We start from the raw sequence: 57,671 nt of genomic DNA on the forward strand, positions 1-57,671 counted from the left end.
CGTTTTTATTTTATTAGGAATTTTCTCACAAAAAATGTGTTATTCCACAGTAACCGACTTAGCTAAATTTCTTGGTTGATCTACGTTTTTACCTAACATTACAGCAATGTGATAAGACAATAACTGTAAAGGAATGGTAGTTAACAAAGGTGTTAGTGCTTCAAAAGTGTCGGGAATAGTAATGGTATGGTCTGCAATTTGGCTTACTTGCTCGTCTCCTTCGGTTACAATAGCAATAATTTTTCCTTTTCTAGACTTAATTTCTTGTACATTACTTACCACTTTTTCATAATGTCCTTTTTTAGTTGCAATAACTACAACTGGCATTTCTTCGTCGATTAAGGCGATGGGGCCGTGTTTCATTTCTGCCGCAGGGTAACCTTCTGCATGAATGTAAGAAATTTCTTTTAATTTTAGCGCGCCTTCTAAGGCAACAGGAAAGTTATAACCTCTTCCCAAATACAAACAATTGCGTGAGTTTTTATAATGGTTTGCCACTTCTAAAATATGCTCATTCGATTGAAGCGCTTTTTCTATTTTAGAAGGAATAAGATCCATTTCTCGCAAATACATATGGAAATCTGAATTATTTATACTTCCTTTTTCTTTGCCTAATTTAAGCGCAATAAGTGTAAGGATAGTAATTTGAGTTGTAAATGCTTTAGTAGATGCTACCCCAATTTCTGGGCCAGCGTGTGTATAAGCACCGGCATCGGTTACTCTAGAAATAGAAGAACCCACTACATTACAAACACCAAAAACAAAAGCTCCGTTTTCTTTGGCAAGTTTAATGGCTGCCATTGTATCGGCAGTTTCTCCACTCTGCGAAATAGCAATTAACACATCGCCCTTACCAATAACCGGATTTCGGTATCTAAATTCGGATGCATATTCAACTTCTACTGGAATTCTAGCCAAATCTTCAAATATATATTCGGCTACTAATCCTGCATGCCACGAAGTTCCGCAGGCAACAATTATAATTCGGTTGGCATTTAAAAAACGATTTAAATGATCGTCTATACCAGACATTTTAATAATTCCTTCGTTAACCAGCATTCTACCACGATAGGTATCTTCGATGGCTGAAGGTTGTTCATAAATTTCTTTCAACATAAAGTGCTCGTAACCACCTTTTTCAATTTGGTCAAGATTCATTTGTAGTTTTTGCACATATGCGTCTACCAAGTTATCGTTTTTAATTTCACGAACACGTACGTCTCTCCCTAATCGAACAACGGCCATTTCTCCATCTTCTAGATAAATAGCATTTTTAGTAAATTCGATAAATGGCGAAGCATCCGATGCAATAAAGTATTCGTCTTCTCCCACACCAATAGCTAATGGGCTTCCTAAACGCGCAACCACCAATTCGTTGGGTTTCTTTTTATCAAAAACCGTAATAGCATAGGCACCTATAGCTTGGTTTAATGCAACTTGCACAGCTTTTCCTAGCTTTACTCCTTCATTTTTTTGCACATCTTCTATTAAGTTAATTAAAACTTCGGTATCGGTGTCTGATGAAAAGCTGTAGCCTCGGTTGATCAATTCCTTTTTAAGCGATTCGTAGTTTTCAATAATTCCATTGTGAATAATTACTAAATCGCCCGAATTAGAAACATGTGGATGAGAGTTAATATCGTTGGGTTCGCCATGCGTTGCCCATCGAGTATGGCCGATGCCTATATGTGCTTCGGTATTAATTTCAGATTTGCATTTAAGGTCAAGTTCGGCAACTTTTCCTTTGGTTTTGCATAATTTGATTTCATCATTATTGAATAAAGCAATGCCAGCACTATCGTAACCACGATATTCTAGGCGCTGCAAACCATTTACAATAATAGGATAAGCGTCTCGCCTCCCTATATATCCAACAATTCCACACATAATATATTAGTTTTAGTTAATTTCGGTAAGCTGTATTTTTAGTTTGATTCGTTTTTCTTCGTCTTCTTCAGATGTGTTACTTCCGTGTAAAACAGTACCTTTTGTAAATTGGGCTGTTTGCCTAAAAATAGACTCTATTTGGTTATCGGTTGTTTGTGCTTCAACACTTCCTGTAGCATTTACATTATCCGTAACCATAAGGCCTAGTTTGGCATTGGTTGAATCTTGTGTAATAACTTGGTTTATGTAATCTGTAATTCGTAGTCGGTAGCGTAAGCCCAAACTATCTACATTCATCAATGGACCTAAATGGCTTACTCTAGATGAAGCAGGTAAAGTTCCTGCAGTTCGGTCTCGAATGTAATCGATTAAAACTTCGTTATTATCTATATTAAAAACTATAATTCGGTTAACTCGATTAATCGAATCGGTTGCTTCTTCGTTTAAGTATAAATCGATTTGGGCATCGTTTACCAATACATTTCGGTCTCTTAAGTCTTGTAACTCGTCTGAAACTCCATCGGCATCAGAATCAGGTCCTGTAAACAATTCCATTACACTATAATATCCGGCTCCTCCTTTTAAATAAAGATTTTCGTCGCCTTCTTCAAGGTTTGGATTACTAGCGTCTACTGTAAAGCTATCGTCAAAAAGGTTTACATTAATGCCTTCAAAATTTAAGTTAAAACGATTCCAATTGGTTTCAAATTCTGGCTCTTCTTCTTCATTAGTTACAAAACCTTGGCGTTGGGTTTGGTAATGTAGGGTAACACCTGCATCGTCATTATTTAAATCGAAATGCATGGACGCTCCATCTTGACCAATTCGTTCTACTTCTATATAAAGGCCTCTAAAAAAGTTAACAAAGTTGGCGTTACTAGCCAATTCTGGACTTCCAATTTTATCTAAAATTACTTCATTAAATAAATCTACTGGCAGGTTTAAGCGAATACGAGGCGATAAAGAAAGCGTGTCGACAGATTCTGTTCCACTGCGTTGCACTAAAGATAATGGCGTGGTATAATCGGCTAAATCGATGGGCTCACTTTCTGCAATGGGTGTAGATTCTATATTGGGTAAAAACTCAGGCAATTGATCTGAGTAATAGCTTTGCATTTCGGTAAAATCTCCATCTGGGCCGGGATTTAAGTTTCTTAAAAACTGGTTTGAGCGGTAAACTTTTAGCACAAATTCTCCACTCCCGTAAACTGAATCGAGTTCATAAACATTTTCTTCTACCAGTCTACTAAAAAAGGGTAAAGTTAAAGTTACGCTATCCAGCTGCGGATCGGTTCCAAAATCGTTATTGGTTTGGCTTAATTGTAATTGAGCAAGCACACTAGATTTAAAATCGCCATACACTGGGTCTGTAAAATCTGCCAAACTATGCATGGTAAAATTACTAGTTTCAACTTGGTTTATGCGTTTGGAATAAGCAATAATATTGTCGGTTTCATAAAGTGGCGGCAACTCAATGGTATTGATTAAATTATTGCCAGTTTCCATGAAATCTTCATCGCAGGACCATAAGCTTGCAGATATAACAATTAGGAGTACAAATTTAATAAAAGGATTTCGCTGCATAGGGTTAAGCTTCTTCTTCATTTAAAACTTTAGTTAGGTAAAAGTTTTGATAGGCGTTTGAAAATTCTTCTTTAGAAACGTAAGCTAATGTAGGTAAATTTAAATCTTCAGCACACTTTACAAGCTCTTCTGAAAGTTCTTCTTCGCCCAGTATAACCGCATCAGAATTTCGGATAGCAGTTTTCATTAAAGCTTCGAAAGTAGGATTTTTTAACTCATCTACTGCTTCATCTTCAATTCCATCAAACAGAACTTTTTTAATCATGTCTTGGTCTAACGTTCCATCGAATCTTTGATTGTATATTGAAGTAACTATTTTTGCTTCTTTAAATAAAGGTTCATTTCCGTAATAATTTTTCAAGTACAACGGCACTAAAGCAGATAACCAGCCATTTACGTGGATAATATCTGGGCTCCAGTTTAATTTTTTAACTGTTTCAATAACGCCTTTAGCAAAAAATATTGCACGCTCATCGTTATCTTCAAACAAAACTCCATCTTCGTCGCTGTAAGTCGCCTTTCGTTTAAAATAATCTTCATTATCAATAAAGTACACCTGCATACGTTCTTTAGGAATGGAAGCCACTTTTATAATTAGCGGCATATCTAAATCGTTAATAACCAAATTCATTCCCGATAAACGGATTACTTCATGTAATTGATGCCTTCTTTCGTTAATATTTCCAAATCTAGGCATAAAAATACGCGTTTGTCCGCCTAATGAGTTTACCATCTTTGGAGCTTCAAAAGACATGGTGGACATTTCATTTTCAGGCAAATAAGGAATTACCTCAGAAGATACGTAAAGTATGCGCTTATCATTCATAAGAAATATGATTAGATTAACATTAATAATAAAAACGTGCAAATTTACGAAATTTTATGCGGATTAAAGGTAAAATATTAGTTTTGCAACCAATTTCTAAAAAACATAGGTGTTAATCAATCAAAGCCATAGGCTACAAACTGAGCTTGAAAAAGCAAAACAAAAGCAGTACAAAATTGGCTTGGTACCCACTATGGGTGCATTGCACTCTGGGCATTTAGCATTAATAGGCGAAGCTTTGCAAGTATGCGACCTTGCTGTGGTAAGCATTTTTGTAAATCCGACTCAATTTAATAATTTTTCCGATTTAGAAAAATATCCAAGGCATTTAGAGCATGATGTTTTAAAAATACAAGCAGCATATCCAGATACACTTGTGTTTGCTCCAGATGTTAACGACATATACGGAGCGCATGTTGAAGCTGAAAATTTTGATTTTGGCAGCATTACAAAATTTATGGAAGGCGAATTTAGAACTGGGCATTTTAATGGTGTAGGCACCATTGTTAAACGTTTATTTAACATCGTAAAACCCGACTATGCTTTTTTTGGCGAAAAGGATTTTCAGCAACTACGCGTAATTCAGAAACTTGTTGAAATTACGCAACAACCTGTGCAAATTGTAGGCTGTAAAACTCAACGGGAAGCCAGTGGTTTAGCAAAAAGTTCGAGAAACGAACGCCTAAGCGCGACCCAAAAAGAAGAAGCAAAAATAATTTATGAAGCGCTACAAATGGTAAGCACTAATTTTAAAAAAAACAGCATTGCCGACCTAAAAAAACAAGTTGAGTTGCTTTTTAAAGCACAGCCTAATTTTGAATTAGAATATTTTGAAATTGCCGACGTTAAAGATTTAGTACCATGTATTAGCAAAAAGCCAAATACGAAATACCGAGCCTTTATCGCCGCTTTTGTAAACCAAGTTCGCTTAATTGATAACCTAGCACTTAATTATTAAATTATAATGTACGTACACGTAGTTAAATCGAAAATACATCGGGTAAAAGTTACCGGTGCCGACTTAAATTATATTGGAAGCATTACCATTGACGAAGATTTAATGGATGCAGCTAATATTATTGAAGGTGAAAAAGTTCAGGTGGTAAACAACACCAACGGAGAACGGCTAGAAACTTATGCCATACCTGGGCCAAGAAAAAGCGGAGAAATTACCTTAAACGGAGCAGCAGCACGAAAAGTTGCCGCTGGCGATGTGCTTATTTTAATGACTTATGCCATGTTAGAGCTAGAAGAAGCTAAGCAATTTAAGCCTGCTTTGGTATTTCCCAACGAAGAAAACAACCTACTTACATAAGATGCCTAAACTAAAGCTGAAAAAGATAGCCAAAATAAGTTTGCCCATTATTTTAGGCGCTTTTTTTGTTGGCTTTTCTATTTTTTCTTCTACCGAAGAAGAACGCTATCAAATCTGGCACACCATTACCAACGCCAACCCTTTTTGGGTTAGTGTTTCTGTAGTTTTAGGAATTTTATCGCATTGGGCTAGAGCTTTACGTTGGAAGTATGCTTTGCAACCCTTAGGCTGTAAACCCAAAACCCTAAATAGTTTTTTTGCCATTATGTTTGGTTATTTAAGCAATTTGGGCGTACCGCGCTCTGGCGAAATATTACGCGGAGCAAGCTTAGCTTCTTACGAAAACATTAACTTCGAAAAATCTTTTGGCACGATTGTAAGCGAACGTATTGTAGATTTAATCGTGCTTATCTTAATCATCGGAATTGCCCTTATTAATCAATCGCAAGAGTTATTGGCTTTGTTTGAAATCTTTCAAATTAATCCCTTATTAAGCCTATTCATTATGTTGAGTCTCGTGTTTTTATTTTTTATTTTTCTGAAAATCTTAAGCTCATCTCAACATGCTTTCATTTTAAAAATTAGAAGTTTTTTTGAAGGGCTTTGGCAAGGCATGCAAAGCATTATACATATGAAAAATAAATTCGCTTTTGGCTTATACACCTTAGCTATTTGGGGTTTATACATCGCTATCTTTTTTGTAATTAAGTATAGCGTTCCCGAAATGCAAGACTTGGGTTTTGGGCCACTTTTAGTTGCTTTTATAGTTGGTACGTTTTCTATGTCTTTAACCAGCGGTGGCGTAGGTATTTTTCCTATAGCTGTAGGAGCTGTTTTGTATATGTACGGTATTTCTAAAGTATCTGGCGAAGCATTTGGATGGATTTTATGGTCTAGCCAAACCGCACTAACACTTATCTTAGGAATCATTTCTGCAATCTTACTTCCAATTTACAACAAGAACCAAATTTTTAAGTAAATTAGTTGCCTAAATTACTCAAAACTATCATCAATGAAAAAAATATACTTCCTGCTTATTGGCTTTATCTTTATAAGCAATCCACTTAAAGCCCAACACATTTATCAAGATATTGAATCTGAATTTTTAGAGCAAAATAGGAAAATTAAACTACAACTTCCACGTTCTTACAAAACCAATCCAGATAAGGAATACCCTATTATTTTAGTATTAGATGCCGATTATTTATTCGAACCCATCGGTGGAATGGTAGATTACTTGAGCTATTGGGAAGAAGTTCCTGAAGCTATTGTAGTAGGAATAATACAAAATGAAAGTCGTAAAGATGATTTTTTAATCGACGACCAAGACTATTTACCTTCAGGTCCGGGTGAAGCTTTTTTCGATTTTATTGAATTAGAACTGATTACCTATATCGAAAACAACTACCGCACTACTCCGCTTCGCGTAATTGCTGGACATGGAGAAAGCGCTAATTTTAGCAATTTTTTTCTGTTTAGAAAAGATCCGCTTTTTCGTGCTTACATCAATTTTAGTCCGTTTTTTACAAAAAAAATGAAAAAAAGAGTGGTAAGCGGACTATCCAAAACTAATTCGAGAACATGGTACTATTATGCTTTTAGCGAGAACGAACCCCAAGAGCAATTAAGAGCCATGAAAGACCTAGCCATTGAAGCTGAATTAATTGAAAATTCTAATTTAAACTTCTATACCCATAAATATAAAGATGCCACACATTTTACATCAGTAAGTCAGGGTATTGGCAGCGCTTTAGAAGAAATTTTTGCTGTTTTTAAACCCATTACTCCCCAAGAATACGACCAAAACTTATACCATGCAGAATCGCCCGTTGTATATTTGGAAGACAAGTATTACGATATCGCCACTTTTTTTAATTTAAAAATAGCTATGCGGGTAAACGATCTTATGTTTGCATCGCGAGCAATCGAAGAAAAGAAAAATTGGGAGGAGTACAAAGAATTGTCCAAATTGGCAAAGAAGCATCAACCCAAAACGCTGCTCAGTAGTTATTTTTTAGCTCGGCATTATCAAGAAATTGGAGAACCTAAAAAAGCGCTTAAGTATTATCAAGAAGCTTATGGTTACCAAGCTGTTGGACAGCTAACACAAGATTTAATGCTAATTCGCGCAGAAGAAATTAAAGAAGTTTTTGGATACTAAATTATGGCTAAAAACAAAGTAGCTTTCTTTTGCCAAAGTTGTGGTGCGCAATACGCCAAATGGCAAGGGCAATGCAATGCATGTAAAGAATGGAATACCTTAGTAGAAGAAGTAATTACCAAAGAAGAAAAATCTTCTTGGAAAACAACTAGCGTACCCAAAAAAGTTACCCAACCCCAAAAAATAAACGATATTGAAGTTGCCCGCGAGCAACGTTTAGTTACCCAAGACCAAGAGCTTAATCGTGTTTTAGGTGGCGGAATTGTACCGGGCTCCTTAATTTTATTAGGTGGCGAACCTGGAATTGGCAAAAGCACTTTGTTGCTTCAGGTAAGTTTGCAATTGCCCTATAAAACCTTGTATGTATCTGGCGAAGAAAGCCAACAACAAATAAAAATGCGCGGCGAACGCATTACTAGTCAAAGCGAAAATTGCTACATCCTTTCCGAAACCAAAACTCAACATATTTTTAAGCAAGTTGAAGCCATTGAACCTGATATTTTAATTATCGATTCCATTCAAACTTTGCATACCGATTATGTAGAAAGTTCACCTGGAAGCGTATCACAAATTCGCGAATGCACATCTGAGCTCATTAAATTTGCTAAAGAAACCAACACGCCTGTTTTATTAATCGGCCACATCACCAAAGAAGGCAGCATAGCTGGACCCAAGGTGTTGGAACACATGGTAGATTGTGTGTTGCAGTTTGAAGGCGACCGTAACCATGTATATCGAATTTTACGTGCACACAAAAACCGTTTTGGCTCTACCCACGAATTAGGAATTTACGAAATGTATCACCAAGGTTTACGCCAAGTTAGCAATCCGTCCGAATTATTGGTTTCTCGTGGCAACGAAGACCTCAGCGGCACCGCTATTGCCGCTACTTTAGAAGGCATGCGCCCACTCATGGTCGAAATACAAGCTTTGGTTAGCTCTGCTGTATACGGCACACCACAACGCTCTACAACAGGCTACAATGCCAAACGACTCAATATGCTATTGGCGGTTTTAGAAAAACGAGCAGGCTTTCGCTTAGGCGCGAAAGATGTGTTTTTAAATATTACTGGCGGAATTAGCATAGACGACCCCGCTTTAGATTTAGCCGTAGTTGCTGCCATTTTATCTTCTAACGAAGATGTTTCTATTTCAAGGAAAAGTTGCTTTGCAGGCGAAATTGGCCTTGCCGGCGAAATTAGGCCTGTAAGTCGTGTGGAACAACGCATTTTAGAAGCTGAAAAACTCGGTTTTGAAAGCATTGTTATTGCAAAAGAAAGCAAATTACCAAAAAGCAACTACCAAATACAATTGGTGCGTGTTGCTAAAATTGAAGATGTAGTGGATTTTTTGTTTTAGATTATTATAAATACACACCCACCTTAATCCTCCCTCTAGGGAGGAAATTGTAGGATAGTTGGTCATAACTGATGAAAACTACCGCTATTTTCTGAAAAAATACGAATATTACATTAGCTCGTTTGTTGAGACATTTTGTTATTGCCTGATAACCAATTATTTTCATTTGTTAATTCGAATAAAAGATGAACAACAAATTGAAGAAGGGATGCAATTTAAAATGAAGAAACAAAAATCTAAAAGCCTTCAATAAAAAATACAACCGAAAAGGAAGCTTGTTCATGCGGGTAAATGTGTTTGCCGTGTACGAACTTTGTACTGCTTTTATTCCGAAAATGCTAGCCAACGGATTTGGACGCGTGGTGAATTTGGTTTCGGGTATACAAGACCAACCCGAACTTTCGCCTTATAGTACTTCTAAAGCGGCATTGGCTAAATTAACAGAAGATTTGGCTGTAAAATTCGATGATACGAATGTGCGCATTAACGCACTCGACCCAGGTTGGTTGCAAACTGATTTGGGTGGAGAATATGCTGAGCATCCCGTAGAAGGGGTAATGCCCGGCGCACTACAACCCGCACTCGTGGAAAACGATGGCCCTAACAGGAAAACTTTTTTTGCTTTGGATGAATAGTAAAATTTAGTTTTTTAATTAAAAAACGAGCATAAAAAAAGCCGTTTCAACATTGAAACGGCTTTTTTGGTGGAGAATATCGGATTCGAACCGATGACCCCTACGCTGCCAGCGTAGTGCTCTAGCCAACTGAGCTAATTCCCCATTACAATTGAAGTTAAGAACTTTTATATTCATTCCTGCTTTTGTGCTCTAGTTCCGTCAAGCTGCCCCTTGACGAGAATTCTCGGAAAAACAAAAAGAATTTGAAAAAAATTCTTTGGTTTTTACGAAACCAACTTAGCTAATTATCTCTTTTAATAAAAGTTAAGAACTTTCTAATTATTTCTTTAAGCAAAACAAATATAAGTGTATTTTAAAAATGAAGAAAGTAAAAGCTTCAAGAAATTTGATTAGGTTGAAACTATTCGATGAAAGATGAATCAAATTTAAATTACATTCCAATTTTACAGTCTACATAATGGTTGTATTTATAAATCCGCAATTTTCACATTTTCATATTGCTTCATCAACACATTAATCCATAAGGACATTTTTAAATTAGCAAATTATCAAATTTTCACAGTACATTTCTAAATTAACCAATTAATGGACAATCAATTTTTTAACCACAGAAGTTTCATCAGTAAGGAGTTTTATTAAATAAATTCCGCGAGAAAAATCTTCAACAAAAACTTGAGTTAAGTTTTCTTTTGGATGCAACTCTTTTTTTAAGCTTCCGTTGATGGTAAATATCTGGATTTTATTTATGGCTAGTTGGGTTTCAACAAAAAAACTACTGCCTTTACGAACTGGGTTTGGGTACATTTCAATAGGTATAGCTTCAAAAATCGAATTAGAAAGCGTGGTGGCTTGTAATAGAAATTCATCTACCGTCCAACGGGTTGCTTCTTCACCGAAAGTAGTATCGTATTTAAATGCAATGTAGGCAGTACCCGAAATAGCGCTGATATCTATTTCGTCAAAGAAAAATTCTACTTCATTATTACTTCCATCGGGATGCGTAGGAGCAGTAAAATTAGGAATGCTTGTCCAAGTAAAATTAGAAGGACTATTGCCTCCATCGTAATCGGTAGAATAAACCACGCGAAGCGGTGTGTTTCCAAAAGTAGCTTCGGCGTAAAAACTGAGTTGCAAACTAGCATAGGCATTAAAATCGATGGGATTGCTGGTAATTAACCAATCTAAACTCGGTACTTGACCACCGCTAAAAGCATTCATTTGGTAGGCACCTGTATTGTTAAAGCCATTGTTGTCTATGCAGTTCCAATCTAAATCGCTAACTTCACTAACTGTGAAAAACGAATCTACGTTATCGCAATCATCAAAGTTTTCGAAAAGCACAAGTTCAGGACCGGTTAGGGTTTCAACTTCTATACTATTGCTGGGCTGAGAAATATTACCCGTGGCATCGACAGCAATTATTTGAAAGCTGTAAATGGTTTCTGAAGTTAAACCAGTAACCGTATAGGTTAATGTCGATTCGCTTAAATTGGCTATGCTTTGGCCATCTTGCAAAACTTCATACCGATCTAAAACTTCATTATCGGTTGAAGCATCCCAAGAAAGTTGGACACTGTTGTTGGTAATGTTCGATGCGCTTAAGTTGGCGGGCGCAGTTGGTGCCGTGGTATCAGGTTGTGGATCCCAAATTTGCTGTACATACGCAGGATTATCAATTAAAGGGTTTCGGTTACCTTGAAATAAATATCCGTTGTTATTTCGGTCGATTTCACGTTGCGAAACGGGGTCTTGCAAGTGCCAGCTAATTAGTAAATCTATATACCATTGTACATAAAATTGCAGCTCGTCGTTAGCAGTTAAAACTTCGTTAGCATCCCAACTCGAATTAAATTCTTGTTCATACCGAATAGCGAAATATAAAACTGAACGGGCAATATCGCCTTTAAACTCGTCTATGGGTTCAAAAACAACTCCACTGTATCCCGGAAAGGTATTGTTACCGCGTTTAGACCCGTTGGTAGATGTATAATCGGGATTATTGCCTACTTCACCAAATGGAAAACTACCACGAGCGCCATTTACAGATCCATCGGATGGAACTACATGAAAATAATCGTTTTTCATTGGCGATGCACTGTTAAAAGTAGATTGTGGTACTAAATGTTCGCGGTTGTAACAAATGCCTTCGCCATTGTAATTGCCACATTGGTTTTGAAAGTGATTGTAATTATAAGCATCGGTGGTATTTGGTTTTTCTGAATACATATCTAAAACCGTACCATCGTTTTCGTAGTAATCGTCTGTATCTCCACTATTGGGATTGGCATAAGCATCGTATAAAGCGTCGTAACCTTGGTCTTGATGAAATGGAAATCCATTAGCATCGTCTATATCGTCTATAATTTGATTTAAGGCAGTTTTCAATTCAAATCCAGTAAGTCCATTAGCTGCATCATAATAAGCTTGCGGTGCTTGTGCATAAGCGGTAAGCAAAATGAAAAAACTTAGAAAAAAAGAGTAATAATATTTCATGAAAATAAAAATTTAATAGGTTTTAGCTGTGTTTGCGTTGGCTAAAGCCTTTGCAAAAGTAAGGATTATATTAAGTTTAAAAGCTGAAATATGAAGCTGAAATTGAAGAATGGAAATTTTGCAATCTAAAAATTTCAACTTAATTAAGTTTTTTGCACCTTTGAAAATCTTTTAAATCCCTTAACAAAAGAAAACTATGGAAGAATTTTGGCTGTATTTTAAATTGGGGCTTACCCATGTATTAGATTGGAATGCTTACGACCATGTTTTGTATTTAACCGCTTTGGTAGCATCTTACACCTTTTCTTCATGGAAGCGAGTTTTTTGGTTGGCAAGTATTTTTACCATTGGCCATATGCTTTCTTTAGCTTTAGCAGCTTATAATGTAGTAAGCGTAGATACGGGTATCGTTGAGTTTTTAATTCCCGTTTCTATATTTGTTGCTGCTTTATATAATATTTTTACAGCGGGTAAACCGAATGCTTCTAAGGTAAATTTACTGTATTTTATTACCTTGTTTTTTGGTTTAATACACGGCTTTGGGTTTTCGACCTATTTTAAAATGATTTCTGAAAGCGCAGACCATATAAGTTTATTATTGGTAGAATTTGCATTGGGTATTGAAGTAGCTCAATTACTTGTTGTTGCGGTTGTGTTAATACTGGCTTCTATTTTTCAAAACATCTTTAACTTCGCTAAACGCGACTGGATATTAGTAATTTCAGCTTTAATTATAGGTTTAACACTACCTATTTTAAAAGAAAACTGGCTTTGGTAACCTACAATGAAAACTAAAAATAAACAATTAAAATTCGATAAGGCTTATTTGCGCATGGCAAACGAGTGGGGAAAACTCTCGCATTGCGAGCGTAAACAAGTAGGCGCAATTATTGTAAAAGACCGCATGATTATCTCTGATGGTTACAATGGTACACCCAGCGGATTTGAAAACAATTGCGAAGATGAAGAAGGAATTACCAAATGGTATGTTCTTCATGCAGAAGCTAATGCCATTTTAAAAGTAGCGGCTTCTACACAATCTTGTAAAGGTGCTACTTTGTACATTACGCTTTCACCTTGCAAGGACTGCAGCAAACTAATACATCAGGCAGGAATTACAAGAGTTGTTTTTCAAAAAAAATACAAGGACGATAGCGGGTTGGTTTTTTTAGAAAAAGCAGGGGTAGACCTAAGTCATATTTCAGCAATACATCATGAGTAAAAAGCATTATCATAAAAAATATTTGCCGCTTATTGTAGGTACTTCTATTGCTATTGGTTTGGTAATTAATGTTATGGTTAATGGTAATCCTTCACGCTTTACAAGCAATAACACCAATCAATTAAAAATAAATCAACTGCTTAATTATATTGAAAACGATTATGTAGATGAAGTGAATACCGATAGTATTGTTTCTACTATGGTAGACCAAATGCTGGACAATTTAGACCCGCATTCTACCTACATTCCTAAGGAAGAATACCTACGCGTAAAAGAAAACTTGCAGGGCGAAATTGTAGGTATTGGTATAAGTTTTTTTAAAATTGAAGACAGTATTGCTGTTATTCAAAGTTTACCCGACGGACCAGCAAAAAAAGTAGGTGTTTTACCCGGAGACCGAATTTTATATGCTAATAACATTCAACTACACGACCAGAATCTTAGTAACGATTCCATTACCAAAATTTTAAAAGGAGAAATGAATTCGGTTGTACATATTGCAGTAAAACGAAAAGGCTACGATAGTTTAATCGAATTTTCAATAGCTCGTAACCGAATTCCCATAAAAAGTGTAAATGCGGGTATCGCTTTAAATGAAGAATTAGGCTACATTAAAATTAATCGCTTTGCTGAAACTACTTACCAAGAGTTTATTGAAAAACTGAATGCGCTAAAACAACAAGGTGTACGTAAACTTATCTTAGATTTGAGAGATAATGGCGGTGGATTTTTAAAGGAAGCCATAGCTATTGCAGATGAGTTTTTACCCAACGAAACTCCTATTTTATTCACCAAAAATCGTTCAGGTAAAACCAAAGAAAATTTTGCTAGCCGCAAATCGAGTTTTTTAAATGGCGATGTGTATGTGTTAATTAACGAAAATTCTGCTTCTGCAAGCGAGATTGTTGCAGGTGCACTTCAAGATAATGATCGAGGTTATATTGTAGGCCGTCGCTCCTACGGAAAAGGTTTAGTACAACGAGAAATGAAATTAGCCGATGGTAGCGCAGTACGCTTAACGGTTTCTAGGTATTATACGCCAACCGGCCGCAGTATACAACGCCCATATAAAAATGGAAATAAAGCTTATTTTAACGATTATCATAATCGTTTTGAAAATGGCGAATTAATTGAAAAAGATAGTATTAGCGTTAACGATAGCCTACAATATACCACCCCAGGAGGGAGAATTGTTTATGGTGGCGGTGGAATTGTACCCGATATTTTTGTGCCTAAAAACTTAGCTGATTTAGACGAAGATTTAGACTATATGCTAAAAGGTGGTGTAATTGATCGATTTGTTTTCGATGAATTGGATAAAAACAGAAGCTATTACAATCAATTATCGGAAGAAGATTTTAAAGATTTTGAAATTCCGAATGAAATGCTTCTTAATTATACGGAATACTTAAATGAATTAGCTTTTAACTATAATTTTGAAACCCACCAAACTAAGCTGAAGCGTTTTTTAAAAGCGAGTATTGCTAAACAGCTTTTTAGTGAAGAAGAAGCTTACAGAATCTTAACGCAATCGGATGCAATGATTGATGCCGTGCAAAAGCATATAGAAAAATAGTTTATTGGTGTTTTATGTTTTTTTACTAAAAAAAGCTAAGTTAACTCCCCGCAAAAGGATTTCCAAAAAGACCCACAGCCAGCTCTGCCCAAACAATAATTAACAAAAACAATACGAATCCAACAAAAAGAAATTTCGTTTTTTTAGTTTTTGCTTTATTGATAATTAACCATATAAGAGACCCTGAAATAAGGAGTAAAAAAGCGGCCACAATAAAGTCGAAAAGCGACCAGTTTACTTCGTTTGATAGTTGCATTCCAATTAATGGAATAAATAGAAGTAGGATTACACCTATTAGCAATTTTAAAAAAGATTTGATTTTCATAGCGTTTAGTTCAATACATAACACCATGAGTTTAACAAAAGATAAATTTGTTACACATTATATAATAAAATAAATCTTAAATGTACTTCAGGCCTTTACAACAGGCTTATAACAAGCAAGCTCAGCATAAACATCACTGCCTACCGAAGGAAAGTTGCCCTAAACAATTTTAATTTGAAAACTGTCAGTTCGAGTGATTCCCTGAACTTCCAAAAAGTTCAGGGAATCTTATCGAGAACAAAAAATCCGAACTCAAATTAAGAATTCGGACTTTGCAGTTTTGTTGGCCTACTAGGGCTTACTTCGGCAAGCTCAGCATAAACTTCTCGCCCTACAAATTCTTCAATAAAAAAATCCGAACTCAAATTAAGAATTCGGACTTTGCAGTTTTGTTGGCCTACTAGGGCTCGAACCTAGACTCTTCTGGACCAAAACCAGACGTGTTGCCAGTTACACCATAGGCCAATTTGCTATTGCGGGTGCAAATTTATAACATACTTTCTTCACTACAAAACAATACTCATTAATTTTTATCAAGTTTTTTGCTTTTACGCATATAAAGAAAAGTTTAAAAGCTTATTGACTAAATATGAGCTCCTTAAACTAACTTTAAAAGAAACTTTTGCTTTTTTATAGAATCAGATTTGCTTTTATCGCACAAAAAAAATCGGGCTTCAATTACAATATAATCCTTATTTTCGCTTTCTTAAATAAAAGAGAATGCCAAATTTGAATTTTAAGCAATTAAACCTTCTATTAGGTTGGTTAGTATTTTTTATAGCCTTAATCACCTATTGGTTAACTGTTGAGCCAACTGCTAGTTTTTGGGATGCTGGCGAATACATCGCAACATCGTCAAAATTACAAGTAGGACATCCGCCTGGAGCGCCCTTGTATCAATTATTTGGAGCATTCTTTTCTATTTTTGCTTCAGGCACAGACCAGATCGCTTTAATGGTAAATTTAATGTCGGTTTTTTCGAGCGCCTTTGCCATTATGTTTTTGTTTTGGTCAATTACCTTATTGCTTCGTAAAATTATTCCTAACTTTAATACTGCTTCAAAACCTACACAAATTGCTGTTTTATCTAGTAGTTTGGTGGGTGCCCTAGCCTTTACCTTTACCGATAGTTTTTGGTTTTCGGCAGTAGAAGCAGAAGTATATGCTATGGCAGCTTGTATTATGGCAGCTATGTTTTATTTAGGCTTGTTATGGGAACGCGATATGCATAAGCCGCGTGGTCATCGTTGGGTAATTTTAATTGCCTTTTTAGTAGGTTTATCTTTCGGTGTTCACTTTATGGGTTTGCTTACAATTCCAGCTATCGGATTTTTATATTACTTTAAAAACACACAGAAAATAACTGTTAAAAACTTCATTATCTCCAATTTAGTAGTGGTTGGCGTACTGATGTTTATCTTTAAATTATTGCTTCCTTACACCATGACCTTTTTTGCAGAAGCAGAAGTCTTTTTTGTAAATAGTCTCGGACTTCCTTTCAACTCAGGTACTATTTTTGCTGGAATTGTAATTTTAGCATTATTTGTTTTCTTATTGAAGTTTACCAGAACTAAAAAATACTACCAACTCAATACTCTTGTTCTGTGTATACTTTTTATTTTAATTGGCTTTTCTAGTTGGATTATGTTACCGATTCGTGCCAATGCAGGTACAGTTATTAATGAAAATAATCCGAATAACGCTAGAGAATTATTAGCCTATTATAACCGTGAGCAATATCCTGAAACTAAATTGTTTTACGGTCCACAATTTACTGCTCGCTTTGCAGCTTTAGATGAAGCTGAACCTTATATTGACGATAAGCCTAAATGGGAAAAAGATGAAGAAGCTGGAGCTTACAAAATAGTAAATAAATTTGAAGGAGTTAAACAAAATTTTAGTGGCAAGCACAAAACTTTCTTACCTAGAATGTGGTCGTGGGATCACACCGAGAATTACCTTTCGTATACGGGGCCTTTACAAGTAAACATAAAACCCGAGTACCGTGGAGAACAAGAATTAGTTGCCATGGTAAACGATTTAAAGCTGCGCTTTGAAAATGGCGAAGTAGAAACATCGGAGTATGTTCAATACTTATCCGAATTAGAACCCTATATTGATGTAGAAAAACCAGATTATATAGATAATATCACCTTTATGCTGGATTTTCAGATGGGTTACATGTATTGGCGATATTTTATGTGGAATTTTGTTGGAAAACAAGACGACATACAGGGTAAAAAAAATGATTTAAACGGAAATTGGATTAGTGGAATTCCATTTATAGATGAAATGCGACTTGGTAACCAAAGTCAACTTACTACAGATGCGCTAACCAATCCAGCAAGAAACACTTACTACTTCTTACCTTTAATTTTAGGATTAATTGGCATCTTTTTTCATTTGGCAAAAGACCAAAAAAGCTTTTGGGTATTAACCGTACTTTTTCTATTTACAAGCATAGCACTTAAAATTTACCTCAACGAACGCCCTTTCGAACCAAGAGAACGCGATTACGCAGTTGTAGGTTCATTTTATGTTTTCGCAATATGGATTGGAATTGGTGTTTATGGCTTATTCGATGCAATAAAAAAATACCTTTCTCCTAAGGTTGCTGCTCCGGTTGTGTTGGTTGCCTGTTTAATTGGTGTCCCCTTCTTAATGGCTAGTCAAAATTGGGACGATCATGATCGTTCTAACCGATACACTGCTTTGGCTATGGCCAAAAAATATTTAGATTCGGTAGATGAAAACGCCATCTTATTTACCATTGGCGATAACGACACCTTTGCCTTATGGTATGCCCAAGAAATTGAAGGTTACCGAACAGATGTGCGTACCATTAACACAAGCCTTTTTGCTACAGATTGGTACATTGACCAAATGCGAAGAAAATCCTACGAAAGTGAACCTATAAAAACTTTATTAAAGCACGAAGATTATCGCTACGGCACCAATGATGCTGTTTTGTACAACAAAGATGATCGCTTGGCAGATACTTTAGACATAATGCAGTTTATGAAGTATATAAAAAGTGACAACCGAACTACTCGAGCAGAATTGCAAAATGGAGAAGTAATTAACACCTTTCCTACACGGCATGTTCGTGTTCCAGTAAATAAAGAAAATGTACTTAAAAATGGCATTGTAAAACAAGAAGACGCAGACTTAATTGAAGACGAATTGTACCTAGAAATAAATACCAATCAATTATCTAAACATCGTTTATTAATGCTAGATTTATTAGCTAACAATAATTGGGAGAGACCTATCGCTTTTACAGGTGGAAGTTTTGGAGACGACGATTATTTATGGTTAAAAGATTACTTGCAAATGGATGGTGTAGTATACCAACTAGTACCCATTAAAACTCCTATAAACCCAAGAATACCTTTTGATATGGGTCGTGTAGACGTAGATAAAAACTACGAGATTATGACCAATTGGTACTGGGGAAATAGTGGCAGTGAAGGTATTTATCACGATCCAGAAACACGTAAAAATTCAATTACCTACAGAAGTAACATTGCTCGTGTAGTTGAGAAATTACTGCAACAAAAAGACGAAAAGAGAGCTAAAGTCTTAATGGATTTAGCGATGGAAAAAATGCCGATCGATAAGTTTGGCTTCTACACCTTAACCGAACCTTTTGTTTCTGGATATTTTAAAATTGGTGAAAACGAAAAAGCGCGCAAATACTGGAATCAGGTAACCACAAAACACAAGGAAAAACTAACTTATTTTTCAAGTTTAGAAATCCAGAGACAGTATTATTATATTGAAGATATTATTACTGAAATTGAGCGTTACCGAGCTTTTGTAGACCTTGTTATTTTGTTTGAAGACAAAGAAATTGCTGAAGAAAAGGCCTTAGAGTTTAATGAATATATCCAAATGTTTTCGCATTTTTATGAAGGCAAAGAACAAGATGTAAACCAAGATCTTTTAGATGAAATTGAAGCAGATGAACCCGATAAAAACGAAGTAGATTCTATTGAAAGCAATACGGATCTAGATGAATTATTGCAACCCTAAATTAATGCGATTGTAGAGAGTTACATAATTCTTGCTTAATAGAACTTTTAAAATTTAAAATACAATGGAAATTGTTCCACATCAAACCCCTTTATGGTTGAAACAGTTATATCCTAAGCGTATTTGGAGTTTTGAAACAACAAAGCAAAAAGAAAAAACAATTTATCTTACTTTTGATGATGGCCCCATCCCAAAAATAACGCCTTGGGTTTTAGCAACTTTACAAAAGTATAATGCGCAGGCAAGCTTTTTTTGTATTGGCGAAAATTTGCAAAAACATTCAAAAATTGCTCAACAAGTTATTGCAGCTGGGCACTCGCTTGGCAACCATACTCAACATCATGTAAGTGGATGGAAAATAGGATTTAATAAATACATTGAAGATTTTGAACTTGCTCAAAAAGAATTTGAAAAGCAAGATTTCGAAACTAAACTTTTTAGGCCTCCATATGGCAAAATAACAACTAAACAAGCTAGCTTCTTGCTTCAAAAAAAAATTAAAATTATTATGTGGGACGTGCTTACAAAAGATTATGCAAAACACCTAAACCCTAAAGAACTACTAGAAAAAAGCATATTAGCTACTTCTAGTGGAAGTATTGTTGTGTTTCATGATAGTGAAAAAGCCTATCGAAATTTACAGTATATCTTACCTAAATACTTAGCTCATTTTAGCAAGCTAGGATACCAATTTAAAGCTATTTAAACTAAGGATTGTATTTTTACAACCAAGGTGTTAGCATCGATTAAACCAGACTTTCGCCAAACCATTTCACCGTTTTTATAAACTACATGTGTAGGTAAAATTTTTACCCGTAGTGCTTCAGCTAACTCTTGGTTTTTATCGATATTTATTTTAATAACTTTTGCATGATCTCCTAATGCAGCAGCTACATCTTTTAAAACAGGCTGCATGCTTTTACATTGTTCATCCCATTCAGTATAAAAATTCAGTAATACAGGAATTTCTAAATCAATTAATTCTCCAAATTTTGACATAACCCTAGATTTAGTTTATTAAAAGTAAGCATTTTACCAGATAATTTAGCATTTTTTAAAAAATTTATTAATTCCTTAGAATAAAAACTATTTAAAAAATCAAGTCTTTTATACTTCTACCTTATTTAATCTGAATTTTAAACTTTTACTCAAATAAAACATAACTGGCACAACAATCAATGTTAAGAAAGTCGCAATGAAGAGACCATAGATTACGGTCCAAGCTAAAGGCCCCCAAAATATCACATTATCTCCACCAAAATAAATATTTGGATCAAGATCGCTTAGTAGCGTAAAGAAATTAATATTAAGCCCTATAGCTAATGGTATTAATCCTAAAATGGTTGTAATTGCTGTTAATAAAACCGGACGTAAACGCGCTTTACCTGCTTTTATCGTTTGTTCTAAAAGATCTGCTTTAGATAAGTTTTCATCTTCGCCTAAGCCTAATTCTTTCTTTTTACGATCTATAAGAAGTTGTGCATAATCTAAAAGAACAACGCCATTATTTACCACAATACCAGCTAGGGAAATAATACCCATCATGGTCATTAAAATAACAAACGAAGCTCCAGTAATTACTATTCCACCAAAAACCCCTATCAAACTCAAGAAAATAGCAATCATGATAATAGTAGGTTTAGATATGGAATTAAACTGGAATATTAAGATTAAGAAAATTAAAAATAAACCAGAGAAAAAGGCTTTCATCAAGAAAGCTTGTTCTTTATTTTGTTCTTCAATTTGTCCTGTGTAATCAATTTTAACATCAGATGGCATATTATCGAAATTTTTCATTTCGTTCTTGATTTGCTCAACCGCTGCACCCGCATCAACAAAGCCAGGAGCCAAGGCTGAATAAACAGTTACCACTCGTTTACCATCTTTATGTTTTATTGCACTAAAACTCGAATTATTTCTTTGCTTAGCCACAGTAGAAACAGGTATTTCTTTCACTAAACCAGAAGACATATCTCTAAAAATAATATTCTGATTAAATAAAGCACTTTTATCGTATCTTAAATCTTCATTGAATCGAACATAAATGTCATAATCATCTCCATCTTCTTTATAAACACCAGCTTTTACACCAAAAAGTGAATTTCTTAATTGTGAACCAACCTGACCGGTACTCACGCCTAATTCACCAGCTTTTTTTCGATCAACAATCACCTGCATGCCAGGCTTGCCTTTGTTAACATCAATTTTTAATTCATCTATGGCTGAAATATTCTTAGAATTTATAAATGCCCGCATGCGTTCGGCTAGATTGATGAGCTCGTTGTAGTCTTTTCCTTCAATTTCAATATTGATTGGTGGTCCAACGGGTGGACCGTTAGCATCTTTTTCAACAGAAACCAACACACCTGGATAAACACCGCTTAAACTCTCTTGCACTTCTTGTCTTAAAAGCTCACTGTCTTTACCGTTTCTAAATTTGTATTCTCGCATGGAAGCGGTAATCTTCCCTTTGTGTGGCATTTCTGCAGCTGAACCACCATCCGTTTGTGGATTTCCTGCACCTTCTCCAACTTGAGAAACTGCACTTTCTACCATAAAGTTTTTACCCTTTTCAATGTATTCGCTATCATAAAGAATTTCGAAAAATTTCTTTTCTATTTCTTTTGTTATCGCATTGGTTTTTTTAATAGCGGTACCTTCTGGATATTCAATATATACTATAATTTGATTGGGCTTGTTATCAGGAAAAAATTCAATTTTAGTTCGCTTCTGATCTACAGAATAACCAAAACCACCAATTGAAGCAATAAATAGCACAAAACTTCCAATAGAAATTAATGCTGGTTTCCAACCCTTGAGCGATTTAGTTAATGTTTTTTCGTAAAAATCTTCAAATCTGGTTAAGACCTTCGTTTGAAAATTTAAACTAGCAGATCTTAAAAATAATCGATAAACCCAAATAAGAATTGCGGTTATAATCATTAGGGTTCCTAAGCCATTATATTTGCCTCCAAAAAACGCAATTAGCAAACCTATGCTTACAAAAATAATAGTAATTCTGATGATTTTCTTAAATGGTAATTCTCGGTCTTCAACCGTCATGTATTGCGAGACCAAAACAGAGTTAAAGAAAATAGCAACTACCAATGAAGAACCTAAAACTACCGATAAAGTGATTGGAAAATAAATCATAAATTGACCCATAAGTCCTGGCCACAAACCAAGTGGAATAAATGCAGCAACCGTTGTAGCAGTTGAAATGATAATCGGGAATGCAATTTCGCCAATTCCTTTTTTAGCAGCTTCTACCCTACTCAAGCCTTCTTCCTCCATGAGTCTGTATACATTTTCAACCACAACAATACCATTATCTACCAACATTCCGAGACCCATAATGAGTCCAAAAAGAATCATCGTATTCATGGTATAACCCAAGGCACTCAAAATAGTAAGTGATAAAAACATAGACATCGGAATAGCAAAACCAACAAATAAAGCGTTTTTGAATCCTAAGAAGAACATTAAAACGGTAATGACTAAGATGATACCGAAGATGATGTTATTTACTAAATCTTCTACCTGACCGATAGTTTTTGAAGATTGGTCGTTGGTTGTTGTTACACTAAGGTTTGGCGGAAAAACATTAGCCTTTGCATTTTTTACAATCACTTCAATCTTTTCTGCAGCTTCCACCATATTCTTACCTGAACGTTTTTTAACATCAAGCATCACAACGGTTTCGCCCTTTCCTGTTTCTGAGTTGTATTCTCTAGCGTAAGTGGTTTTATCTTCCGGTTTAAAGTAAACTTCTGCTATGTCTTTTAAGTAAATCGGGCTGTCATTTTCAGACTTAACAACGAAATTTTCAAGTTCTTCAGGATTTTCTATTTCACCGATAATTCTAATGGTTCGGCGTTGACCACTGGTTTTGAGATTACCCGCAGACATAGTGGTATTTCCTCTTTGAATGGCATTTGAAACATCATCAAAATTGACTTTTGCAGCCATCATTTTGTAAATATCTACCGCTACTTCAACTTCTTTTTCTTGCGCTCCACGAATATCTACTTTTTTAATTTCAGCTAAGTCTTCAATCTCATCTTCAAGATATTCAGCAAATTCTTTAAGCTTTTCAACTGGGTAATCTCCAGATATGTTAATGTTTAATATTGGTATTTCTTCAGATATACTCAATTCGAAAACATTAGGCTCTACTTTTGCGCCATTAAATGTAGGCCAGTCTTCACTTGATGTTTCACTATCAATTTCATCTTTTACCTTTTGTTTTGCCGACTCTACAGATATATCATCTTCAAACTCAACGGTAACCATAGAGTAATCTTCTTGCGATGTAGAGACAATTTCTACTACACCACTTACATTTTTCAATTTATCTTCCAGCGGGTCTGTAATCAGTTTTTCTATATCTTCTGCAGTGTTTCCTGGAAATAAAGAACTTACATATATTTTTGTTTCTTTTATCTCTGGAAAACTCTCTCTTGGCATAGAAAAATAGGCTGATCCTCCCAAGAATAAAATTAAGATGATGGCTACATACATCGTTCTTTTATTGCTTATAGCCCAAGATGATAGTGCAAATTCTTTTTCTGTATTTTTATTCATCAGTGATAGTTGTAGTAGTTAACCTGTTGTAATGTATGTTCAATTTATATAAAAGATGACTTTTATTAATTGTTATCAACCTTTACGGTTTGCCCATCTTTTACACTTCTTGCTCCTTCTCTTACAAGTTTCATTTCAGGATTTAATCCTTCAATGATTTCTATATAATCGCCTTGTGTTTTACCAGTTTCTACAATGACTTGTTTAACCTTAGCCTTATTATTATCATTATTCTGAATTACATACACATATTGTTCTCCTTCTGCATTTTCAGAAATGATACTTTGCGGAATCAAAATGGCATTTTCGTTATTATAATCGTTTATTTTTACTCTTGCCGTTATATTAGGTTTGATGTCATTTTCTGGATTTGGAACTTCAACTTCTATTCTATATGTTCTATTGGCAGGATTGATATAATTCCCTGTTTGTCTAATACTAGAATTGGCTGTTTTTCCTAAAACGGGTAAATAAATTTCAGCTTTTTTGCCAGTCGAAATGTTCTGCAGGTATTTTTCAGGAATATCTACAGCAATGTACATATCATTTAAGTTGATTAGTCTCAAAATTGAAGTCATTCCTGCGCTAACCACGTTACCTTCTTCGGTAATGATATTATCAACAATACCTTCAAAAGGCGCTCTGATTGCTGTTTTATTTAATTGTTTTTCTATTTGAGAAACGTTTTGAACCAAGGATTCGTAGCTGGATTTTGCATTCAAATATTCCATTTCGCTACCAATATTTTGCTTCCACAAACGCTGCTGACGCTCAAAGGTTGTTTTGGCTAAGTCTCGTTGTATCTTTAATTGCATTAACTGTTGAGCTAAACCAGAGTCATCAATTTTTGCTAATAATTGGCCTTTAGTAACCTCATCTCCCTCCTTAACCAATACATTTTCTAAAAAACCAGATATCTCTGGGGTAATCATCAAATTTTGTTTGGTTTCTACACTACCCTGAAATTCAACAAAATGCACAAAATCTTCTGCTTTTGTCTCGAATTGAGTTACCAATGGGATGTTTCTATCTGGACTTAATTGCCTTAAGGTATCGTCTAATCTTTTAATTTTTTCGTTCAAGTTTTGTTGTTGACTTACCAATTCATCCTTTTTCTTTTGAATTGTTTCAACGTCTTTTGTAGCTAAAATATCATCGATAGATTTCTGTTTCTTTCCACAAGATGAAAAGAGCAATATCATTGTTATGAGTGTGATAATTTTTTTCATGGTTAAATTTATTTGATGACTGGTTTGTTAAGTACAGTTTCTAATTCGGCTTTTGCTGTAATAATGTTCAGCATAGCTTGTAAATATTCGTTTTGGGCAGTGTATAATTGTTGCTGTGCTTGTCGCAATTCGAAACTTGTAGCGATACCTTCTTTAAATTTCACATCGTTTTTATGTTCAATTCGTTCAGCTAAGTCTAAATTACGTTGAGAGGTAATATAAGTTTCAGTTGCGTACTTAAAATCAGATTTTGCGCGGTTGGTTTCTAATTTAATTTGTTGGGTAGATTGAGTTAATTCAGTTTCAGCTTGCTCTAGTGCAATTTCTGCTCGCTGACTTCTAGCACTGCGTCGCAGAGAACTAAAAATAGGCACATTTAAACTTACACCGACGGTTGAAAAATCAAACCAATCAGCTTGAGAGTTAAAAAAGTTAAACTCTTCGCCAAAAGCAATGTACCCATAATTTGCAAAAGCACTTAAAGTAGGAAGCGCTTTACTTTGCTCTAACTTCCATTCTAATTCGCGCTGTTGCACTAAATTTTCAGCAATCTTAAAATCAATATTGCTCTCTAATGCTAAATCTTCTTCTAGTAAATCTTCAGCCATTAAATCTAATTGAGCTAAGCTAGTTAAATCATCGGTTAGCTCAACTGTTATATCAATTGGAATTCCCAATACAAAATTGAGTGTTTCTTTGGTTATTTCGTGGTTGCGTTGAGCGTTTCGCAATTCATTTTCTAATTGAATTAGGGTAATCTCTAGTTGCTCAACATCTTCTTCTTCTGCTAAGCCATTTTCAAATACAGCTTTGGTTTCTTTAAAATTGCTTTCTGCATTGGCTAAATTGCGTTCTATTATAGCTATGGATTCTTCCATTAATAAAACATTACCATAAGCATCGACTACAGCTTTACGAACTTCCAATTGTGTTTTTTCTTCAAAATTAGCAGAGTATCTTAAAAATGTTTTTGCCGCTCGCAAAGCAACAATATAAGAACCATCAAAAATTAATTGATTTAAAGTTGCCGTGGCGTTCATGTTTTGCCGAGGCGAAAATTGAACAGGCACAAAAGTTCCAGGTTCGCCTCCAGTAAGCTCTGCTGGTAAAGGTGTTACTTGTACTACAGGATTGTATTGGTAATCTACATTGGCATTAATTTGGGGTAAGCCATCGGCTGTGGTTTCCCATTTTTGTTTCATAGCTGCTAAAACATCTTTTCTTGCATTTATAGCATTATAGCTACTATCTACTGCAAAAGCAATGGCTTCTTCTAATGAAAATTGATAAGACTTTTTATTTTCTGCTTGCGAAAAACCTAAAAATCCCGTCATTACTATTACAACGATTATGTATTTTTTGTACATCACTTGGTTATTTCTATTTGTTTTAAAGTTTCTAATCCTTTTGGTGTTACAATACTGCGTAAATGATACGATAAAAATTCTTCGTACAATTGTTTGGGAGTTAAATCGGTATTTTTAAATAATTCTTCGTTTTTTAAATTAAGCATCCCCGAAATATATAGTCGAGTTATAAAAATTTCGTTTAAATCTTTTCTATAAAACCCTTGCGTTATTCCGCGTTTTAAATTTATGCTACAACATTCGTCCATTTTACAAACTTGGGTTTCGCGTAAATTGTGATAAATTTCTGGGTAATATTTTAGCATTTGAAATTGTGGCGATGCTTTTTCGTCTTTAAGACGCTTCAACACACAACGTTTAATTTCAAATAATTCTTGAACTGGATTAAAATTAAACTTCATAACAGCATCGATTTCTTGTTGAATTTCGCCGCTGATAAACAAGGCTACTTCTTCAACTAAATGCGCTTTGTTTTTAAAATAATCGTATATGGTTTTTTTAGAAACCGCAAGCTCAGAAGCTATAAAATCCATAGTCACACTTTTGAAACCATATTCCAAAAATAGCTCTGCCGATTTATGTACAATTTTATCTTTCATTTGAAGCGACAAAAGTAAATGGAAACTTTTAATACTTTTTAAGTTTCCTTGGTTTTATTTTAAATTTAACAATTAAAAAGCGAGATGTGTTTTTAGAATGTAGACAACTTGTTACAAGTCTAACAAAAAACCAAATTCAACTTCAAAACACTTAGCAACAAAATAAAATAGCTTTCAATTTTCTATTTAATTTCAGAAAAAGCTAAAAAAAAAAGTGTTGTTTTGCTTTTAAAGTTGAATTTAATGAAAATATTAGCACCATATCAAGAAGCATTTTTAGCTTATTTAGCTTCGCAAGACTTCGCCAAAGAGCCACAAGGATTGTATGCACCTATTGAATATATAATTCATTTAGGGGGAAAACGACTGCGACCTATCTTGGTGCTTATGGCGGCTGAAGCTTTTGGAGCCCATGCTAAAAAAGCCTTACCTGCTGCAATGGCAATAGAAACTTTTCACAACTTTAGTTTAATCCATGATGATATTATGGATGATGCACCCTTGCGCCGAGGCAAAGAAACTGTACACGAAAAATGGGATGTAAATACAGGGATTTTATCAGGCGATGCTATGCTAATTCAAGCCTATCGATATTTTGAAAATTATGATGTACAACTATTTAAGCCCTTGCTTCAACTATTCTCAAAAACCGCACAAGAAGTTTGCGAAGGACAACAATACGATGTTGATTTTGAAGAGCGAGATAATGTTAGCATTGCTGAATATTTGCACATGATTGAAAACAAAACCGCTGTTTTAGTAGCGGCAGCTTTACAAATGGGAAGCATGATTGCTGATGCCGATAATAAAAACCAGCAACTCATTTACCAATTTGGATTGGATTTAGGCATTGCATTTCAATTGCAAGACGATTATTTAGATGCTTTCGGAAATCCTGAAACTTTTGGAAAAAAAGTGGGCGGCGATATAGCCGAAAACAAAAAAACATTTTTGTATTTAAAAGCCTTAGAATTAGCCAAACCAGATGAAGCTGGACAACTACGGCACTTATATAGCCTGCATCCTGACGATGACACAGCAAAAATCGAAAACACCAAACAAATTTTTGTAGAAAGTGGAGCTGCTAAAGCAAGCCTAGAAGCTATTGAGCAATACACAACATCTGCTTTTAAAAATTTAGAAAAAATTGAAATCTCAGCAGATTTCAAAAAAATATTTACCGAGTTTGGGAATTGGCTAATGAAGAGAAAGCTTTAATTGATGCTTTTTTAATGTTTAATCGATTTTATTTCACTTTTTTGTAAAAAAAGCCCAAAACCAAACAATTTTACTTAATATATCTAAATATGCAGGGTATTTAATGTAAATACAACTGGTATGTTTTTTTATTCGTACACTCACAGCAATTTAATTTAATCCTTACTTTAATAATTGTTAATGTTTATATACTAAGTTAAGCTAAAGTTGTAATTTTGTAATTCAATTTGAAATCGTAATTTCCGTATATGGACCCATTTTCGTTTCTCAATGCAGTACATCCTTCGTACTTAGCAGATTTATACCAAAAATACTTAGTTAATCCCGATGCCATCGAACCGAGCTGGAGAGCCTTTTTCCAAGGTTTCGATTTTGGTCAAATAGGAACTGAAGCACAAGAAGTTATGCTTCAAGATGCAGAAACTAAAGAAAAGCATCAAGTTGAAATTCCCGACGATGTAAAAAAAGAATTTCAGGTAATTAATCTGATCGATGCTTACCGTCACCGTGGGCATTTATTCACTAAAACCAATCCTGTTCGTGCTAGAAGAACCTACCGACCGGAAATTACCTTGGAGCTCTTTGGACTGAATCAATCTGATCTGGAACAAGAATTTAAAGCTGGTGAACTGATTGGTATTGGCAAGGCCAAATTAAAACGCATTGTTGAATTTTTAGAAAATGTGTTTTGCGATTCAATTGGGGTTGAATATGCTTATATTAGAAAGCCTGAAGAAATAGATTGGATTCAAAATAGGATTTACCAAAATGAAAATCAACCTAATTTTAATACAGACCAAAAGAAAAACATACTCCGAAAGCTCAATGAAGCCGTTACTTTTGAAAATTTCTTGCACAAAAGTTATGTAGGCCAAAAGCGTTTTTCATTAGAAGGAAACGAGAGTTTAATTCCTGCCTTAGATGCCTTAATTGAAGGTGCAGCCAACAAAGGTGTAAAAGAATTTGTAATGGGTATGGCGCACCGTGGTAGATTAAATACTTTGGCAAATATCTTCGGAAAAAACACCAAAGATATTTTTAACGAATTCGAAGGAAAAGATTACGAAGTAGAAGGGTTTGACGGTGATGTAAAATATCACTTAGGATGGACATCTGTAAGAAAAACTGATTCTGGTAAAGAAATTAATTTAAATATTGCACCAAACCCATCTCACTTAGAAACGGTAGGTGCTGTAGTGCAAGGTATTGTTCGCGCTAAACAAGACGATCATCATTTAGGCGAAGAACAAAATGTACTCCCTATTGTTGTACATGGAGACGCTGCCATTGCCGCTCAAGGTATTGCCTACGAAATTGTGCAAATGGCACAGTTAGATGGTTATAAAACACAAGGTACAATTCACATTGTGGTAAACAACCAAATTGGTTTTACAACCAATTACATCGATGGGCGTTCATCTACCTATTGTACAGACGTGGCTAAAGTAACTTTATCTCCAGTTTTACATGTAAATGCTGACGATGTTGAAGCCGTTGTGCACGCCATCAATTTTGCCTTAGACTATCGTATGGAATTTGGCAGAGACGTATTTATCGATTTATTAGGGTATAGAAAGTATGGACATAATGAAGGTGATGAACCGAGGTTTACTCAACCACAACTATATAAAGCTATTTCTAAGCATAATAACCCAAGAGATATTTATGCAGAAAAGCTGATTGACGAAGGTGTAATTAACCAAGACCACATTAAAGAAATTGAAGAACAATATAAAGCTCGTTTAGAAGAAAGTTTCAAAGATTCTAAAAAGGAAAGCACTACGATAGTTACTCCTATTTTACAAGAAGCTTGGGATGGTTTTGAGTACGGAAACAAAGAAGACATGTTAAAGGAAGTTGATACTACTTTCGACATTGACTTGTTAAGCGAGCTTGCTGAAGCCATTACTACCCTACCCGAGGATAAAAAGTTTTTAAAGAAAACCAATCGCTTATTCGATAATCGGAAAAAAATGTTTTTCGAAAAGAATGAATTAGATTGGGCTATGGGCGAGTTATTAGCGTATGCTACTTTACTTCATGAAGGACACGATGTGCGTATTACAGGACAAGATGTAGAACGCGGAACCTTTTCGCATCGACATGCTGTAGTAAAAGTAGAAGACAGCGAAGAAGAAGTAGTACCACACAATAATATTTCTAATATACAAGCGCATTTTTATATTTATAACTCACTTTTATCTGAATATGCCGTAGTTGGTTTCGATTATGGTTACGCCATGGCTAGCCCTAAAACCTTAACCATTTGGGAAGCACAATTTGGAGACTTTAGCAATGGAGCTCAAATTATGATCGACCAATATATTTCTTCAGCTGAAGATAAATGGAAAACTCAAAACGGCTTAGTTTTACTTTTACCACATGGTTACGAAGGCCAAGGTTCAGAACACTCTTCAGCAAGAATGGAGCGTTACCTTCAGCTTTGTGCCAAAGACAATATGTTTATTGCTAATTGTACAACACCAGCTAATTTTTACCATTTGTTACGTAGACAAATGAAGATTAATTATAGAAAGCCTTTAGTAGTATTTACTCCTAAAAGTTTATTACGACACCCAAAAGTGGTTTCCACCAAAGAAGAACTAGCTAATGGAAGTTTCCAAGAAGTAATCGACGATGCAGAAGCCAAAGTAAAAGATGTAAAAACCATAGTTTTTTGTTCAGGTAAATTTTATTACGACTTGTTAAAACGCAGAGAAGAAGAAGGAAGAAAAGACATGGCTTTAGTTCGTTTAGAGCAACTATTCCCGATTCCTGAAGAAGAAATTAATGCAGTAATAAAAAAATACAACAAAGCAACCGATTTAGTTTGGGCACAAGAAGAACCAATGAACATGGGTGCATACACGCACTTAATGCTTCATTTTGATAAGATTAAAGAATTTAGAGTTTGCAGTAGAAGATTTTACAGCTCACCTGCAGCAGGAAGTTCAGCACGTTTCCAAAAAAGACATGAAGGCGTGATAGATTATGTGTTTGATCCTTCAAAAGACAACCACATTAGAGATTATAAAAAAGAACAAAAATAAAGATTATACAATATGGCTTTAGAAATGAAAGTGCCTTCACCAGGCGAGTCAATTAGCGAAGTAGAAATCGCAGAATGGTTAGTACAAGATGGCGACTACGTTGAAAAAGATCAAGCAGTTGCCGAAGTAGATAGCGACAAAGCAACCTTAGAACTTCCTGCCGAAGCAGCTGGGATTATCACCCTTAAAGCAGAAGAAGGCGATGTAGTTGAAGTTGGCCAAGTGGTATGTTTAATCGATACAGAAGCCGAAAAGCCAAGTGAAGATGCTTCAGATAAAAAACAAGATAAAGCAAAAGATTCTGATAAAAAGGAAGAAGCTTCAAAAGAAGATGAAACTTCAAAAGACAATAAAGAATCTTCATCTTCTGAAAAGTCTTATGCATCAGGAAGTCCTTCACCTGCTGCTAAGAAAACTTTAGATGAAAAAGGCATCGATGCTAAAGATGTAAAAGGAACAGGTCGCGACGGACGAATTACAAAATACGATGCCGAACAAGCCGATGGCAAACCTTCTATGGGAACGCCAGGAAATGGAGCACGTGGCGAATCTAGAAGTAAAATGTCGATGCTTCGTAGAAAAGTTGCAGAACGTTTAGTTAGCGCTAAAAATGAAACGGCTATGCTAACTACCTTTAACGAAGTAAACATGCAGCCTATTTTTGATTTACGCAGCCAATACAAAGAAGAATTTAAAGAAAAGCACGGAGTTGGTCTTGGTTTTATGTCTTTCTTTACGCTAGCTGTAGTGAGAGCATTAGAAAAATTCCCAGCCGTAAACTCCATGATCGATGGTAAAGAGATGATTACCTACGATTATAAAGACATTAGCATTGCCGTTTCTGGACCTAAAGGTTTAATGGTACCTGTAATGCGAAATGCAGAAAACTTAAGTTTCCGTGGAGTTGAACAAGAAGTTAAACGCTTGGCTTTACGTGCAAGAGATGGAAAAATTACCGTAGATGAAATGACAGGCGGAACCTTTACCATTTCCAACGGTGGTGTATTTGGCTCGATGTTATCAACACCAATTATCAATCCGCCGCAAAGTGGAATTTTAGGCATGCACAATATTGTTGAACGCCCTGTAGCTATTGATGGAAAAGTTGAAATACGACCTATTATGTATGTTGCACTTTCTTATGACCACAGAATTATTGACGGACGCGAATCTGTTGGATTCTTAGTCGCTATTAAAGAAGCTTTAGAAAGTCCAGAAGAATTGTTGATGGATGGCAATGTGAAAAAAGCTTTGGAACTGTAACAATTTCATATAGATAATTACAGAAATCCGTTTTACTTTATTGTAAAGCGGATTTTTTAATAAAATAATTTTAAAAATTATTACATCTTTTAATTCAATAAAACAATAAATTACGTTTGTATTTTAAAAGAGAAAGCTATGGTAATGACAATCAAGCAAGGAGCATCAAAAAAAACATCAAAGACGTATTAGAAGATTTAAAGAAAGAACTAGGTTGATGTATATAAATATGTGGGTAAAATAAGCTTAGAAAAGGATGCGCTAAAAATTCAGAAAGAATTACTTGATGAGTGGAGATAAGTTATTCCTAGATACCAATATAATTCTCTATTTGCTAAATGGAGATGAAACACTCGCGGAACTATTAAATAAAAAGTAATTATATATCTCTGTTATTAAGGAGTTACCTGTAATGTGAACCAAAATTGATAAAGTTTCCATATAATTCAACTTTTTAATTATCTTTGTATCGTTAATCGAACAAAGAAACTGAATGAACAAAAGATTTGATGTCGTTTTTCTCGAACAAGCGATTGATTTTTTAGATAGTCTCGATTTGAAAACAAAAGAGAAAATCTATTACAACATTGACAAAGCCAAACTCGGACTTGACCCTAAGCTGTTCAAAAAACTAACTGATGATATTTGGGAATTCAGAACTAAATATAGCAGATTACAATACAGGCTATTCGCATTTTAGGACAGAACGGACAAATCCGAAACGCTTGTTATTTCAACACACGGAATTGTCAAGAAAGTAAGCAAAGTGCCAAAAGCTGATATTGATAAAGCCGAACGAATTAGAAAAGAATACTTTGAACTGTAGAACTATGGCATCGAAAAACAAAAAAATGAAAATGATGACTCTTGACCAATTAAAGGACAGAGACATCGGAAAAATTGGAACGTTAGAGCGTGACAAATACGAATTTGACTTGCGAATGGAATTGTTGGGCGAAATGATAAAGTCCGTCCGAAAAGAACGGAAATTGACCCAAGAGCAACTTGGCGAACTGATTGGCGTACAAAAATCACAGATTTCCAAACTGGAACGGAATACTAAAAACGTCACCATTGAAACAATTTTAAAAGTATTCCGAGCATTAAAAGCTAATGTCAAATTTAGTGTGGAGATGAATGAAGCGGAATTTAAAGTAGCGTAGAAAGCACTACAGGTAACACTGTATAAAAACAATAGGGCAATCAGGTGCTAAACCAATGTTTCGTAAAAATTTGCAAGCTCGCCATTTTTTGTTTTAGCTTTTAAAAATGTAAATTGTAAAACCTTAAAACAAAAAACGGCTTGAGCATAACCGAACAGAATGTGCATACTTACTGCGCTACTGTTCTTATACTTCACCGCTAGAATTATTAGGATATAAAGGAATTTCTAAAAGTGAAGAAAATATTATTCGTGAATTTGTTTCCCAATGCAAGATAATTAACATCAATAATGAAATAAAACAAGAAACGATTAGGGTTAGAAAAAATTACAAAACTAAACTTCCAGATAGCATAATTATAGCAACAGCTTTATAACTAAATTTAGCTTTAATCACTTCTGATACTGAATTAAAAAAGTAAATGAACTTGCTTTAATCTATTACGAATATTAGGATTGGATTTCAAAATTTCAATTTATCAAAACTCATAATAGTTGTAAAAGAAAAAAAAACGTTAGCACGGATTTGCAATCCGTACAAAGCAAAATCTAAGTATGCTAAAGTCACTTCAGAATTATCAAAAATACTTTCTAAAAATCTTTAAACTGAATTTTAGTAAGCAGCGCATTAATAATACGGAAGATATTTTTTACAACGGTAATCAAAGCTTAGCCAATAATTCCAAATTACTATTAAATGAGACTATTGAACACAATTTTATCTTCCTATTGCACAAGTACTTTAATATAAAAATCCAAACAACCAAAGTGGTATTTTATTCTGGTATCCATATTCAATATCATCTGCTGCAATAAAAGCTTGTTTCAAATCCAAAATTTGTTTCTTGGATTTATCTGCACCACCTACTTCAAAAGCATATTTACAATCTACATAAAAATCAGTTTTGGGATGATAATGCAACTGGTGTCTGTAATTTAATTGGTTGGCAAAAAAAGCTTCTCTAATATTTCCTTTGTTAATGGCATTTGGAGAAAGTGTGTACATTAAGTTCGTGTTTTCCAAGTAAATTTTATTTGGCTTTTGCAATTTTACGCTTCCTCGGGCTTCCTTTTGTAAGTTTATAGTCAAATTAATTTCTTCTAGATAATGCAAATAACTCATTAAGGTATTCCTGTGTATATTCATTTTCTTACTAAGATTAGTAATATTGGGCGTAAAAGGAACGGATGAAGATATAATGGTCAAGAGTTGTTTGATTTTTGTTATTAGTCCTATTTCAACACCTCTTAATAAAGGCAATTCAATTTCAAGCATCATGTTGATTACCTCTTCTATGCGTTGCTCATAAAGGTCAGTTTCTTCCTTATAAAAAGGATAATAACCACATTTCAAATAATTTTGAAAATACCGAAAAGGCTTAATTTTTTCATTGATCCCTTGTGAAATGGAAAGATGATTTTTTAATATATCTTCTAATTCTAGTTGCTCAAACTTTTCACCAGATTCTAATGTTAAGTATTCTCTAAATGATAGTCCTTGCATATGATAAATCACTGCTCTTCTACTTAAATCTGCACGTGAGTTTAATATTTCTAACAACGAAGACCCTGTAAATACAACTTGCAGTTCTGGATAATCATCGTAGATGTTTTTTAACTCTTGTGCCCAATTGTTGTATTTATGCACTTCATCGATAAATAGATGTTTCCCACCTATTTTTACAAACTCATCTGCCAAGGCCACCAAACTGAGTCCTTTAAAACTAAAGGAATCTAAACTTATATATAAAGTATCTTCTATGTTTTCATGAAAATGCAGTTTTAAATATTGCAGGAGGAGAGTTGTTTTACCTACTCCTCTCGCGCCTTTTATACCAATCAATCTTGCATTCCAGTTTATAGTTTGCATGATACTTCTCACAAAACCGGTATTTATGTGTTTTAATTTATTATAATATCGTGTTGTTAATTCTTCCATTTTTGTATACTTTATTGTACAAATATACTTTTTTTTGTATAGTATAATGTATTATTTTTGTTTTTTTAGACCATTCAGTCGCCAACAAGCCGAAAGCACGGATTTGCAATCCATGCAAAGCAAAATCTAAGTATGCTCAACTTACTTCAGAATTATCAAAAATACTTTCTGAAAATCTTGAATAATTTAAGATAAAATCAATCAAATACAAACTAATTGAATATTTCATAAAAATGAAGTTAATAAGTTCAATTTAAGTTTTGTTTTTGAGTCTATTTTATAAATGGATTTAATTTTACCCTTAAAATCCTTAAACAATGAAAGTAGGAATAAGCGCACTGCAAATCGACTTCCCTAAATTATATCTACCCATAGAAGTTTTGGCTGAAAACAGAAATATCGAACCTTTAAAATTAATAAAAGGCTTAGGATTACAGCGCATGAGTTTCCCTGATGTACATCAGGATACGGTTTGTTTTGCAGCAAATGCCTTGCTAAAATTACTAGCAGCAGAGCAAATTCACCCACAAGAAATCGATCGAATTTATGTAGGGACAGAAAGTGGAGTGGACAGCTCAAAACCAGTAGCTTCCTTTTTACTTCCCTTAGTTGAAGAAAAATATGGCGAGAATTCTACTCAACATTGCGATGTAGTCGACCTAACTTTTGCCTGTATTGGAGCTGTAGATGCTATGCAAACTTGTTTAGATTATGTGCGTTTACGCCCTGAAAAAAAGTGTATCGTTATTGCATCTGATGTAGCTAAATACGATTTAGCATCTGGCGGAGAATACACTCAAGGTTCTGGTGCAGTTGTTATGTTAATAGAAGCCAATCCGAAAATGTTGAGCTTCGATTTAACTACCGGGGTTTCTACTGAAGGTGTATTTGACTTCTTTAAACCTAGAAGAACTGTTTCTAAAAACGAAATACAAGAAATTTCAAATAATACAGAATGGCAAGGTGTTTTAGAGAACGAAATAAGCATTTATAAAGAACAGCCGGTGTTTGATGGACAATACTCCAACGAATGTTACATTAATCGCATTAAATCTGCTTATTTTCATTTTAAAAATCAGAAAACATCTGAAAAAGCCTGTTTTGACAACTGGGAGTTCATTGCTATGCACCTTCCCTACTGTTTCCAAGGTAGAAGAACTTTTCAACATATTGTAGCCGAAGAATATCCAAATGCGGTAGAAGAGCAATCTGGAGAAACTTTTGCCGAAAAATTAAAAGCTTTTACCAAATCTGAATTTTACCGAAAACTGGTTACTGAAAAATTATACCCTTCTGAAGTAGCTTCTGCAAAAGTGGGAAACATTTACACGGGGTCTATCTTTTTGGGGTTAGCTTCAGCTTTATACTATAAAAAAGAAAAGGAATTAACATCGAATAAAATTGGGTTTATTGCTTACGGAAGCGGCAGTAAGTCAAAGGTTTTCGAAGCTGAATTAGAAGGTTCTTGGAAATCGCAAATTGCTAAAACTAATTTGTTTGAAGAACTAGAAAAAACTACAGCTATCGATTTTAAAACTTATGAAGCATTACACAAGAAAGAACTAACTAATTCGGTAATTCAAGCTTCAAATGAAGTAGTCTTAATTGGTATTGAAAAAGAAAACCCTGTGTTAATAGGTAAACGAAATTATGTTTTTAAGGCCTAGAGCTTTTAAGCCTTTATTGCTAGACCATAAAAAACATGTTAATTCGAGTGATTTCTACATCTAATAAAGATGTTGAAAGTGAATCGTGTACAATTTTAAAATTAGGCATATATACAATTCTAACTTGATTTTTTTGGAAACAAATTAAAATCATTCAAGTTAAAATTTATTCAATTAGATGTTATGTTTAAAGTTAGAAAATGGATTTTTACTTAACTGTGAATTATAAAATCGTACATCGCCAGTAACTTCTTTTCCTAGCCAAGCTGGTTTAAGAAAAACTTGATTAGCGGAATGCAATTCGATTTCAGCAATTATTAAGCCCTGGTTTTCACCAAAAAACTCATCAATTTCAAAAGTAAAACCTTTCAATTGAACCAGGTAACGTTCTTTATAGATCTCACCAGGTTCACATAAGTCAAAAAGTTGTTTTGCTTCGTTAAGGGGAATTTCTTTTTCCCATTCCATTCGGGTTGTTCCATCAGCCGAAGATTTGCCTTTAATGGTTAAAAATCCTTTATCGCCATATTGCCGTACTCGAACAGTTCGTTCTGGATGCCGACTTATAAATGCTTGGCGTATAATGCTAGAAGATGTTGCTTCATTTTTAAAGTCATGGTTTTTTACTAAAAACTTGCGTTCAATTTCCTGCATAAATCTTGTTTTAAAACAAAATGCAAGTTAAGTAAACTTCTAATACCAAATTGAGAAGTTCATGTAGACTGTCTTTATTTTATGTAGAGTTTAAATACAAGTTCTTTAAATAGTAAATAGGGAAGATTAAAATTAAAATACTAAAAGTTTATCCTTTATGTAAAAGAGCAGGCTAAATAAGTATACGGTAAATAAAAAACGGCTTAACAAATATGCTAAGCCGTTTTAAATATAGTTTTAATTTGTAATTAGTTGGCTTGACCACTAATACGAAGGTTGTCTACGTGGTAACGTGTAGTTACACCATCGGGATCGCTTCCTTGGTAACGGAAAGCAAAACGTATGTTTTCTAGGCATGAAATGTTTTCTACACCAGCTGCAGACAATCCACCAAATCCAGACGATGGACCTTGTGGAACTTCAATTCCTTCTATGGTTATCCAGTCTGTAGTTTCAACATCACCTGTAAAGTTTTCGGTTACTAAAATAGATAAGCTAGATCCGTTGTCGAAGGCAGCTTCTAAGTCTAGACTTACTTCTTCTAAAGAACTATTACTTAAATTAATTTCTGGGGTAACCAACCAAGCATCGTAAGATTGACCACTGTTAAAACCAGAGACTTGTGCGTAAGTATTGTTTGAGAAGCTTCCAGTTCTCCAATTTAAAGAACCACCTTGTGTGTTTACATTTATCCATCCGCTAAGTTGAGCTATACTCGATATACCTTCGAAGTCTTCTTCAAAAATTATATCGTCTCCACCGCTTGGACCTTCACATAATGGTTCAGGATCGCATCGTTCTTGGTCAAAGTTAATATCTTCTACCGTATTCAATTTAAATAAATAATTTGCGTCTGCAAATGCTCTTAACAAAACACCTTTAATTTCTCCAGCTGCAGAAGGTAAGCTTGCAGCTTTAAAATCTGAAAATGTACTTGTTCCTAAAGGAACAGTTGAGTTAGATAAACAGCTTTGTAAAGTACGTTCCGCATCAAAAGAATCGTTAGGTTCTGATGCAAAAGTTAAGCCTTGTTCTATTGAAGAAGCAGGAAATTGTACATTAGGAAATTTAATGTATTGACCTAGCAAGCTTCTATTTAATTCATTCATAGCAACTTCTTTGGCTACAATTTCTTCAACTATGGCGTCTCTAACAATGGCTTGTTCAGCTTGCGCTTGAGGAATTCGATTAATTCGATCTCCGTTTATTATCCCTATACTTGGATTACCACTATCTCTACCAATGCTTAAGCCGTCAAGCTTTACATAGATTCTTCTACCTAAGTTGTAAGTACCAAACATACTTGAAATATCGATAGCTATTCGAATAGCCGCTGTTGGGTTTACGGGTTTGTCTTGTATCCATAGTTCTTTAAAAAAGTTCCCTCCTTCATCCGAACTTACTACGTAACCTTCAACATAGGTATCTTCAACAAAAGATAAAGTAGTTACTTCACCGTCATTTTGAGCTATTTCGCCTAAAACAGCACTGATGCTAATAATGTCTCCATCAATTTCGACAGGCTCTTGGGGTCCAGCTTGTGGAATTCCAAAGTCATCGTCTACACAAGATGTAATTGCTAAGCCAAATGTAATTAGTAAGCTAAAAGCAACAAATTTGAATTTTATATTTTTCATTTTTCTAAGTAATTTTTTGTTTAAAATCTAATATATGCGTTTAAGTAATAAGTTCTTCCAAAACCGTAAAAATAACGATTTCCGAATAAAGGTCCACCAGAGTTAACAATCATATCTTCTCTTCTAGATGTATAATTTGAAGTTCGGCTTTGTTCAAAACCACCAGTTACAAATTCTTGGTCCAATACATTTCCTATTACTGCAAAGAATCCTACATAGTAACGTTTATCGTTTGCTCCTGTAATTCTCCAAGATTTACCACCAGTTAAGTTGAATACAAAATATTCTGGGAATTTTTCTTGTTTTAATAATTGCTGTGCCACTTCTTCATCATAATCTACAATAGGTAGTTCATCTTCATCTATAGCAAAGTTGTCTGAACGGTTAAAGAAACTTGCTCCAATAAAGTTATCGGCAAAATAATTGGCAGTTAAACCTATGTTCCAAAAATCTGGATCTCTATATTCAAAACCTAATTGATAAGCTTGCTGTGGACCTCCAGAAACACGAACATTTTTCATTGCTGTTTTTCCGCTACCAAAGCTTATTTGTTCCCCTGGAAAATCTCTACCTGATAAGTACAAGTTTGGATTATTGGTGTAAAAATACTGCCCAAAATTACCTGCTGTTTTTAATAGAATAGTGGATGTAATTTGATACTCAAAACCAAATTCTAATCCCATGTGTCTTCTATCTATCCCAGTAGTTACTTCTTGAACAAATGATGCTCCATCGTTTACTAGTGTACTACCGATAGATTGAGAAAAGAAGAAGTTTACATTGGTTTCATCTTCAAAAGTAGTGTAAAAGGCAGTTGCTCTAGCTTTAATTTTAGGTGTTCTATAAATATAGCCTAAGTCAGCAGAATTTACTTTAATTTCAGTTAAACCATCTACTACTTCATTATTTTGCCTTGCGTTATTGTATGAATTTCGAATGGTTGGTGCATTTTGCATATGCGAAGCGTTAAACTGGATTAAGTGTCTACCAGATATTTTATACACACCTCCCAATTTAGCTCCATAAGTTGTAAAATCTAATTCTTCACCTTTACCAAAAGACAGGTTTCCTGGGAAAAATCCATTTTCGTACAAACCATTTCGTTGGTAAGTGGTTTTACCAAAGTTACCCCCTACGTAGAAATCAATTTTATTGTAGTTAAATTGAAACTGCCCAAACGCATTTGCTACATTGGCTTCAACTTCGTAATTGTATTGAAAACGCTCACCTTCGGTAACTGTTCTGTTTGGGTTTCTAATATCGGACTGCGCTAAATCTTGTAAAGTACCGGCAACAATTGCGCTTTCTTCAGCAAAAAAATCAACATCTAAAAAGCGTTCTCCTCCAAGTAAATCGTTTAATTCAGCAAAATTTTCACTGAGTAAATGGCGGTAATTTAAACTTCCGTTAAATCTTATATTTTCGTCAATTTCAGCATCAATAATCGAATTAAATTGAATTTGCGTATCATCAACTCGGTCTTCTTGTAATACATAAGTAGAATTTCCTCCGCGATTTAAGTTACTTAAATTAGTTTCGTAAACCCTATTCCAATCAAATTGCCCATCTTGTTCAAACCTTTCTCTAGCAAACCAGGCTGCTTGATAATCTCCAGCACTAGGATTAATACCTCTTAAAAAGTAACTTGGTAAATTTTGGTAATAAATCGGGCTTGGATTAAGGGCGCCACCTTGGTATACACTTTCTCCTTCACTCGTTTCAACCAATCGCGTACCACCATTATTTACACGAGTTGTACCAAAGCGTCCCGTTTGGTACATGGCATTGGTGTTAATTTTAATTTTATCGTTTACATCCCAATAGTGACTTAAGACAAAAACTGGCTCTTCGGTTCTACGCATACGTGTATTACGCATTTTGCCATTTTGCATTCCCCAGTTAGGGTTATATTCTCTTCCTTTTAAATCTCTAACTTCTTGCGTAATTGATGTACCAATACCACGCATGTTTGGTGCATAAAAACTAGTTAAGTTAATAGAGTGTTTTGAGTTGATTCGTTTTTCTACTGCTAAAAAGAAAGAGTTAGCATCGTAAGATGTACCTTCTCTGAAACCTTCATCACCGTATCTTCTAGATGCTAAAACCGAATATGCCCAGCCATTGCTATCCATTCCTGAATTATAACTTGCCATCATTCTACCTTGGTAGGTTCGGTCTGAAAACGCGTAAGAAACTCGACCTCCAGAACGCATTTGTGAAGCACGCATAATAAGGTTTGTTGTTCCAGCAATATCTCCAAAGTTATATTCGTTTGCTTCAGAATACATGGTAAATTCACGGCTACTGTTAATTACATCGTTTAAACCACCCCAGTTCCCCCATTGGGGTCTTCCTGAGAATTGCTTGTTCATTTCTAAGCCGTTGATTAAAACTTTACCACGTGCGTTGTCGTAACCTCTTGGTCTAAAAAAGGTAGTACTAAAATCGAATGCGGCAGCTCTTAAATAAGTATCACGAGAAGCTTGTAATAAACCCGAAATGTTAAATGAAGCATCATCGCCTTCACCAATTTCATCGTCGGATAGACTAATCGTGCCTATTCTGAATTTCTCTTCAGAAATATCTACATTTAAAAATAAAATACCCAAATCAATTTCGGATCCTTCTGAAATTACAACGGGATATTTTTTACCTAAATAACCTTCCAATTCAAGTACTAATACTTGTTCTCCTAAAGGTAAATTAATACCTTCAAAGCTAAATTCTCCAGTTTCATTTGTAGTTGTTGCGACTGGTGTACCCTCTAAAAAGACTTTTACACTTTGTATCGGATCTTCATTCTCGTCGTCTATTACTTTACCTTTAATGTTGGCCTGTTGTGCAATTGCCCATAGAGGAAACAACAATAAGATAAGTGTTTTAATTAATGTTTTGTTCATGTTTTAAGTAGTAACTATATTTTAAGAAATTATTATGAAAACGCTGCAAATGTATATAAATAATATTAATTGCTTATTTTTGGCATCTTAAAAATATCAACTTTACAATAAATTAATATGCGGAGATTGAACTTACACAAATTGTTTTTAGGATTGCTCATTTTTATTAGTGGGCTTGCTTTTGCACAAGAAAAAGAATACAAAATAAACACGATTGCATTTTATAATCTTGAAAACCTATTTGATACCGTAGATGATCCTAATAAAAATGATCATTTAAACCCGATTGGAGAAATGTCTGAAGGCGAAGCAGCTCGAGTTTATCCGCTAAAATTAAAAAATATGGCTAAAGCCATTGCAGATATAGGTACAGACTTAAGCGGTTTTCCTCCTGCTATATTAGGCGTTTGCGAAATTGAAAATTATCAAGTTTTAGAAGACTTGGTTAACCAACCCAGATTAAAACCATACAATTATGGCATAGTTCATTACGAATCGCCAGACTTGCGAAGCATAGATGTTGCTTTACTGTACAGAAAGGATGTTTTTAAACCGCTCTTTTCTGAACCACACGAAGTAAAACTTTACCGTGACGATGACCGAACTAAAAGAAGATATACTCGTGATGTACTATACGTAAAAGGTTTATTAGATGGAGATGAAGTACACATATTAGTAAACCACTGGCCATCTCGTGGTGGTGGAGAAAAAAAATCGAACCCAAGTCGTGTAAAAGCTTCTGAAACAGCTAAAAAAGTAGTGGATTCTGTTCAGGCTAAGAATCCAAAAGCCAAAGTAATGATCATGGGTGATTTAAATGACGGTGTTTACAACGAAAGCGTTAAAAAAGTTTTAGCAACTAAACGCCATAAAGATGATTTAACCATGCCGATTGATTTATGGAATCCATTCGAAAATATTTATTACGAAGGAATTGGTACCATTGCTTGGAGAGATTCTTGGGATTTGTTCGATCAAATCATAATTACTCAGCCCTTAACAATAGATGATGATTTTTCTAGCTATCGTTTTTATAAAGCAGGTGTACATAATCCGCCGTATTTACAAAATCCACGAGGCAGATGGAAAGGTTACCCTTTTAGAAGTTTTGCTAATGGTTGGACCAATGGCTACAGCGATCACTTTCCGGTTTACATCTATTTAATTAAAGAACTTAAATAAAAAACATCTTTATTTAAAACCAAAGTCTGGAATTAATTCCAGACTTTTTTTGTTTAACTATTTAAAGTAAAAAATAAACATAATTATATATTTTAAGATTAAGGCAATCAAATAATTAAGTATTAATTTTTTAACCAAGCATTAACAAGCCAAATTGGTTTATTTTTACAATTTGCAGCACTAATTTGTGAAGACCTTTTTAATTGAAATTTTAAATTTATGGATAACCAAAATACAGGAGTTGATATTGCTGCCATCAACGAAAAAATTCAAAAAGAAAGCGCGTTTGTAGACTTACTTACCAACGAAATGAACAAGGTAATCGTTGGACAAAAACACATGATTGAACGTTTGCTCATAGGTTTATTAGGACAAGGACACATTTTGCTCGAAGGAGTTCCTGGATTAGCCAAAACACTGGCAATAAACACATTATCTAAAGCTGTTCAAGGTAGTTTTAGCCGTATTCAATTTACACCCGATTTACTTCCCGCCGATGTAGTTGGAACCATGATTTACAACATTAAAGAAAATGACTTCAGTATTAAGAAAGGACCCATATTTGCCAACTTTGTTTTAGCAGATGAAATTAACAGAGCACCAGCTAAAGTGCAATCTGCTTTATTAGAAGCCATGCAAGAAAAGCAAGTTACAATTGGTGATAAAACTTTTATATTAGACAAACCTTTCTTGGTTATGGCTACCCAAAACCCTGTAGAACAAGAAGGAACCTATCCATTACCCGAAGCACAAGTTGACCGTTTTATGCTTAAAACAGTTATCGATTATCCTAAAATGGATGAAGAACAAATGGTGGTCCGTGCCAATTTATCAGGAAGCTTTGAAACTGTAAATCCTGTAGTATCTACCGAACAAATCCTTTCTGCTCAAAAAGCCGTTCGCGATGTGTATATGGACGAAAAAATTGAAAAGTACATTCTTAATTTAATTTTTGCAACCCGTTATCCAGAACAGTATAATCTAAAAGACTTAAAACCTTTAATTAGTTTTGGTGCTTCACCACGGGGAAGCATTAACCTAGCTACCGCTGCAAAATGTTACGCATTTATTAAGCGCCGTGGCTATGTAATTCCAGAAGATGTTCGTGCTGTAGTCTACGATATTTTAAGACATCGCGTTGGAATTACCTATGAAGCAGAAGCTGAAAATATTACATCTGTAGATATTATTAACAAAATCGTTAACGAAATAGAAGTGCCATAAGCCACGTATTTTAATTCAGATTGAACTAGACAATACATCGTATTTATGGATACTAAAGAACTTTTAAAAAAAGTACGTAAAATTGAAATTAAAACTCGCCGTTTAAGCGACCATGTATTTGGTGGCGAATATCATTCTACTTTTAAAGGTCGTGGTATGACGTTTAGCGAAGTAAGAAAATATCAATTTGGCGACGATGTTAGAGCTATTGACTGGAATGTAACTGCTCGGTATAACGAACCCTTTGTAAAGATTTTTGAAGAAGAACGCGAACTTTCCTTAATGTTAATGGTAGACGTTTCTGGCTCTTCTAAATTTGGAACAAGAAAAACATTCAAAAGAAACATCTTAACCGAAATTGCTGCTACCTTAGCCTTTTCAGCAACACAAAACAACGACAAAATTGGTTTGATTTTGTTTTCAAATTCAGTAGAATTATACATCCCACCAAAAAAAGGCAGGTCGCATGTCTTGAGAATTATTCGCGAATTATTAGAATTTAAGCCCGATCAAAAACAAACCAACATTAAAGCTGCAATCGAATTTTTAACCGGTGTAATGAAGAAAAAAGCAATTGTTTTTATGCTTTCAGATTTCATGGACGACAATTATAATCACGCATTAAAAATTGCTGCTAAACGCCACGATATTACCGGTATTAGAGTTTTCGACCCTTTAGAAGAAGAGTTGCCAAGCTTAGGTATGGTTCAGTTTTTAGACGAAGAAACCAACCAAGTACTTTGGGTAAATACCTCGGCAAAACAAACCAGAAATCGATATAAAATCCATTACAAATCGCAAGTAGATTACTTCGAAAAAGCGTTTAAAAGTTCGGGCTCTGGAAAAATTCAAACCCGAAGCGATCAAAATTATGTAACCCAATTACTCAATTATTTTAAAGCCAGGTAAAAGAATGAAATTAAACAGCTATACATATTTCTTTTCCTACAGAAAAACAATGCTTTACTTTGTTTTAGCGTTTATTTTTCAAATACAATTATATGGCCAAACAGCAAATGCAAGTATTGACCGCGATAGCATCTTAATTGGCGAACAAATAAAATACAGAATTGAAGTTGATACCAAAGCCGAAGATTCTGTGATTTTTCCTGAAGGACAAACTTTTGTTCCACTAGAAACGGTTGAAGCTTTTCCGATTGACACGCTACAAATTGAACCCCGATTAATACTTATTCGCGAATATGCCTTAACACAATTCGACTCTGGACAGTATACTATTCCCAAACAATTTATACAATTAAAAAACGGACAAGTATTTACCGATTCAATTCGGGTAATTGTAAATAATGTAGTAGTAGACACTACCAAACAAAAATTGTACCCTATAAAAGATTATATTGAAGTAGATAAAGCCTTTAAATTTCCAACTTGGATTTGGAAACTCCTACTTATTATACTCATAATTGTTGTGTTAGCCTATATAATTTATCGCTTTTGGCAACACAAAAAAGAGCAAAAAATAAAACTTCCGCCCTACGAACAAGCACTAAAAGCATTGGAAAACTTGGATCGTTCTAAATTTATTGAAGAACGAAACTTACGAGAATATTACTCCATGCTAACTTTTATTAGTCGTAAATACCTAGAAGATGAAGTTGAAGTTAGAGCTATGGAATATACAACGCAGGAATTAATTTACGATTTGCAAATGCGAAAAGACGCTGGAAAAATCAAGCTTCAACAAGAAACAATACATCATTTTAAGCAAATTTTAGAACGTGCCGATTTAGCCAAATTTGCTCGTTCTCAACCCGATGTACTAACTGCAAAAGAAGATCGAAAATTTATTGGTAGCTTCACCGAAGAAGTAAATACCGCAATTCCTGAACCCACCGAAGAAGAGCTTCAAAAAAACAAAGAATACATCGAAAAAATTGCTCGTAAAAAACAGAGAATAAAATGGGCAGCAATAGCAGCAATTGTCCTACTTGTTATCGCTTCAGCAACTACGTACCTAATCGCTTCTAAGGGTTACGACTATGTAAAAGACAATGTGTTTGGTAATCCAAGTAAAGAATTATTAGAAGGCAATTGGTACACAAGCAGCTATGGATATCCTCCAGTAAGTATTACCACACCCGAAATCTTAATACGTGGAGACATAGAAATGGCTGAAGATGCTAAACAAATGTTAGTGGGTAACGAAACCTTTGTATTTGGTGGTATTTTCGGAGAATTCTATGTGGTAATTAGCACACTAGAATTTCAAGAAAAAATGAAGTTTGATTTAGATACTGCTGTCGACGGAATTTATGAAAATCTTGAAGCTAAAGGAGCTTATAACATCTTAACCAAGAAAGACGAATATAAAACGCTAGATGGTATTAAAGGTGTTCGCGTTTCGGGAAGTTTTGCTATTGAGAACCCCATTACTAAAAATGATATTAAAAAAGAATACCAAATTTTAAATTTCGGAGAAATGGGCGGATATCAACAAATTACAATGATTTATAATGCCGAAGATACATATGCTGAAGAAATTGTCCAGCGCATCTTAAATTCAATCGAACTTAAAAATAACAATAACTAATGTGGCAAGATGTCTTTTTTGAAAATCCTGAATGGTTCTGGCTTTTTTTGCTCTTACCTGTTGTAGGCGCATGGCATTTTGTAAAGCGTAATAAAGAAAATGCTGTTGTACATATTTCTAGTGTAAAAGGTTTTGAAAAAAGCAATAGCATATTACCCAAATTACGCCCTATATTGTATGTGTTAAGACTTGTTAGTTTAGCACTTTTAATTACCGCCATGGCAAGACCTAGAACAGTTGATGTTACTTCGCAAATAAAAGGCACAGATGGCGTAGATATTGTAATTGCAGCAGATATTTCTACAAGTATGCTAGCGCAGGATTTTAAACCTAACCGATTAGAAGCCCTAAAAAAAGTAGCCAGTGAGTTTGTAGATCGGAGAAAAACAGACCGAATAGGCGTAGTTATTTACGCAGGCGAAAGCTATACCAAAACCCCACTTACAAGCGATAAGGCTTTAGTAAAAAATGCCATTAGTGAAATAGACTTTACCGATGCAATTGATGGTGGAACAGCTATTGGAATGGGAATTGCCACTTCTGTAAATCGATTAAAAGACAGCAAAGCAGAAAGTAAAGTTATTATTTTACTAACCGATGGAGTAAACAATTCTGGTTTTATAGATCCTGAAATTGCTACAGAATTAGCTATGGAATATGGAATTAAAATCTACGCTATAGGAATTGGTACACAGGGAAAAGCGATGTCTCCTGTAGCTATTTTACCCAATGGTCAATTTCAATATCGCCCTGTTGAAGTTGAAATTGATGAAGAACTACTAAGGCGAATTTCGAAACTAACTGAAGGAAAATACTATAGAGCAACCAATCTTAAAAAATTAGAAGAGATTTATGAAGAAATTGATGCTTTAGAAAAAACAGAAATTGAAGAAGAAAAATTTTATGATTATGAAGAAAAGTTTAAACCCCTAGTTATGCTAGGTTTAGTTTTATTATTGTTAGAATTTATTTTAAAGAACACCTTATTTAGAAGTTTTGTTTAATGCTTATATTAGAAGATAAAATATATTTTTGGTTCTTAGCAGCCATTCCTGTTGTAATTTTTATTGCAATTCTTGTGGCTACTTGGAAAATTAAAATGCAAAAGAAGTTTGCAGAAGCACACCTGTTTCCGGCTTTAGCACCAGACCGATCTAAAATTAAACCCATTTTAAAGTTAATTGCTTTTTGTTTGGTTATCGCATTTTTTAGTGTGGCTTTGGTAAACCCAAAATTAGGTTCTAAAATGGAAACAGTAAAACGCGAAGGGGTCGATATTGTTTTTGCACTTGATGTTTCTAAAAGTATGCTAGCAGAAGACATCGCACCCAACCGAATTGAAAAATCTAAGCAAATTATAAGTCAAATTGTAAACAATTTAAAAGGAGATAGAATCGGGATAATTGGCTATGCAGGAAGTGCATTTCCGCAAATTCCAATTACAACGGACTATGCATCGGCAAAAACTTTTCTTCGAGCTATGAATACCGATATGGTTTCTAGTCAAGGCTCGGCAACCGGAGATGCTATCGAGTTAGCCAAAGGATATTATAACGATGCTAATGTAATTAGCCGAGTACTAATTATTGTTGGCGATGGCGAAGACCACGGCAGTGAATTTCAGGCAGCAGCTCAGGCAGCAGCCGATGAAGGTATTAAAATTGTAACTATTAGCGTAGGAACCTCTAAAGGTGGCCCTATTCCTATAAAAAACAATCGAGGTAAAACCTATAAAAAAGATCAAAAAGGAGAAACAGTAATTACCCGCTCTAGCCCAGAAACTTTAAATAGCATTGCCGAAATTGGAAACGGAACTTATATTGATGGCACAAATACTTCAAGCGCAATTAAAAACTTAGAGAAGTTTCTTCAAAATCTTGAAAAAACAGAGTATGAATCCATGCAATATGCCAATTATCAACATCAATTTCAATGGTTTTTAGGCTTTGGCATACTTTTTTTAATACTAGATAGCCTGCTATTAAACAGAAAAACAAAATGGTTAACCCAATTGAATTTATTCAATGAAGCATAAAAAAACATATCCTATTAAAGTTTCGCTAAACACATTGATTTTTATTGTGTTTTGTGCAGTTTTACAGATTGGTTATGCACAAGAAACTAAAATAAGTAAAGAAGCTGAAAAATATATGGCAGAAGCCAGCGTATTTATTGAAAATAACAATTTTGCAGATGCAGAAGCTTCGTTAAGAAAAGCAATTTCAATTGATCCTGAGAACAAAAAAGCAGCCTATAATTTTGGCAATTTGTACATTAATAACGATAAAAATAGAAATGCCTTTCAACGTTTGGTCGAAGCTGCATCAGAAAACGATAACAAAACCATTAAACATAAAAGCTTTCATAACCAAGGTAATATATTTATGAAAGAAGAACGCTATGCCGAGGCTGTTGAAGCTTATAAAAACGCCTTGCGGAATAACCCAAACGACGATGAAACGCGTTACAATTTAGCACTTGCCAAACAAAATCTAGAAGATGAAGGCGGCGACGGGGGCGATGATGAAGACCAAGAAAACCAGAAAGAGCAAGAACAAGAAAATGAAGGCCAAGGGGAAAATGAAGATGAAAATCAAGGCCAAGAAAAAGAAAGTGATCAAAACGACAACCAAAAAGGCGATAATAAAGATCAGAAAAATGAAGGCGAAGGCGAAAATGAGCCTAAGGACGGAGAAAATGAAGAGCAAGAAAAAGAGCAACCCAAAAACGGAAAAAGTACAGACGATAAAAAAGATGGTGAGCAACAACAACCCCCACCAGAACAAATGCAAGGGAAACTATCGCCTGAGCAGTTAAAAAACTTATTAGAAGCTATTGAAAATCAAGAAAAAGATATTCAAGATAAAATTAATGCTAAAAAATTAAAAGGTAAAAAAGTAAAAACCGAAAAGGATTGGTAAATGAAAAGATTAGTACACATATTCTTTTTAATAATTACGTTTGGCACGCAAGCCCAAGTAAGTTTTACAACAGAAGTTAGTAGGGAAAAACTTGGCATAAACGAACGGCTAAAAGTAGAGTTTATTATAGACCGAGACGCAGATAACTTTAAAGCTCCGAGTTTTAATGGTTTTAAGGTTATAGCTGGACCAAACCAATCGGTAGAGCAGAGTTATGTATATGGAAAGTCTTCATTTAAAAAAACCTATTCATTTTATCTTCAGCCGCTCAAACGTGGTAAATTAGAAATTGGTCAAGCTGAAATTGAGTACCAAGGAAAAAACTATAAATCTCCACCTGAAACAGTCGAAGTTACAGCAGCAGTAGATAATCCAAATTCGCCAGCAAGCGTAGCAAGAAGTCAAATGGCAGATGCAATCCACTTGGTTGCAGAAGTCTCTAAATCCAAACCTTATTTAAATGAAGGCGTGTACATTGTATACAAATTGTACGTAGATAGAAATGTGAATCTTCGTAATTACCGTCCTGTCGACGAGCCTTCATTTAAAGACTTTTGGAGCCAAAATATCGATATAGATCAATTGGAATTTAAAGAAGGAGAATATGCTGGGATGCCGTATCGATATGTCGAACTTCGAAAAACTATACTCTATCCGCAAAAAACTGGCGAGTTAAGTGTTGAGCCATTAACCATAGCTGTTTCAGTTGAAGTTCCAACAAACAGAAGAGACATTTTTGGAAGAAGACAATACGAGTTGGTAGAGAAAACATTTTCAGCAAAAACCAGAACATTTAATGTGCAGCCTTTACCCGATGAAGGAAAACCATTTAATTTTACAGGCGCTGTAGGCCAATTTGATGTTAATTTAACTCAAAGCAAAAACGAATTAAAGGTTAACGAAAGTTTGAGCGCAACCTTAAAAATTTCAGGTAATGGAAATTTAAATTTATTTAACCTCCCCAAACTAGAAGTTCCTACTGCTATAGAAGTATACGACCCCGAAAGAATAGACAGAGTAAATACAAACGCCAGTGGAATGAATGGTTACATTAGCGAAAAATATACCTTGGTTCCACAAAGACAAGGAAATTACACCATTAAAGGGGTTGAATTTTCTTATTTTGATCCAATAACAAGCGAGTACAAAACTAAATATTCTAATTCGTTAAACCTTAGTGTAAATCCAGATCCCAATGCGTTACAAAACAACACGAATATACTTGCCAGTCAAGATTCTACAAAAAATCAAAAACAACAAATTATAAGTCCAGACAGCCAGTTTAAATATATTGAATTAAAAACAAACTTAAAACCAAAAGGAAGTCAACAATTTTTTAAGTCGGCTATTTATTGGAGTTTAATTTTTGCTCCCTATTTATGCATCCCGTTTTTATTATTTATAGTAAAAAGAAGGAAAAACACAACAGATTCACCTGCTAAGAAAGCGCGAAATAAAGCCAATAAATTAGCTAAAAAATACCTATCGGAAGCCAAGCGAAATATACAAGATCAAAATAAATTTTATGAAGCATTAGAGCGTTCACTACATAACTTTTTAAAAGCAAAACTAAAAATAACTTCTGCCGAAATAAGCAAAGAAAAGATCAGCGAACAGCTTTTACAGAAAAATATAGAGCAACAACTTGTAGACCAATTTATTGGCATCTTGGAAGGTTGCGAATTAGCGAGATACGCACCAAACTCTAGTGCTGCAAAAGAAGAAGACTATAAAAAAGCAGCTCAAATTATTAGTGAAATAGATAAAGCTTTGTAATATGAAAAAAACAGTAATTCTTTTTCTGCTTTTTGTTAGCCAACTACTCGTAGCACAAGCTCCCGATAAATTATTTAGCCAAGCTAATGAAGCTTATGCAGATGCCAATTACAAAGAAGCAACTAGACTTTATAAAAAATTACTTCAAGAAGATTGGCAATCATCGGAGTTACATTTTAACTTAGCAAACACCTATTATAAGGTAGGCGAAGTAGCACCAAGTATTTACCATTACGAAATGGCATTATTGCTTTCACCTGGAAATAAAACTTACAAAAACAATTTAAAATTTGCAGAACAAAAACGTATAGATGAAGTAAAAAGCCCTGAAAAGTCAAAATTTGATCTGCGTATTGAAAGTTTATTAAATTGGTTTAGTGTTTCTCAGTGGGCAAAAATTTCAATTGGCTTTGCTATTTTTAGTTTAATTTGCTTTGCAGTTTTCCTTTATCTAAAAAAGGTATTTTTTAAACGTTTATTTTTTACACTTTTTGTTCTGTGTAGTCTTTTTTGTTTCATGAGTTTTTATTTAGCCAACAAACAAGTTTATTTAAGTGAAGCTTATGTTTATGGAATTATCTTCGCCGAAGAAACAAGTATTTTCACAGAACCAAACCAAAACACAAATATCTTATTCAAGCTTCACGAAGGAACCAAAGTAAAAGTAGAAGACGATTTTAGAAATTTTACAAAAATTAGATTAAGCAATAATATTACAGGTTGGATTGAAACTGCAGACCTTAAAAAGCTTCAATTAAATTAAAGTTTATTTGAACGATTTTATCTTTTAAAAAATAAAATATAAGAGCTTAATGAAGAGATTAATCTTATACTTTAGCATTTATAATGATTTCAACTATAATCAATAAAATGCAAAAAGAAAACCTAACACCAGACGATGTTCTAAAAGACTTATTATTAGGTAACCAGCGTTTTATAGAAAATCAAACTTTAGATAGAGACATAAAAGGCCAAAAAATAGCATCTACTTCTAAACAATATCCAAAAGCCATTGTTTTATCCTGTGTGGACAGTCGAGTACCTATTGAAACAATTACCGACCAAGGTATAGGAGATATTTTTGTTGCTCGTGTAGCTGGAAATATAGAAAATGAAGATATATTAGGAAGCATGGAATATGCCTGTAAAGTAGCTGGAAGCAAATTAGTTTTGGTTTTAGGTCACGAGAAATGTGGAGCTGTAAGTGCCGCTTGCGATGATGTAAAATTAGGAAACTTAAGCAGTTTACTAAAAAAAATTAAACCCGCTATTGAAGCAACAACCAAAATCTCAGGTAAACGAGATTCAAGCAATGCTAGTTTTGTAGAAAAAGTAGTGCGTAAAAACATACAACTAACCATCGATAGAATTCGAGAAAAAAGTTATATTCTAAAAGATTTAGAAGACATAGGTGTTATTAAAATTGTTGGTGGAATTTACTCTTTAAGGTCTGGCAAAATAAACTTGATTTAAGAAATTTATTCAAATTAAATTTAGCTTACAAAATTTAAAAAAACATCAAATATTTGTCATTTAAAAATTGTGTTAAGGTTAAAGATGTGCTTAAAATAGTACATTAAAGACTTTTGTATAGTATTTGTACAGTTTAATTATTCAACATAATTAACCAATTAACATATGTTTGTATATATATAAAATTCACTATGAAACATTTTAATTTATTCCTTTTAGTTCTTTGTTCATTTACATGTTTTTCGCAAAATTTACCTTTCAATTTTGAAGGTGATATCGAAACATCAGACTTTATAAACTTCGATGGAGGAACAGCAACAGTTACATCAAATCCAACAAACTCTGGAATTAATACAAGCACAAACGTTGCTCAAATAGTTAGAGACGGTGGCGCAATTTACGGAGGTAGTAAAATAGCATTAGAAAATAACCTAGATTTTTCAGTACTGACTAAAATTACAATGAAGGTATATACCACTGCGCCAATCGGAACCACCGTAAAGTTAAAATTAGAAGGCAGTGGTCCTGCAGCTGATACTGACGCTTTTACTACTGTTACAGGTGAGTGGGAAACCTTAGAATGGGTTTTCCTAGGAATTTCTAACGAATTAAATGAAGTTGTATTTATGTTTGATTTTGGAAATGTTGGAGACGGCTCAGCTGCTTCCACATTTTACTTTGACGATGTAGAACAAGTTGCAGGCCCAACACCACCAGTTCCGGCTAGCTTACCTATTAACTTTGAAACAGATGTAGTAACTACTGATTTTTTGAGTTATGGTGGAGCTAACTTAAATGTAGTACCTAATCCAGAAATGAGTGGCATAAATATAAGTAATACTGTGGCACAGGTTATTAAAGACAGTGGTGAGTATTGGGCTGGAAGCAGATTATTTTTAGCAGATAATTTAGATTTTTCATCTTTATGGCAAATTTCTATGAAAATTTACACTACCGCCCCTATCGGAACTAGAGTAAAATTAGAGCTTGAAGGAACAGGTGGTAGATATAGCCTAGATTACTTAACAACAACCACTGGTGAATGGGAAACAGCTACTTGGAATTTTAATGGCCAAACTAATGATTTTGATAAAATCAATTTTCTTTTTGATTTTGGAAATATAGGAGATGGAACGGCTTCATCTACTTTCTTTTTCGACGATGTAGAACAAATTTCTGGTCCAATAATTCCTGAACCTGTAGCAACTACTTTTCCAATCGATTTTGAAGGCAATAGTGTAGCAGATACAGATTTTATTAATGAAGATGGAGGCATAGCAAATGTAATTCCAAATCCATATGCAGATGCAAATAATCCAAGTGCTACTGTAGGACAGTTTATTAGAAGCGGTGGAGCACCTTGGGCAAAAAGTAAAATTATTCTTACAGATTTTTTTCAAAACATGTCTACTAACGGGTCTTTTTCAATGAAGGTATTTACAAATGCGCCCATAGGTACCGTATTGAAATTTAAGATAGAAAGCACAGATGCAGGTTTTGCAGACGAAAGAGACATGCTAACTACCGTCTCTGGCGAATGGGCAACTTACACTTGGGATTTTACTAATCAAGATGGCCCTATTTATAATGTAATAAGCTTAATGCTTGGTTATACAACACCAAACGATGCTTCAGAAAACGCAACATTCCTTTTTGATGATATCATTCAACAAGAATCACTTAGCGATGGTTTTAATCTAATTAGTACAGTTCAAGATGGCTTAATTAGTTATCCAAATCCAGCTAAAAATAGCATAACTATTCAATCTAAAAATGCTGAAATGAATTCTATTATTATTTTTGATGTAGTTGGAAATCAAGTTGGTGTTTTTCAACCCAAGACTAAAGAAATGAACATTGACCTATCAACTTTGCCTACTGGTTTATACATTGCTAAAATTTCAACAAACTCAGGTGCAGGTAATATTAAGTTCTTTAAGAATTAAGTAATAGTTTTTAAAGTTAAATTCTAAACTTAATCTTTAAATTATTGTCCTTAATACACATTCAAATTGGTATAAGGCAGAAAACACAGAAGAAGCTTTTTTTATTGGCTTACTTTTAAAAAACAACTCGTCACTCCGCATTAATTTTTATAAAAATTAATGCGGAGTGACGTTTTTTGGAACCTTCAATTTAATTTCAGCTAAATTTTAATACTGAACTTTGTTTTATATGGAGCGCATACACGCGGATTCTTCAAAATAAAAACAACTAATGCGAAGTATCAATATTCGCAAAACAGATAAACAAGAGAACTATATAACAAAAAAAACTCCTAAAATATCTTTAGGAGTTTTTTGAGGTCTCGAGCGGACTCGAACCGCTGTAGCTGGTTTTGCAGACCAGTGCCTAGCCACTCGGCCACGAGACCAATTTGGTTTGCAAATTTACACATTAAAACCAATATACAAGACTTAATCTTGCATTTTTCAATTTTGATGAGCTTTCATTTAAGCATCTGTTTGCTATTGAATTCTGATATAGATTCATCAAAATTTTAGATTTTAATTGTAATTCATTTCACCACAACTATACTAACTTGCGCAGAATAAAATTACAAGACAAAGATTTAGTTTTTGTTTTCTAAAATTAAAAATTATGAAAGGTGTTTTATTAGTTAACCTAGGATCTCCTAAAAGTACAGATCCAAAAGATGTAAAAAATTACTTAGGAGAATTTTTAATGGATGAGCGTGTAATCGATTTACCATATATTTTACGAGCTATTTTAGTAAAGGGTATTATTTTAAATACACGTCCAAAAAAATCGGCAGAAGCTTATTCTAAAATTTGGTGGGAAGAAGGTTCTCCACTAATTGTATTGTCAGAACGGCTTCAAGAAAAAATAGATCAATTTACCAGCGTGCCAATTTCATTGGCTATGCGCTATGGCGAACCTTCTATTGCTAACGGCTTAAAAGAATTACATAACAAAGGTGTAAACGAAGTTTTGCTAGCTCCACTTTACCCTCAATATGCCATGGCTACTACCGAAACAATTATTGCTTTAGCTGAAGAAATACGGAGAGAACATTATCCTGAAATGAAGTTTACCGTTTTACCTCCTTTTTATAATCATCCCGACTATATTACGGTTTTAGCCAGAAGCATTGCTGAAAAACTAGATAATTTGGATTACGAACATCTTCTATTTAGTTATCACGGTGTTCCAGAACGACATATTCGCAAAAGCGATATTACCAAAAGTCATTGTAAACTAGATGGTAAATGTTGCCAAACACCATCTAAAGCACATCAATTTTGTTACCGACATCAATGTTATGAAGTAACACGATTAGTAGGCGAAAAACTCAATTTAAAAGAAGGAACTTTTTCTACTACATTTCAATCCCGTTTGGGTTTCGATCCATGGTTACAACCATACACCGACCGCACAATTGAAAAAATGGCTATAGAAGGCACCAAAAAAATGGCTATTGTAACTCCTGCCTTTGTTTCAGATTGTTTAGAAACTTTAGAAGAAATTGCCATGGAAGGCGAAGAAATTTTTGAAGAGAATGGCGGAAAAGAGTTTACAGTAATTCCATGTTTAAACGATCGAGAAGATTGGGTTAAGACTTTAAGCCGTTGGATTGATGAATGGGCAAAACAAGAAGTAGAAGCCGTAAACTAAAAAAATGGCAAGAATAACTTCGGCAGAATTAGGTAAGGAATCCATCGCAAAATTATTAATTAGGCAATCGGTTCCTGCGTCTATCGGCATTTTAGTTATGTCGATTAATATTTTAGTCGATACTATTTTTGTAGGCAATTGGATTGGATCTATTGCTATTGCGGCCATTAACGTGGTTTTACCGGTTTCATTTTTTATTGCCGCTCTGGGCATGGCCA

At 34.4% G+C, this 57,671-nt stretch carries 43 protein-coding genes, 3 tRNA genes and 1 pseudogene (1 of these 47 only partly in view); 30 read left to right on the top strand and 17 right to left on the bottom strand.

Features of this window, described 5'->3' with window-relative positions; translation table 11 throughout:
- Nucleotides 1-39: 39 nt before the first annotated feature.
- From glmS to IEV63_RS00500, 3 genes are read right to left on the bottom strand one after another with little or no spacing between them, the layout of a single operon-like run.
- Nucleotides 40-1,887 (bottom strand): glutamine--fructose-6-phosphate transaminase (isomerizing), encoded by a 1,848-nt coding sequence (gene glmS / locus IEV63_RS00490; RefSeq protein WP_188404796.1) that lies wholly within the window; start codon nt 1,885-1,887, stop codon nt 40-42.
- Nucleotides 1,888-1,899: 12 nt separating this feature from the next.
- Nucleotides 1,900-3,492 carry a BamH family beta-barrel-assembly machinery protein gene (gene bamH, locus IEV63_RS00495; RefSeq protein WP_188404797.1) on the bottom strand — a complete coding sequence of 531 codons (1,593 nt, stop codon included), beginning with the start codon at nt 3,490-3,492 and terminating at the stop codon, nt 1,900-1,902.
- Nucleotides 3,476-4,297, bottom strand: coding sequence for a glycogen/starch synthase (locus IEV63_RS00500; protein ID WP_188404798.1), 822 nt, complete (start codon nt 4,295-4,297; stop codon nt 3,476-3,478). Before IEV63_RS00500 ends, bamH begins: the two co-directional genes overlap by 17 nt.
- A gap of 109 nt (nt 4,298-4,406) precedes the next feature.
- Here IEV63_RS00500 and panC point away from each other — a divergent pair, with 109 nt between their 5' ends.
- From panC to IEV63_RS00530, 6 genes are all read left to right on the top strand, one after another.
- Nucleotides 4,407-5,255, top strand: a complete 849-nt coding sequence (gene panC / locus IEV63_RS00505; RefSeq protein ID WP_188404799.1) for a pantoate--beta-alanine ligase — start codon at nt 4,407-4,409, stop codon at nt 5,253-5,255.
- A gap of 6 nt (nt 5,256-5,261) precedes the next feature.
- Nucleotides 5,262-5,612 (top strand): aspartate 1-decarboxylase, encoded by a 351-nt coding sequence (panD, locus tag IEV63_RS00510; RefSeq protein WP_188404800.1) that lies wholly within the window; start codon nt 5,262-5,264, stop codon nt 5,610-5,612.
- A gap of 1 nt (nt 5,613) precedes the next feature.
- On the top strand, nt 5,614-6,591 hold the full coding sequence (locus tag IEV63_RS00515) for a lysylphosphatidylglycerol synthase transmembrane domain-containing protein (RefSeq protein WP_188404801.1): 978 nt from the start codon (nt 5,614-5,616) through the stop codon (nt 6,589-6,591).
- Nucleotides 6,592-6,624: 33 nt separating this feature from the next.
- Nucleotides 6,625-7,773: an alpha/beta hydrolase gene (locus IEV63_RS00520; protein WP_188404802.1), complete on the top strand. Its 1,149-nt coding sequence runs from the start codon at nt 6,625-6,627 to the stop codon at nt 7,771-7,773.
- Nucleotides 7,774-7,776: 3 nt separating this feature from the next.
- Nucleotides 7,777-9,132, top strand: coding sequence for a DNA repair protein RadA (radA, locus tag IEV63_RS00525; RefSeq protein WP_188404803.1), 1,356 nt, complete (start codon nt 7,777-7,779; stop codon nt 9,130-9,132).
- Nucleotides 9,133-9,413: 281 nt separating this feature from the next.
- Entirely contained in the window at nt 9,414-9,767 is a 354-nt protein-coding gene (locus IEV63_RS00530) for an SDR family NAD(P)-dependent oxidoreductase (protein ID WP_188404804.1), read from the top strand.
- A 67-nt stretch (nt 9,768-9,834) separates the two neighbouring features.
- On the opposite strand, the gene IEV63_RS00535 is transcribed toward IEV63_RS00530, so the two are convergent.
- Both IEV63_RS00535 and IEV63_RS00540 read right to left on the bottom strand, forming a co-directional pair.
- Nucleotides 9,835-9,911 (bottom strand) — tRNA-Ala (locus IEV63_RS00535).
- A gap of 441 nt (nt 9,912-10,352) precedes the next feature.
- The gene (locus tag IEV63_RS00540) at nt 10,353-12,263 is read right to left on the bottom strand and encodes an endonuclease (RefSeq protein ID WP_188404805.1); all 1,911 of its coding nucleotides are present in this window, start codon (nt 12,261-12,263) and stop codon (nt 10,353-10,355) included.
- A 196-nt stretch (nt 12,264-12,459) separates the two neighbouring features.
- Between IEV63_RS00540 and IEV63_RS00545 the strand changes: the two genes are divergently transcribed.
- From IEV63_RS00545 to IEV63_RS00555, 3 genes are read left to right on the top strand one after another with little or no spacing between them, the layout of a single operon-like run.
- Entirely contained in the window at nt 12,460-13,041 is a 582-nt protein-coding gene (locus tag IEV63_RS00545) for a HupE/UreJ family protein (RefSeq protein WP_188404806.1), read from the top strand.
- Between the two features lie 6 nt (nt 13,042-13,047).
- Nucleotides 13,048-13,485 (top strand): deoxycytidylate deaminase, encoded by a 438-nt coding sequence (locus IEV63_RS00550; RefSeq protein WP_188404807.1) that lies wholly within the window; start codon nt 13,048-13,050, stop codon nt 13,483-13,485.
- Nucleotides 13,478-15,061: a S41 family peptidase gene (locus IEV63_RS00555; protein WP_188404808.1), complete on the top strand. Its 1,584-nt coding sequence runs from the start codon at nt 13,478-13,480 to the stop codon at nt 15,059-15,061. Before IEV63_RS00550 ends, IEV63_RS00555 begins: the two co-directional genes overlap by 8 nt.
- Before the next feature lie 40 nt (nt 15,062-15,101).
- Here the strand turns inward: IEV63_RS00555 and IEV63_RS00560 are convergent, their stop codons facing one another.
- The gene (locus tag IEV63_RS00560; RefSeq protein ID WP_188404809.1) at nt 15,102-15,386 is read right to left on the bottom strand and encodes a hypothetical protein; all 285 of its coding nucleotides are present in this window, start codon (nt 15,384-15,386) and stop codon (nt 15,102-15,104) included.
- A gap of 392 nt (nt 15,387-15,778) precedes the next feature.
- Nucleotides 15,779-15,851, bottom strand: a tRNA-Gln gene (locus tag IEV63_RS00565).
- Nucleotides 15,852-16,106: 255 nt separating this feature from the next.
- On the opposite strand from IEV63_RS00565, the gene IEV63_RS00570 reads away from it, so the two are divergent.
- A complete protein-coding gene (locus tag IEV63_RS00570) occupies nt 16,107-19,421 on the top strand; it encodes a DUF2723 domain-containing protein (protein ID WP_188404810.1) in 3,315 nt (1,104 codons plus the stop codon).
- Between the two features lie 64 nt (nt 19,422-19,485).
- Nucleotides 19,486-20,127, top strand: coding sequence for a polysaccharide deacetylase family protein (locus IEV63_RS00575; protein ID WP_188404811.1), 642 nt, complete (start codon nt 19,486-19,488; stop codon nt 20,125-20,127).
- Here IEV63_RS00575 and IEV63_RS00580 read toward each other — a convergent pair.
- From IEV63_RS00580 to IEV63_RS00600, 5 genes are all read right to left on the bottom strand, one after another.
- Nucleotides 20,124-20,420, bottom strand: a complete 297-nt coding sequence (locus tag IEV63_RS00580) for a thioredoxin family protein (protein ID WP_188404812.1) — start codon at nt 20,418-20,420, stop codon at nt 20,124-20,126. The two genes, IEV63_RS00575 and IEV63_RS00580, sit on opposite strands and share 4 nt — an antisense overlap.
- Nucleotides 20,421-20,528: 108 nt before the next feature.
- The gene (locus IEV63_RS00585) at nt 20,529-24,005 is read right to left on the bottom strand and encodes an efflux RND transporter permease subunit (RefSeq protein WP_188404813.1); all 3,477 of its coding nucleotides are present in this window, start codon (nt 24,003-24,005) and stop codon (nt 20,529-20,531) included.
- Between the two features lie 65 nt (nt 24,006-24,070).
- Nucleotides 24,071-25,234: an efflux RND transporter periplasmic adaptor subunit gene (locus tag IEV63_RS00590; RefSeq protein ID WP_188404814.1), complete on the bottom strand. Its 1,164-nt coding sequence runs from the start codon at nt 25,232-25,234 to the stop codon at nt 24,071-24,073.
- Nucleotides 25,235-25,242: 8 nt separating this feature from the next.
- A complete protein-coding gene (locus IEV63_RS00595) occupies nt 25,243-26,601 on the bottom strand; it encodes a TolC family protein (protein WP_188404815.1) in 1,359 nt (452 codons plus the stop codon).
- Nucleotides 26,601-27,200, bottom strand: a complete 600-nt coding sequence (locus IEV63_RS00600; RefSeq protein WP_188404816.1) for a TetR/AcrR family transcriptional regulator — start codon at nt 27,198-27,200, stop codon at nt 26,601-26,603. Before IEV63_RS00600 ends, IEV63_RS00595 begins: the two co-directional genes overlap by 1 nt.
- A 243-nt stretch (nt 27,201-27,443) precedes the next feature.
- Between IEV63_RS00600 and IEV63_RS00605 the strand changes: the two genes are divergently transcribed.
- The 5 genes and pseudogenes from IEV63_RS00605 (at nt 27,444) to IEV63_RS00625 (ending at nt 33,894) form a co-directional block, all read left to right on the top strand.
- Entirely contained in the window at nt 27,444-28,418 is a 975-nt protein-coding gene (locus IEV63_RS00605; RefSeq protein ID WP_188404817.1) for a polyprenyl synthetase family protein, read from the top strand.
- A gap of 248 nt (nt 28,419-28,666) precedes the next feature.
- Entirely contained in the window at nt 28,667-31,468 is a 2,802-nt protein-coding gene (locus IEV63_RS00610) for a 2-oxoglutarate dehydrogenase E1 component (RefSeq protein ID WP_188404818.1), read from the top strand.
- Between the two features lie 12 nt (nt 31,469-31,480).
- Entirely contained in the window at nt 31,481-32,731 is a 1,251-nt protein-coding gene (odhB, locus tag IEV63_RS00615) for a 2-oxoglutarate dehydrogenase complex dihydrolipoyllysine-residue succinyltransferase (RefSeq protein WP_188404819.1), read from the top strand.
- A gap of 493 nt (nt 32,732-33,224) precedes the next feature.
- A pseudogene (locus IEV63_RS00620) lies at nt 33,225-33,557 on the top strand (type II toxin-antitoxin system RelE/ParE family toxin).
- Between the two features lie 4 nt (nt 33,558-33,561).
- Nucleotides 33,562-33,894, top strand: a complete 333-nt coding sequence (locus IEV63_RS00625; RefSeq protein WP_188404820.1) for a helix-turn-helix domain-containing protein — start codon at nt 33,562-33,564, stop codon at nt 33,892-33,894.
- Between the two features lie 741 nt (nt 33,895-34,635).
- Here IEV63_RS00625 and IEV63_RS00630 read toward each other — a convergent pair.
- Nucleotides 34,636-35,832 carry an ATP-binding protein gene (locus IEV63_RS00630; RefSeq protein ID WP_188404821.1) on the bottom strand — a complete coding sequence of 399 codons (1,197 nt, stop codon included), beginning with the start codon at nt 35,830-35,832 and terminating at the stop codon, nt 34,636-34,638.
- Between the two features lie 317 nt (nt 35,833-36,149).
- On the opposite strand from IEV63_RS00630, the gene IEV63_RS00635 reads away from it, so the two are divergent.
- A complete protein-coding gene (locus IEV63_RS00635) occupies nt 36,150-37,499 on the top strand; it encodes a hydroxymethylglutaryl-CoA synthase family protein (protein ID WP_188404822.1) in 1,350 nt (449 codons plus the stop codon).
- A 174-nt stretch (nt 37,500-37,673) separates the two neighbouring features.
- Here the strand turns inward: IEV63_RS00635 and IEV63_RS00640 are convergent, their stop codons facing one another.
- The 3 genes from IEV63_RS00640 to IEV63_RS00650 all read right to left on the bottom strand — a co-directional run bounded on the left by IEV63_RS00640 (nt 37,674) and on the right by IEV63_RS00650 (nt 42,690).
- Nucleotides 37,674-38,153, bottom strand: coding sequence for a CYTH domain-containing protein (locus tag IEV63_RS00640; protein WP_188404823.1), 480 nt, complete (start codon nt 38,151-38,153; stop codon nt 37,674-37,676).
- A gap of 248 nt (nt 38,154-38,401) precedes the next feature.
- Entirely contained in the window at nt 38,402-39,790 is a 1,389-nt protein-coding gene (locus tag IEV63_RS00645) for a DUF5689 domain-containing protein (RefSeq protein WP_188404824.1), read from the bottom strand.
- Nucleotides 39,791-39,810: 20 nt separating this feature from the next.
- Nucleotides 39,811-42,690, bottom strand: a complete 2,880-nt coding sequence (locus tag IEV63_RS00650) for a carboxypeptidase-like regulatory domain-containing protein (RefSeq protein WP_188404825.1) — start codon at nt 42,688-42,690, stop codon at nt 39,811-39,813.
- A 117-nt stretch (nt 42,691-42,807) separates the two neighbouring features.
- Between IEV63_RS00650 and IEV63_RS00655 the strand changes: the two genes are divergently transcribed.
- The 11 genes from IEV63_RS00655 (at nt 42,808) to IEV63_RS00705 (ending at nt 55,763) form a co-directional block, all read left to right on the top strand.
- Nucleotides 42,808-43,872 (top strand): endonuclease/exonuclease/phosphatase family protein, encoded by a 1,065-nt coding sequence (locus tag IEV63_RS00655; RefSeq protein ID WP_188404826.1) that lies wholly within the window; start codon nt 42,808-42,810, stop codon nt 43,870-43,872.
- 219 nt (nt 43,873-44,091) lie between these two features.
- Nucleotides 44,092-45,096 carry an AAA family ATPase gene (locus tag IEV63_RS00660; RefSeq protein WP_188404827.1) on the top strand — a complete coding sequence of 335 codons (1,005 nt, stop codon included), beginning with the start codon at nt 44,092-44,094 and terminating at the stop codon, nt 45,094-45,096.
- 45 nt (nt 45,097-45,141) lie between these two features.
- Entirely contained in the window at nt 45,142-46,005 is an 864-nt protein-coding gene (locus IEV63_RS00665) for a DUF58 domain-containing protein (RefSeq protein ID WP_188404828.1), read from the top strand.
- A 4-nt stretch (nt 46,006-46,009) separates the two neighbouring features.
- Complete coding sequence (locus tag IEV63_RS00670) at nt 46,010-47,647, top strand: DUF4381 domain-containing protein (protein ID WP_188404829.1); 1,638 nt, start codon at nt 46,010-46,012, stop codon at nt 47,645-47,647.
- Entirely contained in the window at nt 47,647-48,651 is a 1,005-nt protein-coding gene (locus IEV63_RS00675) for a vWA domain-containing protein (protein WP_188404830.1), read from the top strand. Before IEV63_RS00670 ends, IEV63_RS00675 begins: the two co-directional genes overlap by 1 nt.
- Nucleotides 48,651-49,682, top strand: a complete 1,032-nt coding sequence (locus tag IEV63_RS00680) for a vWA domain-containing protein (RefSeq protein WP_188404831.1) — start codon at nt 48,651-48,653, stop codon at nt 49,680-49,682. Before IEV63_RS00675 ends, IEV63_RS00680 begins: the two co-directional genes overlap by 1 nt.
- Nucleotides 49,672-50,568 (top strand): tetratricopeptide repeat protein, encoded by an 897-nt coding sequence (locus IEV63_RS00685; RefSeq protein WP_188404832.1) that lies wholly within the window; start codon nt 49,672-49,674, stop codon nt 50,566-50,568. The genes IEV63_RS00680 and IEV63_RS00685 overlap by 11 nt, the downstream gene beginning before the upstream one ends.
- Nucleotides 50,569-52,344 (top strand): BatD family protein, encoded by a 1,776-nt coding sequence (locus IEV63_RS00690; protein ID WP_188404833.1) that lies wholly within the window; start codon nt 50,569-50,571, stop codon nt 52,342-52,344.
- Nucleotide 52,345: 1 nt separating this feature from the next.
- Nucleotides 52,346-53,107: a tetratricopeptide repeat protein gene (locus IEV63_RS00695; RefSeq protein WP_188404834.1), complete on the top strand. Its 762-nt coding sequence runs from the start codon at nt 52,346-52,348 to the stop codon at nt 53,105-53,107.
- Between the two features lie 83 nt (nt 53,108-53,190).
- Nucleotides 53,191-53,817 carry a carbonic anhydrase family protein gene (locus IEV63_RS00700; protein WP_188404835.1) on the top strand — a complete coding sequence of 209 codons (627 nt, stop codon included), beginning with the start codon at nt 53,191-53,193 and terminating at the stop codon, nt 53,815-53,817.
- A 191-nt stretch (nt 53,818-54,008) separates the two neighbouring features.
- Nucleotides 54,009-55,763, top strand: coding sequence for a T9SS type A sorting domain-containing protein (locus IEV63_RS00705; RefSeq protein ID WP_188404836.1), 1,755 nt, complete (start codon nt 54,009-54,011; stop codon nt 55,761-55,763).
- Between the two features lie 357 nt (nt 55,764-56,120).
- Here IEV63_RS00705 and IEV63_RS00710 read toward each other — a convergent pair.
- A tRNA-Cys gene (locus IEV63_RS00710) sits at nt 56,121-56,191 on the bottom strand.
- A gap of 227 nt (nt 56,192-56,418) precedes the next feature.
- Here IEV63_RS00710 and hemH point away from each other — a divergent pair.
- Nucleotides 56,419-57,453 (top strand): ferrochelatase, encoded by a 1,035-nt coding sequence (gene hemH, locus IEV63_RS00715; RefSeq protein WP_229737139.1) that lies wholly within the window; start codon nt 56,419-56,421, stop codon nt 57,451-57,453.
- Between the two features lie 4 nt (nt 57,454-57,457).
- Nucleotides 57,458-57,671 carry the 5' end (the start) of an MATE family efflux transporter gene (locus tag IEV63_RS00720; protein ID WP_188404837.1) on the top strand. The gene runs 1,154 nt beyond the window's last position, so only the first 214 of its 1,368 coding nucleotides appear in the window; the start codon lies at nt 57,458-57,460; its stop codon lies off the right edge, out of view.

Source organism: Psychroflexus salis (assembly GCF_014640175.1).
GTDB classification, from domain to species: domain Bacteria; phylum Bacteroidota; class Bacteroidia; order Flavobacteriales; family Flavobacteriaceae; genus Psychroflexus; species Psychroflexus salis.

Coding starts and splice junctions, on each gene's coding strand:
- IEV63_RS00635 (WP_188404822.1), top strand. CDS start 36,150: ATGAAAGTAGGAATAAGCGCACTGCAAATCGACTTCCCTAAATTATAT.
- IEV63_RS00580 (WP_188404812.1), bottom strand. CDS start 20,420: ATGTCAAAATTTGGAGAATTAATTGATTTAGAAATTCCTGTATTACTG.
- IEV63_RS00560 (WP_188404809.1), bottom strand. CDS start 15,386: ATGAAAATCAAATCTTTTTTAAAATTGCTAATAGGTGTAATCCTACTT.
- IEV63_RS00690 (WP_188404833.1), top strand. CDS start 50,569: ATGAAAAGATTAGTACACATATTCTTTTTAATAATTACGTTTGGCACG.
- IEV63_RS00555 (WP_188404808.1), top strand. CDS start 13,478: ATGAGTAAAAAGCATTATCATAAAAAATATTTGCCGCTTATTGTAGGT.
- IEV63_RS00625 (WP_188404820.1), top strand. CDS start 33,562: ATGGCATCGAAAAACAAAAAAATGAAAATGATGACTCTTGACCAATTA.
- hemH (WP_229737139.1), top strand. CDS start 56,419: ATGAAAGGTGTTTTATTAGTTAACCTAGGATCTCCTAAAAGTACAGAT.
- IEV63_RS00650 (WP_188404825.1), bottom strand. CDS start 42,690: ATGAACAAAACATTAATTAAAACACTTATCTTATTGTTGTTTCCTCTA.
- IEV63_RS00645 (WP_188404824.1), bottom strand. CDS start 39,790: ATGAAAAATATAAAATTCAAATTTGTTGCTTTTAGCTTACTAATTACA.
- IEV63_RS00670 (WP_188404829.1), top strand. CDS start 46,010: ATGAAATTAAACAGCTATACATATTTCTTTTCCTACAGAAAAACAATG.
- IEV63_RS00640 (WP_188404823.1), bottom strand. CDS start 38,153: ATGCAGGAAATTGAACGCAAGTTTTTAGTAAAAAACCATGACTTTAAA.
- IEV63_RS00515 (WP_188404801.1), top strand. CDS start 5,614: ATGCCTAAACTAAAGCTGAAAAAGATAGCCAAAATAAGTTTGCCCATT.
- radA (WP_188404803.1), top strand. CDS start 7,777: ATGGCTAAAAACAAAGTAGCTTTCTTTTGCCAAAGTTGTGGTGCGCAA.
- IEV63_RS00590 (WP_188404814.1), bottom strand. CDS start 25,234: ATGAAAAAAATTATCACACTCATAACAATGATATTGCTCTTTTCATCT.
- glmS (WP_188404796.1), bottom strand. CDS start 1,887: ATGTGTGGAATTGTTGGATATATAGGGAGGCGAGACGCTTATCCTATT.
- IEV63_RS00655 (WP_188404826.1), top strand. CDS start 42,808: ATGCGGAGATTGAACTTACACAAATTGTTTTTAGGATTGCTCATTTTT.
- IEV63_RS00600 (WP_188404816.1), bottom strand. CDS start 27,200: ATGAAAGATAAAATTGTACATAAATCGGCAGAGCTATTTTTGGAATAT.
- IEV63_RS00610 (WP_188404818.1), top strand. CDS start 28,667: ATGGACCCATTTTCGTTTCTCAATGCAGTACATCCTTCGTACTTAGCA.
- panD (WP_188404800.1), top strand. CDS start 5,262: ATGTACGTACACGTAGTTAAATCGAAAATACATCGGGTAAAAGTTACC.
- odhB (WP_188404819.1), top strand. CDS start 31,481: ATGGCTTTAGAAATGAAAGTGCCTTCACCAGGCGAGTCAATTAGCGAA.
- IEV63_RS00540 (WP_188404805.1), bottom strand. CDS start 12,263: ATGAAATATTATTACTCTTTTTTTCTAAGTTTTTTCATTTTGCTTACC.
- IEV63_RS00660 (WP_188404827.1), top strand. CDS start 44,092: ATGGATAACCAAAATACAGGAGTTGATATTGCTGCCATCAACGAAAAA.
- IEV63_RS00700 (WP_188404835.1), top strand. CDS start 53,191: ATGATTTCAACTATAATCAATAAAATGCAAAAAGAAAACCTAACACCA.
- bamH (WP_188404797.1), bottom strand. CDS start 3,492: ATGAAGAAGAAGCTTAACCCTATGCAGCGAAATCCTTTTATTAAATTT.
- IEV63_RS00575 (WP_188404811.1), top strand. CDS start 19,486: ATGGAAATTGTTCCACATCAAACCCCTTTATGGTTGAAACAGTTATAT.
- IEV63_RS00595 (WP_188404815.1), bottom strand. CDS start 26,601: ATGTACAAAAAATACATAATCGTTGTAATAGTAATGACGGGATTTTTA.
- IEV63_RS00630 (WP_188404821.1), bottom strand. CDS start 35,832: ATGGAAGAATTAACAACACGATATTATAATAAATTAAAACACATAAAT.
- IEV63_RS00685 (WP_188404832.1), top strand. CDS start 49,672: ATGAAGCATAAAAAAACATATCCTATTAAAGTTTCGCTAAACACATTG.
- IEV63_RS00545 (WP_188404806.1), top strand. CDS start 12,460: ATGGAAGAATTTTGGCTGTATTTTAAATTGGGGCTTACCCATGTATTA.
- IEV63_RS00530 (WP_188404804.1), top strand. CDS start 9,414: ATGCGGGTAAATGTGTTTGCCGTGTACGAACTTTGTACTGCTTTTATT.
- IEV63_RS00520 (WP_188404802.1), top strand. CDS start 6,625: ATGAAAAAAATATACTTCCTGCTTATTGGCTTTATCTTTATAAGCAAT.
- IEV63_RS00550 (WP_188404807.1), top strand. CDS start 13,048: ATGAAAACTAAAAATAAACAATTAAAATTCGATAAGGCTTATTTGCGC.
- IEV63_RS00695 (WP_188404834.1), top strand. CDS start 52,346: ATGAAAAAAACAGTAATTCTTTTTCTGCTTTTTGTTAGCCAACTACTC.
- IEV63_RS00570 (WP_188404810.1), top strand. CDS start 16,107: ATGCCAAATTTGAATTTTAAGCAATTAAACCTTCTATTAGGTTGGTTA.
- IEV63_RS00500 (WP_188404798.1), bottom strand. CDS start 4,297: ATGAATGATAAGCGCATACTTTACGTATCTTCTGAGGTAATTCCTTAT.
- IEV63_RS00675 (WP_188404830.1), top strand. CDS start 47,647: ATGTGGCAAGATGTCTTTTTTGAAAATCCTGAATGGTTCTGGCTTTTT.
- IEV63_RS00705 (WP_188404836.1), top strand. CDS start 54,009: ATGAAACATTTTAATTTATTCCTTTTAGTTCTTTGTTCATTTACATGT.
- IEV63_RS00585 (WP_188404813.1), bottom strand. CDS start 24,005: ATGAATAAAAATACAGAAAAAGAATTTGCACTATCATCTTGGGCTATA.
- IEV63_RS00665 (WP_188404828.1), top strand. CDS start 45,142: ATGGATACTAAAGAACTTTTAAAAAAAGTACGTAAAATTGAAATTAAA.
- IEV63_RS00605 (WP_188404817.1), top strand. CDS start 27,444: ATGAAAATATTAGCACCATATCAAGAAGCATTTTTAGCTTATTTAGCT.
- IEV63_RS00680 (WP_188404831.1), top strand. CDS start 48,651: ATGCTTATATTAGAAGATAAAATATATTTTTGGTTCTTAGCAGCCATT.